At 42.8% G+C, this 57,671-nt stretch carries 60 protein-coding genes, 1 tRNA gene, 3 pseudogenes and 1 other annotated feature (1 of these 65 only partly in view); of the genes and pseudogenes, 11 read left to right on the forward strand and 53 right to left on the reverse strand.

What is annotated here, in order from left to right; all coding sequences use genetic code 11:
• Positions 1-199: 199 nt before the first annotated feature.
• Entirely contained in the window at positions 200-1,480 is a 1,281-nt protein-coding gene (locus A8805_RS06245) for an adenylosuccinate synthase (RefSeq protein WP_109709352.1), read from the reverse strand.
• 266 nt (positions 1,481-1,746) lie between these two features.
• On the opposite strand from A8805_RS06245, the gene A8805_RS06250 reads away from it, so the two are divergent.
• Entirely contained in the window at positions 1,747-2,028 is a 282-nt protein-coding gene (locus A8805_RS06250) for a hypothetical protein (protein ID WP_109709353.1), read from the forward strand.
• A 50-nt stretch (positions 2,029-2,078) separates the two neighbouring features.
• Here A8805_RS06250 and A8805_RS06255 read toward each other — a convergent pair whose 3' ends face one another.
• The 3 genes from A8805_RS06255 to A8805_RS06265 all read right to left on the reverse strand — a co-directional run bounded on the left by A8805_RS06255 (position 2,079) and on the right by A8805_RS06265 (position 5,830).
• Positions 2,079-3,476 carry a PLP-dependent aminotransferase family protein gene (locus tag A8805_RS06255; protein ID WP_109709354.1) on the reverse strand — a complete coding sequence of 466 codons (1,398 nt, stop codon included), beginning with the start codon at positions 3,474-3,476 and terminating at the stop codon, positions 2,079-2,081.
• A gap of 122 nt (positions 3,477-3,598) precedes the next feature.
• Positions 3,599-5,266: a glutamine--tRNA ligase/YqeY domain fusion protein gene (locus A8805_RS06260; RefSeq protein ID WP_109709355.1), complete on the reverse strand. Its 1,668-nt coding sequence runs from the start codon at positions 5,264-5,266 to the stop codon at positions 3,599-3,601.
• Positions 5,267-5,485: 219 nt separating this feature from the next.
• The gene (locus A8805_RS06265; protein WP_109709356.1) at positions 5,486-5,830 is read right to left on the reverse strand and encodes a hypothetical protein; all 345 of its coding nucleotides are present in this window, start codon (positions 5,828-5,830) and stop codon (positions 5,486-5,488) included.
• Positions 5,831-6,062: 232 nt separating this feature from the next.
• Here A8805_RS06265 and A8805_RS06270 point away from each other — a divergent pair, with 232 nt between their 5' ends.
• Positions 6,063-6,584, forward strand: coding sequence for a DUF6512 family protein (locus tag A8805_RS06270; protein WP_109709357.1), 522 nt, complete (start codon positions 6,063-6,065; stop codon positions 6,582-6,584).
• 20 nt (positions 6,585-6,604) lie between these two features.
• On the opposite strand, the gene A8805_RS06275 is transcribed toward A8805_RS06270, so the two are convergent.
• The gene (locus A8805_RS06275) at positions 6,605-7,297 is read right to left on the reverse strand and encodes a LiaF transmembrane domain-containing protein (RefSeq protein WP_109709358.1); all 693 of its coding nucleotides are present in this window, start codon (positions 7,295-7,297) and stop codon (positions 6,605-6,607) included.
• Positions 7,298-7,302: 5 nt separating this feature from the next.
• Complete coding sequence (locus A8805_RS06280) at positions 7,303-7,755, reverse strand: LytTR family DNA-binding domain-containing protein (protein ID WP_109709359.1); 453 nt, start codon at positions 7,753-7,755, stop codon at positions 7,303-7,305.
• Between the two features lie 182 nt (positions 7,756-7,937).
• On the opposite strand from A8805_RS06280, the gene dtd reads away from it, so the two are divergent.
• The 3 genes from dtd to A8805_RS06295 all read left to right on the forward strand — a co-directional run bounded on the left by dtd (position 7,938) and on the right by A8805_RS06295 (position 9,239).
• Positions 7,938-8,384 carry a D-aminoacyl-tRNA deacylase gene (dtd, locus tag A8805_RS06285; protein WP_109709360.1) on the forward strand — a complete coding sequence of 149 codons (447 nt, stop codon included), beginning with the start codon at positions 7,938-7,940 and terminating at the stop codon, positions 8,382-8,384.
• Between the two features lie 187 nt (positions 8,385-8,571).
• A tRNA-Thr gene (locus tag A8805_RS06290) sits at positions 8,572-8,644 on the forward strand.
• A gap of 268 nt (positions 8,645-8,912) precedes the next feature.
• A complete protein-coding gene (locus A8805_RS06295; RefSeq protein WP_109709361.1) occupies positions 8,913-9,239 on the forward strand; it encodes a hypothetical protein in 327 nt (108 codons plus the stop codon).
• Here the strand turns inward: A8805_RS06295 and A8805_RS06300 are convergent, their stop codons facing one another.
• From A8805_RS06300 to A8805_RS06340, 9 genes are all read right to left on the reverse strand, one after another.
• Positions 9,240-10,103, reverse strand: coding sequence for a hypothetical protein (locus A8805_RS06300; protein ID WP_330405768.1), 864 nt, complete (start codon positions 10,101-10,103; stop codon positions 9,240-9,242). It abuts the gene before it with no gap.
• A 13-nt stretch (positions 10,104-10,116) separates the two neighbouring features.
• Positions 10,117-10,731 (reverse strand): sigma-70 family RNA polymerase sigma factor, encoded by a 615-nt coding sequence (locus A8805_RS06305; protein WP_109709362.1) that lies wholly within the window; start codon positions 10,729-10,731, stop codon positions 10,117-10,119.
• A gap of 73 nt (positions 10,732-10,804) precedes the next feature.
• Complete coding sequence (gene rlmB, locus A8805_RS06310; RefSeq protein ID WP_109709363.1) at positions 10,805-11,575, reverse strand: 23S rRNA (guanosine(2251)-2'-O)-methyltransferase RlmB; 771 nt, start codon at positions 11,573-11,575, stop codon at positions 10,805-10,807.
• Positions 11,576-11,647: 72 nt separating this feature from the next.
• Positions 11,648-12,103, reverse strand: coding sequence for a Mini-ribonuclease 3 (locus A8805_RS06315; protein WP_109709364.1), 456 nt, complete (start codon positions 12,101-12,103; stop codon positions 11,648-11,650).
• Positions 12,088-13,494: a cysteine--tRNA ligase gene (cysS, locus tag A8805_RS06320; protein WP_109709365.1), complete on the reverse strand. Its 1,407-nt coding sequence runs from the start codon at positions 13,492-13,494 to the stop codon at positions 12,088-12,090. The genes A8805_RS06315 and cysS overlap by 16 nt, the downstream gene beginning before the upstream one ends.
• Positions 13,481-14,236, reverse strand: a complete 756-nt coding sequence (gene epsC, locus A8805_RS06325; RefSeq protein WP_109709762.1) for a serine O-acetyltransferase EpsC — start codon at positions 14,234-14,236, stop codon at positions 13,481-13,483. Before epsC ends, cysS begins: the two co-directional genes overlap by 14 nt.
• Before the next feature lie 166 nt (positions 14,237-14,402).
• Positions 14,403-14,629: a binding site (T-box leader), on the reverse strand.
• 140 nt (positions 14,630-14,769) lie between these two features.
• Positions 14,770-15,972, reverse strand: coding sequence for a GNAT family N-acetyltransferase (locus tag A8805_RS06330; protein ID WP_330405770.1), 1,203 nt, complete (start codon positions 15,970-15,972; stop codon positions 14,770-14,772).
• Positions 15,914-16,459, reverse strand: a complete 546-nt coding sequence (ispF, locus tag A8805_RS06335; protein ID WP_109709367.1) for a 2-C-methyl-D-erythritol 2,4-cyclodiphosphate synthase — start codon at positions 16,457-16,459, stop codon at positions 15,914-15,916. The genes A8805_RS06330 and ispF overlap by 59 nt, the downstream gene beginning before the upstream one ends.
• A 6-nt stretch (positions 16,460-16,465) precedes the next feature.
• The gene (locus A8805_RS06340) at positions 16,466-16,891 is read right to left on the reverse strand and encodes a hypothetical protein (RefSeq protein WP_109709368.1); all 426 of its coding nucleotides are present in this window, start codon (positions 16,889-16,891) and stop codon (positions 16,466-16,468) included.
• A gap of 248 nt (positions 16,892-17,139) precedes the next feature.
• Between A8805_RS06340 and A8805_RS06345 the strand changes: the two genes are divergently transcribed.
• Positions 17,140-17,355 (forward strand): helix-turn-helix transcriptional regulator, encoded by a 216-nt coding sequence (locus tag A8805_RS06345; RefSeq protein WP_109709369.1) that lies wholly within the window; start codon positions 17,140-17,142, stop codon positions 17,353-17,355.
• A gap of 204 nt (positions 17,356-17,559) precedes the next feature.
• On the opposite strand, the gene A8805_RS06350 is transcribed toward A8805_RS06345, so the two are convergent.
• The gene (locus A8805_RS06350; RefSeq protein ID WP_109709370.1) at positions 17,560-17,784 is read right to left on the reverse strand and encodes a hypothetical protein; all 225 of its coding nucleotides are present in this window, start codon (positions 17,782-17,784) and stop codon (positions 17,560-17,562) included.
• 396 nt (positions 17,785-18,180) lie between these two features.
• Here A8805_RS06350 and A8805_RS06355 point away from each other — a divergent pair, with 396 nt between their 5' ends.
• Positions 18,181-19,182 (forward strand): GGDEF domain-containing protein, encoded by a 1,002-nt coding sequence (locus A8805_RS06355; protein WP_207657679.1) that lies wholly within the window; start codon positions 18,181-18,183, stop codon positions 19,180-19,182.
• Positions 19,183-19,235: 53 nt separating this feature from the next.
• Here A8805_RS06355 and A8805_RS06360 read toward each other — a convergent pair whose 3' ends face one another.
• The gene (locus tag A8805_RS06360; RefSeq protein ID WP_109709372.1) at positions 19,236-20,912 is read right to left on the reverse strand and encodes a S8 family peptidase; all 1,677 of its coding nucleotides are present in this window, start codon (positions 20,910-20,912) and stop codon (positions 19,236-19,238) included.
• A gap of 373 nt (positions 20,913-21,285) precedes the next feature.
• Between A8805_RS06360 and A8805_RS06365 the strand changes: the two are divergent.
• Positions 21,286-21,567 (forward strand): annotated as a pseudogene (locus tag A8805_RS06365) (transposase); the annotation flags it as partial.
• A gap of 44 nt (positions 21,568-21,611) precedes the next feature.
• Here the strand turns inward: A8805_RS06365 and A8805_RS06370 are convergent.
• From A8805_RS06370 to A8805_RS06475, 20 genes and pseudogenes are all read right to left on the reverse strand, one after another.
• Positions 21,612-21,719, reverse strand: a pseudogene (locus A8805_RS06370) (transposase); the annotation flags it as partial.
• 305 nt (positions 21,720-22,024) lie between these two features.
• A complete protein-coding gene (locus tag A8805_RS06375) occupies positions 22,025-22,483 on the reverse strand; it encodes an FMN-binding protein (RefSeq protein WP_109709373.1) in 459 nt (152 codons plus the stop codon).
• Positions 22,483-24,456 carry a methyl-accepting chemotaxis protein gene (locus A8805_RS06380; RefSeq protein ID WP_109709374.1) on the reverse strand — a complete coding sequence of 658 codons (1,974 nt, stop codon included), beginning with the start codon at positions 24,454-24,456 and terminating at the stop codon, positions 22,483-22,485. Before A8805_RS06380 ends, A8805_RS06375 begins: the two co-directional genes overlap by 1 nt.
• A gap of 80 nt (positions 24,457-24,536) precedes the next feature.
• Entirely contained in the window at positions 24,537-25,097 is a 561-nt protein-coding gene (locus tag A8805_RS06385) for a YdeI/OmpD-associated family protein (RefSeq protein ID WP_109709375.1), read from the reverse strand.
• Between the two features lie 185 nt (positions 25,098-25,282).
• The gene (iolE, locus tag A8805_RS06390; RefSeq protein WP_109709376.1) at positions 25,283-26,185 is read right to left on the reverse strand and encodes a myo-inosose-2 dehydratase; all 903 of its coding nucleotides are present in this window, start codon (positions 26,183-26,185) and stop codon (positions 25,283-25,285) included.
• Between the two features lie 20 nt (positions 26,186-26,205).
• Positions 26,206-27,207 carry a Gfo/Idh/MocA family protein gene (locus tag A8805_RS06395; RefSeq protein ID WP_109709377.1) on the reverse strand — a complete coding sequence of 334 codons (1,002 nt, stop codon included), beginning with the start codon at positions 27,205-27,207 and terminating at the stop codon, positions 26,206-26,208.
• A gap of 12 nt (positions 27,208-27,219) precedes the next feature.
• Positions 27,220-28,227, reverse strand: coding sequence for an ABC transporter permease (locus tag A8805_RS06400; protein ID WP_109709378.1), 1,008 nt, complete (start codon positions 28,225-28,227; stop codon positions 27,220-27,222).
• On the reverse strand, positions 28,220-29,725 hold the full coding sequence (locus tag A8805_RS06405) for a sugar ABC transporter ATP-binding protein (protein WP_109709379.1): 1,506 nt from the start codon (positions 29,723-29,725) through the stop codon (positions 28,220-28,222). The genes A8805_RS06400 and A8805_RS06405 overlap by 8 nt, the downstream gene beginning before the upstream one ends.
• Before the next feature lie 132 nt (positions 29,726-29,857).
• Entirely contained in the window at positions 29,858-30,889 is a 1,032-nt protein-coding gene (locus A8805_RS06410) for a sugar ABC transporter substrate-binding protein (protein ID WP_109709380.1), read from the reverse strand.
• A gap of 12 nt (positions 30,890-30,901) precedes the next feature.
• Entirely contained in the window at positions 30,902-31,927 is a 1,026-nt protein-coding gene (locus A8805_RS06415; RefSeq protein ID WP_109709381.1) for a Gfo/Idh/MocA family oxidoreductase, read from the reverse strand.
• Between the two features lie 286 nt (positions 31,928-32,213).
• Positions 32,214-33,791, reverse strand: coding sequence for a response regulator transcription factor (locus A8805_RS06420; protein WP_109709382.1), 1,578 nt, complete (start codon positions 33,789-33,791; stop codon positions 32,214-32,216).
• A 9-nt stretch (positions 33,792-33,800) separates the two neighbouring features.
• Positions 33,801-35,534 (reverse strand): sensor histidine kinase, encoded by a 1,734-nt coding sequence (locus tag A8805_RS06425; protein WP_181392757.1) that lies wholly within the window; start codon positions 35,532-35,534, stop codon positions 33,801-33,803.
• Positions 35,515-36,453, reverse strand: coding sequence for a substrate-binding domain-containing protein (locus A8805_RS06430; RefSeq protein WP_109709384.1), 939 nt, complete (start codon positions 36,451-36,453; stop codon positions 35,515-35,517). Before A8805_RS06430 ends, A8805_RS06425 begins: the two co-directional genes overlap by 20 nt.
• Positions 36,454-37,429: 976 nt before the next feature.
• Positions 37,430-39,109 carry a recombinase family protein gene (locus tag A8805_RS06440; RefSeq protein WP_109709386.1) on the reverse strand — a complete coding sequence of 560 codons (1,680 nt, stop codon included), beginning with the start codon at positions 39,107-39,109 and terminating at the stop codon, positions 37,430-37,432.
• Positions 39,110-39,192: 83 nt separating this feature from the next.
• Positions 39,193-39,462, reverse strand: coding sequence for a DUF6870 family protein (locus tag A8805_RS06445; RefSeq protein ID WP_330405777.1), 270 nt, complete (start codon positions 39,460-39,462; stop codon positions 39,193-39,195).
• A gap of 665 nt (positions 39,463-40,127) precedes the next feature.
• Complete coding sequence (locus A8805_RS06450) at positions 40,128-40,547, reverse strand: RNA polymerase sigma factor (protein WP_109709387.1); 420 nt, start codon at positions 40,545-40,547, stop codon at positions 40,128-40,130.
• Positions 40,548-41,426: 879 nt separating this feature from the next.
• Entirely contained in the window at positions 41,427-41,744 is a 318-nt protein-coding gene (locus tag A8805_RS06460) for a cupin domain-containing protein (RefSeq protein WP_109709389.1), read from the reverse strand.
• 24 nt (positions 41,745-41,768) lie between these two features.
• On the reverse strand, positions 41,769-43,199 hold the full coding sequence (locus A8805_RS06465) for a pyridoxal phosphate-dependent decarboxylase family protein (RefSeq protein ID WP_109709390.1): 1,431 nt from the start codon (positions 43,197-43,199) through the stop codon (positions 41,769-41,771).
• A 36-nt stretch (positions 43,200-43,235) separates the two neighbouring features.
• Complete coding sequence (locus tag A8805_RS06470; RefSeq protein WP_109709391.1) at positions 43,236-43,715, reverse strand: YbaK/EbsC family protein; 480 nt, start codon at positions 43,713-43,715, stop codon at positions 43,236-43,238.
• A 12-nt stretch (positions 43,716-43,727) separates the two neighbouring features.
• Complete coding sequence (locus A8805_RS06475) at positions 43,728-44,159, reverse strand: PaaI family thioesterase (protein WP_109709392.1); 432 nt, start codon at positions 44,157-44,159, stop codon at positions 43,728-43,730.
• A gap of 109 nt (positions 44,160-44,268) precedes the next feature.
• Between A8805_RS06475 and A8805_RS06480 the strand changes: the two genes are divergently transcribed.
• Positions 44,269-45,138, forward strand: a complete 870-nt coding sequence (locus tag A8805_RS06480; protein ID WP_109709393.1) for a LysR family transcriptional regulator — start codon at positions 44,269-44,271, stop codon at positions 45,136-45,138.
• Positions 45,139-45,450: 312 nt separating this feature from the next.
• Here A8805_RS06480 and A8805_RS06485 read toward each other — a convergent pair whose 3' ends face one another.
• The 3 genes from A8805_RS06485 to A8805_RS06495 form a co-directional block, all read right to left on the reverse strand.
• Positions 45,451-46,866 carry a relaxase/mobilization nuclease domain-containing protein gene (locus tag A8805_RS06485; RefSeq protein WP_109709394.1) on the reverse strand — a complete coding sequence of 472 codons (1,416 nt, stop codon included), beginning with the start codon at positions 46,864-46,866 and terminating at the stop codon, positions 45,451-45,453.
• A gap of 78 nt (positions 46,867-46,944) precedes the next feature.
• A complete protein-coding gene (locus A8805_RS06490; protein WP_109709395.1) occupies positions 46,945-47,238 on the reverse strand; it encodes a CD1845 family protein in 294 nt (97 codons plus the stop codon).
• Positions 47,239-47,422: 184 nt separating this feature from the next.
• Positions 47,423-47,662 carry a helix-turn-helix domain-containing protein gene (locus tag A8805_RS06495; RefSeq protein WP_109709396.1) on the reverse strand — a complete coding sequence of 80 codons (240 nt, stop codon included), beginning with the start codon at positions 47,660-47,662 and terminating at the stop codon, positions 47,423-47,425.
• Between the two features lie 131 nt (positions 47,663-47,793).
• Between A8805_RS06495 and A8805_RS06500 the strand changes: the two genes are divergently transcribed.
• Positions 47,794-48,012 carry a hypothetical protein gene (locus tag A8805_RS06500; RefSeq protein ID WP_109709397.1) on the forward strand — a complete coding sequence of 73 codons (219 nt, stop codon included), beginning with the start codon at positions 47,794-47,796 and terminating at the stop codon, positions 48,010-48,012.
• 54 nt (positions 48,013-48,066) lie between these two features.
• On the opposite strand, the gene A8805_RS06505 is transcribed toward A8805_RS06500, so the two are convergent.
• The 13 genes and pseudogenes from A8805_RS06505 to A8805_RS06565 form a co-directional block, all read right to left on the reverse strand.
• On the reverse strand, positions 48,067-48,414 hold the full coding sequence (locus A8805_RS06505) for a plasmid mobilization protein (RefSeq protein WP_109709398.1): 348 nt from the start codon (positions 48,412-48,414) through the stop codon (positions 48,067-48,069).
• On the reverse strand, positions 48,411-48,596 hold the full coding sequence (locus tag A8805_RS06510) for a DUF4316 domain-containing protein (RefSeq protein ID WP_109709399.1): 186 nt from the start codon (positions 48,594-48,596) through the stop codon (positions 48,411-48,413). Before A8805_RS06510 ends, A8805_RS06505 begins: the two co-directional genes overlap by 4 nt.
• Positions 48,597-48,772: 176 nt before the next feature.
• Positions 48,773-49,156 carry a cysteine-rich VLP protein gene (locus tag A8805_RS06515; RefSeq protein WP_109709400.1) on the reverse strand — a complete coding sequence of 128 codons (384 nt, stop codon included), beginning with the start codon at positions 49,154-49,156 and terminating at the stop codon, positions 48,773-48,775.
• 6 nt (positions 49,157-49,162) lie between these two features.
• Complete coding sequence (locus A8805_RS06520) at positions 49,163-49,399, reverse strand: hypothetical protein (RefSeq protein ID WP_330405779.1); 237 nt, start codon at positions 49,397-49,399, stop codon at positions 49,163-49,165.
• On the reverse strand, positions 49,360-49,998 hold the full coding sequence (locus A8805_RS06525) for a DUF4366 domain-containing protein (protein ID WP_109709402.1): 639 nt from the start codon (positions 49,996-49,998) through the stop codon (positions 49,360-49,362). Before A8805_RS06525 ends, A8805_RS06520 begins: the two co-directional genes overlap by 40 nt.
• Positions 49,995-50,255: a DUF4315 family protein gene (locus A8805_RS06530; protein WP_109709403.1), complete on the reverse strand. Its 261-nt coding sequence runs from the start codon at positions 50,253-50,255 to the stop codon at positions 49,995-49,997. The genes A8805_RS06525 and A8805_RS06530 overlap by 4 nt, the downstream gene beginning before the upstream one ends.
• A gap of 18 nt (positions 50,256-50,273) precedes the next feature.
• On the reverse strand, positions 50,274-52,223 hold the full coding sequence (locus A8805_RS06535; protein ID WP_109709404.1) for a C40 family peptidase: 1,950 nt from the start codon (positions 52,221-52,223) through the stop codon (positions 50,274-50,276).
• A complete protein-coding gene (locus tag A8805_RS06540; protein ID WP_181392758.1) occupies positions 52,216-54,585 on the reverse strand; it encodes a VirB4-like conjugal transfer ATPase, CD1110 family in 2,370 nt (789 codons plus the stop codon). Before A8805_RS06540 ends, A8805_RS06535 begins: the two co-directional genes overlap by 8 nt.
• A complete protein-coding gene (locus A8805_RS06545; protein WP_109709405.1) occupies positions 54,533-54,928 on the reverse strand; it encodes a PrgI family protein in 396 nt (131 codons plus the stop codon). Before A8805_RS06545 ends, A8805_RS06540 begins: the two co-directional genes overlap by 53 nt.
• 47 nt (positions 54,929-54,975) lie before the next feature.
• A pseudogene (locus A8805_RS06550) lies at positions 54,976-55,371 on the reverse strand (DUF7007 domain-containing protein); the annotation flags it as partial.
• A gap of 41 nt (positions 55,372-55,412) precedes the next feature.
• Positions 55,413-55,868, reverse strand: a complete 456-nt coding sequence (locus tag A8805_RS06555; protein WP_109709407.1) for a SpoVG family protein — start codon at positions 55,866-55,868, stop codon at positions 55,413-55,415.
• A gap of 47 nt (positions 55,869-55,915) precedes the next feature.
• Positions 55,916-56,782 carry a VirB6/TrbL-like conjugal transfer protein, CD1112 family gene (locus A8805_RS06560; protein WP_109709408.1) on the reverse strand — a complete coding sequence of 289 codons (867 nt, stop codon included), beginning with the start codon at positions 56,780-56,782 and terminating at the stop codon, positions 55,916-55,918.
• Positions 56,783-56,793: 11 nt separating this feature from the next.
• Positions 56,794-57,006, reverse strand: coding sequence for a Maff2 family mobile element protein (locus tag A8805_RS06565; protein ID WP_109709409.1), 213 nt, complete (start codon positions 57,004-57,006; stop codon positions 56,794-56,796).
• 335 nt (positions 57,007-57,341) lie between these two features.
• Between A8805_RS06565 and A8805_RS06570 the strand changes: the two genes are divergently transcribed.
• On the forward strand, positions 57,342-57,671 hold the beginning of the coding sequence (locus A8805_RS06570; RefSeq protein ID WP_109709410.1) for a PIN-like domain-containing protein. Its footprint extends 1,086 nt past the window's final position; the window shows 330 of its 1,416 coding nt (coding positions 1-330); the start codon lies at positions 57,342-57,344; its stop codon lies beyond the right edge, outside the window.

A 57,671-nucleotide genomic window follows, 5' to 3' on the forward strand; every position in this document is an offset into this window, starting at 1 on the left:
AAAAGGTGTACCTTTTTAACACTCAGAACAACTTGGTAATCGTTCTATATTCATTTACAAAAGGAGGATGCCCCTCAAGTCATCTCATGACTTATGGAGTATCCTCCTTTATTGTATGATACAAAAAAATGCTGCACATCCTCTTATTTAAGAGACTGTGCAGCGAACACGCGGCCTTACAGGCCGCACTTTATTCTATTTATTTATTCCGGTAAACGATATCTTCTCGTCCGGGACCATTGCTAATCAGAGTAATCGGATATCCAATTTCCTGTTCTACAAACTCAATATATTTTCTGCAATTTTCCGGTAAGTCATCATATTTCTTAATTCCGCGGATATCGCATTTCCAGCCTGGAAGTGTCTTTAACACTGGTTTTGCCTTCTCAAGCAGGTGCGTAACCGGGAATTCAGTTGTCACTTCCCCGTTAATTTCATATCCAACACATACCGGAATCTCATCCAGATACCCCAATACATCAAGGACTGTAAAGGCTACGTCTGTTGTTCCCTGCATTCTGCAGCCATATTTGGATGCAACACAGTCGAACCATCCCATACGCCTCGGACGTCCGGTTGTTGCACCGTACTCTCCGCCGTCACCGCCGCGGCGTCTTAGCTCGTCTGCTTCCCCGCCAAAAATCTCACTTACAAATGCGCCCGCTCCGACTGCACTGGAATATGCTTTACACACTGTAATAATCTCTTTGATTTCATAAGGAGGAATTCCCGCTCCGATTGCACCATAAGCAGCCAATGTAGAGGAAGATGTAACCATGGGATAAATACCGTGGTCCGGGTCCTTAAGAGATCCAAGCTGTCCCTCCAGCAAAACATTCTTGCCTTCCTTCAGTGCATTATGCAAATACAGAGAAACATCACACACATAAGGCGCTACCATTTCTTTATATTCTTTCAGCTCTTTATATAAATCGTCAGGATGAATCAATGGCTTGTGGTATAAATGTTCCAGCATTACATTTTTCTGTTCTGCTATGCGTACTACTTTTTCCTTCAGCACCTCATCGTCAAACAATTCGCTGACCTGAAAACCTATTTTTGCATATTTATCAGAATAAAATGGTGCAATTCCGGACTTTGTAGAACCAAAGGATTTTCCGGCCAATCTTTCTTCCTCATATGCATCAAAACTTTTGTGATACGACATTACTATCTGTGCTCTGTCAGATACCAAAATTTTTGGTTCTGGAACACCCTGATCAACAATTGACTGGATTTCTTTAAATAAAACAGGAATATCCAATGCTACACCATTACCAATAATACTGGTTGTATGGTCATAAAACACTCCGGATGGCAGTGTATGCAGTGCAAATTTTCCATAATCATTGATGATTGTATGGCCTGCATTTGCTCCCCCCTGAAAACGAACGATGATATCAGCTTCTTTCCCAAGCATATCTGTAATCTTACCTTTTCCCTCATCGCCCCAGTTAGCACCTACTACTGCTTTTACCATTTCGAACCCTCCTGCGTATATTGTCGCTTTTAAAACTGCATTAGCGTTTCTTATAAATAAACCGCCTTATGAATTATACTATACTTTTCTCATTATGTAAAATATTATTTCATTTTTCTTAGTATACTTCTTAAAGATTACTAATCTTCAAGAAGTATAGCTTAATAAATATCACATAATTTTTTTACATTGTTGTAATTATGTCCAAAAAGTATTACAATAGAAGCTAGGTTCAACTACTATCCCACAGAAAGGAGACTTATACATTGAAAAAGTATTTAAAATGGTTCATAAGTCTTGCAGCCATTGGTTCTGCAATTGGCCTTATCATAGCTTATTTCTGTAAAGGAAGATGCAGCAGCAGTTGCTGTGATGACAGCCAGGACCTTACAGAAGATGAGGATTTTGACTTGGACAGCGATTTACAGCCTGTTCCTGACAGGGAGTATGTCCCGCTGAACAAAACATCTGACGCCGCTTCGGATAGCAGCACAGAAGAGGCTTCAGAAGAAAAGGCTAAAGAAGAGCCTTCTGGTGAAAGCAAATAGTAACTTGATTATTCTCACAGGACCAGGCGGCAGCCTTTGGTCCTGTTTGTCTATCTCCATGCCTCTTCCAGAATTGTCACTGCTTCCTTTATTTTCTCTTCATTCATATTGGCATATCCAAGCAGTATAGTTGCCTGTCTTTTTTTCTGAGGCTCTACAAAATATTCCGTCAATCCATAAACCTTTACTCCCCTCGCTTCCGCTCTTTCTGTCAGCTCATCTTCTGACATTCCATTTTGGAAACGAAGCAGCAGATGCACCCCTGCATTTTCTCCCGATACCTGGCAGAGGTCCTGCATATTCTTCAGACAGTTAAGCAGCACGTCGTGTCTGCTTTTGTACAAAGCTCTTGTTTTATTCAGGTGGCGCTCATAATATCCTTCTTCTATGAACTTCTTCAAGATCATCTGATCCACTTTTGAGACAGTAGAATTCAAAAAACTGCTTCTTTCCTGATATAAAGAAAGCAGCGGCTTTGGAAGCACCATGTAGCTCATTCTGATTGCCGGTGCAATGGATTTCGAAAATGTTCCCATATAAATTACTTTGTCATGGTTATCGTAGCCCTGAAGTGCCGGGATTGGTTTTCCTTTATAGCGGAATTCACTGTCGTAATCATCCTCTATAATGTAGCGGAATTCTTTCTCATTTGCCCACTTTAAAAGTGCCAGACGTCTTTTAATCGGCATGACAATCCCCAGCGGATACTGGTGGGAAGGCATCACAAACGCAATGTCGGCCTGTGACTCCGTAAGCTTATTGATTTCCATCCCTTTGGAATCCATGTCCACAGTACAAACCTCATAAGAAAGGTTTTTAAAAAGCCTGTACGCCTGTTTATATGTGGGATTTTCCAGGGCAACCTTATGGTTCTGTCCAATAACTGTCGTCAGCAGCATCAGCAGATAGTCATTTCCCGCACCTACAATAATCTGCTCAGGCCCGCAATTGACACCTCTGGCCTGATGCAGATAATGGCAGATGGCATTTCGAAGCCCATACTCTCCCTGCGGCTCACCCAGGCGGAACATCTCGGCCTTATCGTCCAAAAGGCAGTCTTTTGAAAGTCTGCGCCATACATTATAAGGGAAGCTTTTTAAATCTACTCCATTAGGTGTAAAGTCATATTCATACTGCTTCTCAGCTTTAACAGGCTGTTCCTGAACCGGTTTAAAAATACGGTTTAACTGATAGAGTTCTTCTATCTGTGCCACAAAATATCCCCGGTATGGCTCCGCCTCCACATATCCTTCGGACAAAAGCTGCTCATATGCCAGCTCCACCGTACTTCTGCTGACTTCCAAATACCTGCTCAGAGCTCGGGTGGAGGGCAGCTTCTCTCCACTTTGGAGTCTTTTGCTTTGGATATCCTTTTTAATATAATTATAAATCTGTTCATACAAAGGAATTTTTGAGCCTGGTTGAAGGTTTATCGTCAATTCATTCATTTTATGCACTCCATACTTATGCGCTTAACTTACACTTCTTGAATTACTAATGTTCAAGAAGGTACAGATGTTTCCTTTTACACAAAAGGCAGGCTTCTTGACAAGGCCTGCCTATTGCTTGTTTACTTAGGTAATTTAAAAGAACTCTTGAGAGAAACAATCCGGTTAAATACAAGTGCATCCGGACTGGAATCCTTTGCATCAATACAGAAGTACCCATTTCTCACAAACTGAAAACTGTCAGTAGGTTCAGCCCCATCAAAACTTGGCTCCACATAACAGTCCTTCAGAACTGTCAGGGAGTTAGGATTTAAATTCAGAGAGCCGTCTTCTTTATTGTATACGCCCTTCTCCTCATCCACTAAGTTCTCATAAAGGCGTACCTCCGCCTTCACTGCATAGGGAGCCGGTACCCAGTGAATGGTTCCCTTCACTTTTCTTCCTGTAAAACCTCCGCCACATTTCGTCTCCGGGTCATAGGTACAGTGGACCTCTGTTACGTTCCCGTTTTCATCCTTTACGAAGCTTTCGCACTTCACAAAATATGCATGCATCAGCCGCACTTCATTTCCCGGGAAAAGGCGGAAATATTTTTTAGGGGGCTCCTCCATAAAATCTTCTCTTTCTATATAAAGCTCCCGGCAAAACGGTACTTTCCTGCTGCCCAGCTCTTCATTTTCCAGGTTATTCGCTACATCCAGATACTCAACCTGTCCTTCCGGATAATTATCAATCACCAGTTTAATAGGGTCCAATACCGCCATCATACGGGCTTTCTTCATCTTCAGGTCCTCACGGATGCAGTATTCCAGCATTGCATAATCCACGGAACTCTGACTTTTAGATACGCCACACAAATCAATAAACATCTTAATAGATTCGGGAGTAAATCCTCTCCTCCGCAGTGCTGCAATAGATACAAGACGCGGGTCATCCCAGCCGTCTACGATGTTATCTTCCACTAATTTTTTAATGTAACGCTTTCCAGTCACCACATTTGTCAGGTACAGCTTTGCAAACTCAATCTGTCTCGGCGGCTGTTCAAATTCACACTCTTTCACAACCCAGTCATATAAAGGCCTGTGATCTTCAAATTCCAGGGTACAGATAGAATGTGTGATTCCTTCAATTGCATCTTCCAATGGATGAGCATAATCATACATGGGATAAATGCACCACTTATCCCCTGTGTTATGATGTGATATATGGGCAACACGGTAAATAATCGGATCTCTCATATTAATATTGGGTGATGCCATATCAATCTTTGCCCGCAGAACTTTTTCTCCATCCTTATATTTTCCGTCCTTCATAGCCTGAAACAGCTCCAGGTTTTCTTCAACAGAACGGTTCCTGTATGGGCTGTCCTTTCCCACCTCGGTCAGGGTTCCCCTGTACTCACGGATTTCTTCCGGTGAAAGATCACACACATAAGCCTTTCCTTTTTTTATTAACTTCAATGCAAATTCATACATTTGCTCAAAATAATCAGATGCAAAATACAAATGGTCCTTCCAGTCAGCTCCCAGCCACTGAATGTCATCTTTGATAGAATCTACAAACTCCACCTTTTCTTTTGTAGGGTTCGTATCATCAAAACGCATATGGAACGTCCCGTTATATTTCTGTGCCAGACCATAATTCAAAAGAATCGACTTGGCATGTCCAATATGAAGATATCCATTCGGCTCAGGCGGGAACCTCGTGCTCACATGATCGTACACTCCCTCTGCCAGGTCTTTATCTATTTCCTGTTCAATAAAATTCTTTGAAATTGTTTCGTTTTCCATTGTTTCCTCCTCAAATACTAGCATTCTGCCCATTATCTTACCACAAAACACATACTACGACAAGAACTGTGTCTGCAATATTTTCAGTCCTCTAATCGCCGGGCACAAAACTCAAGGGGACGTTTTAAACACTTGTGCGTTTAAGACGTCCCCTTGTTTTCTTCGACAAGAAACTATACTTCTTGAACATTAATAGTCCAGGAAGGCATACTTATTGAACTACACCGTCTGTTCCAGCCTCAGATAATCTTCTATATTAGCAATCAGTTGGAGGAACCTGCAGTCCAGTTCCGCCTTCTCCTTGGGGCTGCCAGCCTGAATATTAAACCCTGGAATTCCCAACAGCATATGATTTGCACATCTCCAATCTCTTTTTAAAATCTGTTCCATCTGCTCCCATCCCTCATACTTGACAAGAAGGCAAATTTCCAGGTTGTGCTTCATATTTTCGACAGATTTGTAAAAATACGGAATTTCCTCTACCTGCAATCCTTGTATAAATTCCAGTAATTCCTCTAAACATTTTCTGAGTGGAACAAATTCTTCTCTTTCCAGGCTTTTCATGATAACCCCCTCAGCCTGTACCGGAAAACCACCTTAATATTTCTGTATTATACCACAAGCTCATGTAAATCACATTGTTTTGCATTATCTTATTACAAAATTCGACAAATTGTTGCCAGTCCTCATTTTTTTTAATTTCTTAAAAATATTTGTGAATATCTTAGAATATAATGTGCATACTAGGATATATTTGAAAATTTTATGATAAAGTATTTCTTTGGAGGCTGCTATAATGAAACCTTTTTCCCGAAAATTTAAAAAGCTATACATCAGTACACTGATTGGTGTTCTTTTTGTCTGTGCTTTGGGGACACTGCTCCACTTTGTTTATCATTGGAGTCATGACCACTTTATTGTAGGGTTAATTGCTCCTGTAAATGAGTCTGTTTGGGAGCACATGAAGATGGTATACTTTCCTATATTGCTTTTTTTCATAATAGAATACCTCTTCCTATTCAAGCCTTATTCTTATCTCCTTCGTGCCGATTTGGCGGGTATATTGGCAGGTACTTTACTAATCCCGGTTCTATTCTACACTTATACCGGCTTTCTTGGGAAGAATATTTTACTGCTGGACATCCTGACTTTCATTATCAGTTCGATTTTTGCTTTTTATGTCCGATACCGTTCTTTATTGTCTTCAAAACGTAAACGATATACTTTCGTTTATTTCATCTGTGTACTGGTCCTGGGGGTATGCTTTTTGATTTTCACCTATTATCCGCCGGATATCGCCCTGTTTACTCCTTTTTAATTGCCAAAACTGTGTTTCACCTAGACATAAATAATCGTAACACCCGCAAAGCTTACTGTTCCAGTTAAAATTAGAGTTACTGATCCGCCCTGTTCATAGCGCCCCTTTTCATCCACTCCGCCAAAAGAAGCATTCAACTGGTTTATCACTTTCCAGTTTCTTGGGACATATAATTCTACGCCTCCAAAAGAATTTTCCAGATGAACCACTGCCTCACCTCCCGGTACAACCGCATGGTCGAAGTATACCTTCATAGCGCCAAAAGAACATTTCAGACTGGCAGCTTTAAAATCCTCAGAGTCAATATACTTAATACTGGAACCAAAACTGGTTTCCATTTTCAACTCGTTCCCATCCATCGTCTCAATCTCCTCAAATCTGTCATTAAAGTGTGACGAATACCATTTATGTTTAGGATGGTACATAAATGAAATCCCTATACTTCCCAACAAGGCTGCACACAAAACTGTCCACGGGGTCAGTGCTGTAATTCCAAGGGGCTCCGCATAAATAATACATAAAAATGCTGCTGAGAACAAAACCCCCGGAACATTTTTGTGTAAGACACTCTTAATCAGCGTTGCAGCAAATATTACAGATAAAAGCAGCATCCCTATGCTGATTTCCGTATTTAAAAATCCCATCTTGCTGATAACCAGCAGTACCGCCCCAAAGATAAAAAATATTCCCCAAAACAATCTTTCCTTTTTCATCGTCATTACCTCTTTTCTTCCAGCCGGTTGCGAAGCGGCTTATAATAATATCTGGAAACATATACCTGCTTATGTGTATCTTTAAACTGTACAACACAGGAAGTGGATACGGAACGGTTAATCGAATAAATGCACCGGACATTCAGTATGGTAGATTTAGACACCCTCATAAAATACCCCGGAAGGATTTCCTCCAGCTCATACAAACGGTGCTTAATCAAGTAGATATCACCTGCAGTGTGTGCATGGATAGCCTTGCCGTCAGTTTCAAAAAACAGAATTTCCGTAAGAGGCAGGTAATATTCTGTCTCATCTTTATGAAACACAATTCTCTGCTCCTGTTTGGAAATCTCACTCAACGCTCTTTGAATCTGCTGCACCTGTTCATTTAGGCTGCTGCCTCTTACAATGACCTCTTCCTCTATTAAGTTCTCGTCAATCTCAATTCGTATTTTCATGTCGCTTCCCTCTCCACGCCTTTATCTAATCACATATTCCCCGCCTTGTAAATATAGAAGGCGTATGTGGTAAAAAAAGCAAATCAAGTGGTTATTTTTTCCCCTTAAAAGGAGACTGGACTTTATTTCAACAACAGTATAAAATAAACAATGTATAGACTGCAACATATAAGGAGGGCAACATGAAATTTGTTATACAGAGGGTGACAGAAGCATCGGTAACCACAGAAGGAGAGACTATTGGTAAAATAGAAAAGGGGTTCCTTGTCCTGATTGGAATTTCGGACAGTGATACAACAGAAATTGCAGACAAGCTCATCCGAAAAATGACTGGCCTTAGAATCTTTGAGGATGAGAATGGAAAGACGAATCTTTCCCTGTCTGATGTAGACGGCAGCCTTCTTCTTATATCCCAATTCACGCTTTATGCGAACTGTAAAAAGGGTAACCGCCCCAGCTTCATTGAGGCAGGGCAGCCGGATATGGCAAATTCCCTCTACGAATATATCATTGAAAAGAGTAAAGAAGCCGTCCCCGTTGTTCAGACCGGAAGCTTTGGAGCCGAGATGAAGGTCAGTCTGGTCAACGACGGACCATTTACAATAATACTGGATTCCGAACAACTCTAAACAATTTTACCTTCAATGCTTACACCTGTTACAGTTCAGACATAAATTTGATTCTATTTCTCTCCATCCTGATCTAGCATAATCTGCATAGTTGAGCTGTAACAAAGTTTTTAATAAATCCTATTGACAATGCTAGTGATTTTAGTGTATATTAACAATGTTGCGTATGATTTATGCACAGTATTATGCTGTTGTGGCTCAGTCGGTAGAGCGTCGCCTTGGTAAGGCGGAGGTCGGCGGTTCAAATCCGCTCAACAGCTGCTTTTAGAGAGACTTTCAAAGGTTTTATCCTTTGAAAGTCTCTCTTTTTATTTAAAATCTAGTCTTTCATATTTGCGTGGATTGTATGATTTCGCCAAAGACGGAAGGTGGTGCAAATCCACTCAGCGGCTTTAGCCTATCTGCAAAATCATTAAGCCTTGCTTATTAAGGCGGGGTATGATATAGATATATTATAGGAACCTGCTGACATTATCTATACTACTATTTGTAATAGTTGATAGGTATTAAGTAGAATAGGAGGTCACAATGAATAAATTTAAAAAAATGCTGCCTTATTTAATCATTATTATGCTGAGTTTTTATTTGTCTCCATTGGTGATGAAAGATACGGGAGCGGCTATGACTATGCTGCTTGTGGTTATTCCCGCCATTTGTTTTATTTGTTCTATCCTGTATGGCATTAAAAATTCCATTGATTTGGTTTATGTCGCAGTTGTAGCCATTCTCTTTGTGCCGGCAATTCTCATTTTTTATAACGCAAGTGCATGGGTTTACGTTCCTGGATATGGAATCATTGCATTGGCAGGAAACGCGATTGGAATGTTTTTTTATAAACGGACAAAATCAGAATAATTATCTTTCAAGGTTTTCTAAAATTTCATGATACCGTTTTGTTGCTAATCTACTTGGCGCGCCCTTTCTGCAAAAAGATAATTTTGCCAATTTGGGGACAACGCGCTCCACCACAACCTGACCGTCAACGGTTTTTGATTTTAATGCTTCAAATGCTTCGAGAAAACGGCTGTCTTCTTTTACTCGTTTATAGAATGACAGGACATATACATACTGAAACAGATTATAATTGCGAAAGGGGTACTCAATCTGCATAAACAAGGTTCCCATTCCATAATGACATGGGCCGATAGGTTTCCGGATAACCCAATGTTCAAGTAAAAAATCTACAGCTCTGTCAAGTGCAGGTTCTTTATTTAAGAAATCACTAAAACGGAAAGCATTTAGAGCATTGAGCGTTGGATGGGGATTTGAGTATTCTGTTTCTTCCCCATGACCAAACGAAAATTTATTACAGCGCCAGCCTCCGTCTGAATACTGGGTATCCAGAAAGTGCCGGAAAGTCTTTTGCAGCCTGATGTCTGAAGCATATCCCATATGACACAGCACATTAGCAGCAATCGCTGTTTGACAGGGATAAATGCTGCCTTTTGGATATATTTTAAAGCGTCCGTCTTCCTGCCACACACTAAAAATTAAATCTGCAGCATCTTTCAAAACCGCTTCATCCGGAGACATGCCCAATTCTAACAAATACAAAACACTGTCAAAGGTTGAAAACGGGGAGCCTTTTAACAGGCGTTTATCTGGTGTAGCCCATAAATCTGCACCGTTATCATATCTGTGAGATAATATTGCCTCAACGTCTGATAAATATTGTTCTTCAACAGCCATTTTACCATCCTCCATATTACTGATTCCCATGATATTCACCTTTTTACCCCGGAAGCAGTTTTTCCGCTTTTGCCCTTATTCTCTGAAGGGCATTGTCTATCGCTTTAGGGCTTTTGCCAAGCAGTTCCGCAATTGTCTTATAATCTGTTCCCAGAAGATGGAGATATAGCACCCTATTCTCCAAGGCACTCAGGCTTTGTTTCAATTCCTCCACAAAAGCTTCTGTAAATTTTTTTCCAAAATACAATGCCTCCGGGTTATTTTCTACGGCAGGTTCAATGGTATCAATTAAAGGAAGGGTTTTTTCCTCATCTGCATTGCCCCCCTCCTCGTATAAAGATATATAGGAATTAAGCGGGATGTGTTTTTTTCTTTTTGAAGCTTCAATTGCAGTATACATCTGTCTGGATACACAAAGTTCCGCAAAACTGGCAAAGGCAGTTCCCTGGGAAGGATTATAATCTCGGACGGCCTTGATAAGCCCTATCATGCCCTCCTGTATCAGATCTTCATTTTCTCCTCCTATCAGATACATCGCCCTTGCTTTTTTGCGGACCATTGACTTGTATTTTACCATGATATAATCCATTATTTCTGAATTACCATTCCGAAAATCGGAAATCAACAGCTCGTCCGTTATTGCATCATACTTACTCATCAGTCCAGCCCTTTCTTGTCCTGCATATCCTTATATAACCCGGATTAGTATCTGTACTGAACAGTCACTCAGATTATTTCATTCTCTGGCGGACAATCTCATATGCCAGCACTCCCGCTGCAACAGATGCATTCAGGGAGTCAATTTCTCCCTTCACGGGAATGCTTGCAATAAAATCACATTTCTCTTTTACCAGGCGCCCTACGCCTTCACCTTCATTTCCAATAACCATGCCGATAGGTCCTGTCAGATTCAAACGGTACATAGATTCTCCGCCCATATCTGCACAAACAAACCAGACACCTTTTTCTTTCAGTTCCTCTATCGTTTTTGCGATGTTTGTCACTTTTGCAACGGGGGTATAGTTCAGCGCTCCTGCTGAGGTCTTTGCAACAGTGGCAGTAAGGCCCACTGCTCTTCGTTTTGGTATAATAACACCATGTGCCCCTGCCAGATTAGCAGTCCGGATGATAGCTCCTAAATTATGCGGATCCTCAATATTATCCAGCAAAATAAGGAAGGGTTCCTCTCCCCTCTCTTCTGCCAGCCGGAACATGTCCTCTATATCAGAATAATCATAAGCTGCCGAATACGCAATTACACCCTGGTGTTTTCCAGTCTCAGAAAGCTGTGAAAGTCTTTCTTTTGCCACAAAGTTCAAAATAGTATCATGTTTTTTGGCCTCTCTCACAATTGTTCTGACAGGGCCGTCCTGACAGCCGTCTAAAATAAATATTTTATCAATGGTCTTTCCTGAACGGAAGGCCTCCAACACTGCATTTCTGCCTTCAATTATCAGTGTATTCTCTTTATTTTCCACTTTATTTTTTTCTTTTTCCTGCATCTTATTCCTCATTTTCTTATTCATGTAAAGCGGGTATTTTCAATCCGCTGTGCCGTTTAACTCTATGCCATGCTATTCTGCTGCCTGCTCCGGGTTTAGGCTGTCCAGCCCGATTTTGACTAAATCCATCAGCCTTTTGTAGTCCTCTTTCAGGTAAAGATATCCCAAAAGAGCCTCGAATCCCGTGGCTCTTCTGTAGTCTGTGATTGACTGGTTCTTGGCAGGCGAAACGGACTTCGCATTCCTCCCCCGCCTGTAAATTGCATGTTCTTCCTCTGTCAGATATTGCTGCATTGTCCGCATCATCAGAGACTGGGTGGAAGCCTGTACAAACCCGCTTGTCTCATCATGCAGCTTATGCACCTGCTTATTTCCTTTATTGACAACCATAGTCTTGATAATTAAATCATAAATACTGTCACCGATATATGCCAGAACAAGAGGTGAATAGCTTGCGATATCCACCTCTTGAAGACTCAATACTTCGTGTATATAATCATGAAACTCAAATTCTATGCCTTTTTCCATTTTACTCCTTCTCGAGTATCTTCCAGAATAATTCCTTTTGCCAGCAGTTCATCGCGGATTTCATCGGCTCTTGCAAAGTTTTTACTCTTTCTGGCCTCCTGACGCTGTGCAATCAGGGCCTCAATATCCTCCGCCAGAATCTCTTCATCCTTTTCAACAATAATCCCCAGAACATCTGTCAGCTTCACAAGCAAATCCAACAGGCTCTGCAGATATTCTGCGGAACTTTCGACCTTTGCTGTAGTATTGATATATTTTACCAGCTCAAAAACAGAAGAAATTGCATCTGCAGTATTGAAGTCATCATCCATTGCCTTTTCAAATCCATCTACATATTCCTGAGTCTTTTCAAATGCCTCTTTATCCGCATCGGTCATATCCTGTACCTTTGCGTTATTTTTCAGGAATTTCAGATTTTCTGCTGCGGTTACAATTCTATCCAATCCGGTCTTTGCAGCATCCATTAGTTCCGCACTGAAATTCAGCGGACTCCTGTAATGTGCACTGAGCATAAAGAAACGCAGAACCTGTAAGTCATATTTCTCGCCAACTTCTCTGACCGTAAAGAAGTTTCCGAGAGATTTTGACATTTTTCTGTTGTCAATATTCAAAAATGCATTATGCATCCAATATTTTGCAAATTCCTTGCCATTTGCAGACTCACTCTGGGCGATTTCATTCTCGTGGTGAGGAAACACCAGGTCTTCGCCGCCTGCATGAATATCAATCTGTTCTCCCAAATATTTCTTAGACATCTCTGAGCATTCGATATGCCATCCCGGGCGTCCGTCACTCCACGGAGACTCCCATGCTGGCTCTCCTTCTTTTTTCGGTTTCCATAAAACGAAATCTAAAGAATCCTCTTTCTCATCTTCCCCCGATACTAAAAGGGAACGTCCGCCGGACTGTAAATCATCCAGATTCTTGTGAGATAGTTTACCATACTCCTTAAATTTTCTTGTACGGTAATAGACCGTTCCATTTTTCTCATACGCATAACCCTTATCTATCAGCGTTCCAATCATGTCTACCATACCGCAGATTTCTTCTGTAGCCAGAGGATGTTTCGTGGCCGGCTTCACATTCATGTCTTTCATATCTTTTTTGCACTCTTCGATATAACGCTGGGAAATCTCTGATGCCGTCACACCTTCCTCAATAGCCTTTTTAATAATCTTGTCATCCACATCTGTAAAGTTGGATACAAAATTAACCTCGTATCCTTTATATTCGAAATACCTCCTCACCGTATCAAACACGATCATAGGTCTGGCATTTCCAATATGAATATAGTTATAAACGGTAGGTCCGCAGACGTACATTTTTACCTTTCCCTCTTCCAAAGGTAAAAATTCCTCTTTTCTTTTTGATAATGTATTATATAATTTCATCCTTCTTCTCCTCTTGCACTTCTTTCTTTTCTTTCTCTTCTTTCTCTATTTTTTCTTTTTCATCCTCCAGCCCGCAATCTCCATCAAGTATACACTTCATATGTTTTTCCATTTCCTTGAGCTGATTGTAAAGGCGGATGTTGGCATTCTGCAATTCTTTTATGTCGTTGAGAACCGGGTCCGGCAGATGAATCTGATCCATATCTGATCTTGGTACTTTCTGGTCACCCATACGCACTATACGTCCCGGAACACCAACTACTGTACAGTTAGGCGGAACCTCCTCCAAAACAACAGAGCCTGCCCCTATTTTTGAATTTTCGCCAATTGTAAAGGAGCCCAAAATCTTTGCTCCCGCACTGACCATTACGTTATCCTCCAATGTAGGATGTCTCTTTCCCTGCTCTTTTCCTGTACCACCCAGAGTAACGCCCTGGTAAAGTGTCACATTATCTCCGATTATAGCTGTCTCCCCGATAATTACACCGCTTCCATGGTCAATAAACAATCCTTTTCCGATTACTGCACCAGGATGTATTTCAATGCCCGTCTTTCTTGCTGCCCTCTGGGAAATCCAGCGGGCCCAAAAATAATGCTGTCTCAGATACAATTTGTGAGCAACCCTATACCTAAGTATAACTTTAAAACTCGGGTAAAGCAATACCTCCATATTTGATTTTATCGCAGGGTCACGTTCTCTGATTACCTGAATTTCATTTTTGATATAAGATATAATTCCCATAAAATTTCCTACCATCCCTTCTCATAAGAACATAGAGTCTGACAGGCCAGACTCTCGCGCCGAAGCGCGGTCGCTTTAGCGGCCATTTTCCTTATGCGCGTGGTGCGCATCTTTTATGTAATAGGAAAAGCTCTTTCCTATTACATAAAAAATGACCCCGTCTCTTGTTAGAGACGAAGTCATGTCCGCGGTTCCACTCTATTAAAAGAATTGCTTCTTTCACTCATCACATGTAACGTATGCTCCCCGTATCCTGCTACTCATTCCTGTCCCTTTCGCAGAATCAGCTCCCGGATGCACTTCACAAATTTATCCCTTAAGACTGCTCTCAGCCGGTGACAGTCTCTCTCTGAAAGTTCAAAATCAGTTACTCTTTCCGTTCATCGCTTTTCAATCTATATTTATATAGGTATATATTATGCAAATTTAAGGAATTTGTCAACCAATTTTGTAAATAGACTGCAAAAGGAAGGCAAGGGGGACAGTCCCTTTTCAAAAGGGACTGTCCCCCTTGCAGTTCGTTTTCAGACTATTCAGACTATTTCATTCAGGTATACTCGTTCCAGCGGCTGGATTTTCCGCAATTCACATGCCAGTTCCTCGGAAACAATTACATCCTCTTCCTCACAAATTTCTTCCAGTGTCTTATAACCAAACAATAAACTTGCCAGCGCACTGATTGTCAGTACTCCCTGGGAATCTTCTGTTTCCTGTACTTGTATTGCCGGATTGTCTCCACCAACCTGGAGCTTCCATACCCGGCTGTTCGCTGTTATGATCGTATCTAATACTGCAAAGGAACAATCCAGATTCTCCCCTGCCTTTACAGACATGGATTCCAGCAGGGTTTGTAAATGAAGTATCCTTACCATAATCATGGGAACCTTCGTTGTTTCTTCTTTCCCGCATGCTGCAAGTATTTTTACCGGACTGTCTTCTCCTGCCCGAAGTACATAAACTGCCTTTTGAAATTCCTCTTCATATTCCGGCAGGTATAGGGGCTCTCTGATTTCAACGCGCTTCTCTCTGGCGTAAGCAAACATCCCGACGATGCGTCCATCCTGCTTCATCAGTTTTACCCCGCCATTTTCGCTCATCTGTTCAAATATCATAGTCTGATAATAATTTTCATCCCGTATGGCATAAACCTGATATGCAGGAGCAAAATATTTCCGGAAAAATTCTGCCATTTCAGCAGCATCCCCTATCTCTGCGTCTTTTAATTCCACACCGGGACTTCCTTCTTTCCCGAGTATCTCCTCCTGGTTCTGCTTATAAATGAACCGAAAATCATAAGGAGTATAAATTGCCTCTGCCGCAGGCATCAGAAATGTAAAAGGTTCTTTCCGGGCATACATATCCATCATGGATGCTCTTAACAGTTCTCCCATATATCCGCGTTTCCGGTATTTTGCCTCTGTAGCCACAGCAATAATATAATGGCACCGGAACTGTCCTTCTTCTACCTGAAGCACATAGGGATTCAAGTGAAGCATGGAACGGATTGCTCCATCCTCCTCTATCATATAAATCTGGTTATCTCTGGTTTTAATAAAATAATAGTAATCCAGAAACTTTTTACTATCGTCTGAAAATACTTTTTCCCACAATCCTCTTGTCAGGCCGTGTTCACTGCTGTCAAGTTTTCGGAGCCGCATCCTTTTGTCTCCTTTCCTGCTATTGTCTATGGCAGCCTCTACACCCCTCACATCCTCCCGGATTTTGAACGACATCATAGCTGCTGTAATTTGTAATTTTCTCCAGTGCACAAATTGCCTGGGAAGAAATCCCTTCCTCGTTTCCGGTAAATCCCAGTCCCTCTTCCGTTGTCGCTTTAATATTCACCTGGTCAATAAGTAACCCCAGAGTATCTGCCACATTGCTTCTCATCTGCTCAATATAAGGAAGCATCTTAGGCTTCTGGGCTATAATTGTAGCATCGATGTTCTCTACAATATACCCGCCTTCATCAAGAAGCCCCGCTACACGTTTTAACAGCTCAATGCTTGAAACTCCTTTATATTGAGGGTCCGTATCCGGAAAATGTTTTCCAATATCCCCAAAGGCCGCTGCCCCCAGCAAAGCATCCATAATCGCATGTACCAGTACATCCGCATCCGAATGTCCTAGTAGTCCTTTTTCATAAGGTATCTCCACGCCGCCAATAATCAGCTTTCTTCCTTCTGTAAGTTTATGGACATCATATCCCATTCCTACACGCATAATCTATTACTCCTTATATCTGTCTTCCTCATCTGCTGCTTCTAAATCTGCGTCCCCGTCGGATGTTTCCTCACCTGACACTTCCAAATCCGCTTCTCCTCCGGATTCTTCCTCACCTGCCTCCGGCACTTCATCCGCTTCTTCCTTATCTTCTGCAGTTTCTGCTGCCTTATTCTCCAGCACCGGGGAATCCTCAATATAATCCGCATTTGTTTCTTCCTGCGGAGTTTCTGCATTCCTGGATGACCTCATGTTTTTTACTGAAGACAAAATAAATAGAACACCTACAATGACAAAAATTACTGCCATCGCAAACATAAACATCATATTCTCAGGTTTGTCTACTATCAATCCCTGAATCATCTTGACGCCTAAATAAGCGAGGTACACCCCCGCTACAATTCTCAATACAAATCTGGATCTTTCGTTCATCTTCTTATCCTCCATTTAGTTCTCATTTTTTGATTCTACCATAATTAGATAAGTATTGCCACAATCAGACATGAAAAACTCACAAATTTGCAGCTATTTTATCCGCATATAGTGCAGCAACTCATTTTTACACCTTTAATAAGATTAAAAATAAATACAACTTAATTGCGGCGTTATTATTTGCTGCTGCATTTTTAGGTTTAATTGCTGCATATTTATTTAGATATGTAATAAGCAGGTAATGTACAATGGCAAAAAAAGATGGATTAGTTTTGCGCAATCGACTGAAAGAAGTACGAACAGATCAAAAGATGTCTCAAAATCAGTTAGCTGAAATGGTTGGTATCTCAAGAAATACGATTAGTTCTATTGAAACTGGCCAGTTCAATCCTACTGCCAAACTGGCACTCATTCTCTGCATCGCACTAGACAAAAAATTTGAAGACTTATTTTATTTTGAATAATTTATTTGTCCGAAGTGCAAATAAAAAACGCGAATAACAAAGCCGATAACATGTGAGATTGCTCACAGTTATCGGCTTAAAAGAATGGTATCTTCCCTGAAAAGCGTGGAGTGACAGATGTGTTGCTGCCATCTAATAAGAATAACTTCGGGCCAGGCCGGCCCGAAGCACCAAAGATAAATGTACACTGCTCATACAGTCATCTTATTGCTCTGTTTCTTTATTCTGCTCAACTAAATTATATATATCCTGGGCAGACATATTATTATCTTTCATAAATCTAAAAAGCTCGCCTATCTCCTCTTCCTGCTTTTTGCTGATAAGCTCCTTCTTCTGCTGCAGCAGCATATCTAATTTGCTCTGCTGCTTGTCTATCTGCCCGTCCAAACTATGAATCTGTTCATCCAATGATTTCCTTCGTCTCGCCATAATACCTCTCTCCTATCGTCAAATTTTTGCATAGTAAAACAATCTATTGAAGTATATGCGGGCTTCCGGGGACATATTCCTAAAATTTTATATTTCTGTTGAGATACAATGATACAATAAGTATTATCACAATCAGACATCAAAAACTCCTGGCATGTTTTGAAAAAATTTATTATAAAGTTATCAATAATGATTAACAAATAACCACATTACGTGTATAATTGTAAATACTATATAATGGAGTGAATACAAATGAGTTTAAAAAGCAATGCAATTTTAAATATATATTCTATTATGGTAATAATTATTATATATTTTCAGGCACTAAGGTGTTTAGAAAAAAATTCTTTACGGGACAAGCTTTATATGTCGATGCTGAACATCACCATTTTGATGTTGGTAATAGATATACTAAGCAGATTCGACGGTAAGGCCCTGCCAATCTATCCCGTTCTAAATAATATAGGGAATTTTCTAATTTTTCTTATAAACCCGATTTTGCCATCCCTTTGGGTGGTTTACGTTTATTTACAGATCTTTCATAAAGATAGAAAAATCAGACGGCTGGTTTTTCTTTTATGTGCCATTAATGTAACCAACTTTACTCTTCTGATATTTTCTCAATTTTTCGACTGGTTTTATTATATCGACTCAAATAACATATACCACAGGGGTCCATACTTTGCACTCCCTGTTTTTATTGACTTCATATTATTATCCGTAGCTTTTGCAACCATTTTATTGAACCGCAGAAGATTGGATAAGAAGAGTTTTTTATCACTTATGTTTTTTGCGCTTCCCCCAATAGCCAGCATCTTTCTGCAGATAAAATTTTATGGAATGTCGCTAATGCTCAACAGTATTGTTCTTTCCCTGCTTGTGCTATTTTTAAACTTCCAAAATCATGATATATATACAGATCATCTCACAAAAATAAATAACCGAAAAAAGCTTGATGTGTATTTAAAGAAGAAAATTAACGCAAGCGCTGCCGGAAAGGCATTTTCAGCTATTTTAGTGGATATAAATAACTTTAAACATATTAATGATACATATGGGCACAGCATGGGCGATAAGGCATTGGAAGCTACGGCAAGGCTGCTGAAAGACTGCCTTGAAGTAAACGACTTTATAGCCCGGTTTGGCGGAGATGAATTCTGTCTTATTTTAGATATATCAGACAAAAAAGAACTACAATCCCTGGTCTGTAGAATTAACAAATGTCTTGACAACTATAATCAGTGTGATTCCCATCCTTACTATCTTGGACTCAGTATGGGCTATGCTGTGTATAGCTCCCGCTCACACAGGAATGCAGAAAACTTTTTAAAAGAGATTGACATGCTGATGTATCAGGAAAAAAAGGCCTCCAAAAGCCAAAATTACAAAGTATTTTGAAGGCACACATATGGATTGACATAGTAACTGCTTCCCCATTTATACATACAAAATCATTTCCCTATATAGGTCAAAAATTCAAAAAATGCATTAATATTTAAACTGCCATATCCCCATACGTTATTCGGATAAACATATGTAGGATTTCTATCAGCACTTTGAATAATCAAACTGCTGATATCATTTCCTGTAATGGAAGTATAATTGCCCCGCACAACTGCCCATTCCAATGCCATAGCAATGACACCTGCCGCATGAGCCGCAGCTGCACCGGTCCCTGTCAAAATTGAGTATTTATCTTGGGGAACGGCACATGGAATGCGGCTTCCCGGTGCTGCCACATCAGGCTTCACTCTGCCTATCCTGGTATATCCACGGCTGGCTTCAGCTATGATGCTATTGCTAAACTGATCATAAGCAGTTGTAGTGAGAGCAGGAACTGTATTACCGGGACATGTTATGGTCGTATTGGGGTCAGAAAGCATAAAAAAAGTTTCATTCGAAATCAATTCTCCACTGGGTAGCCAGCAGTCAAACGAAAAAGGAGCTTTGCCAATATTTCCAACATGTATACGCCAAATTCCCTCCGTTGCATTATTAATACGCACCAATATCAATTGAGTGGCATTTTCCTTTTCAATTAGAATGTTATTGATCCAAACATTTTCTTTTCCAAATATAAATTGATAGTGATTGCAATCCTTAATGGATGGATATACAATGGGAGATTTTTCGCCGCTCGGCGCAACAATTTGTATGGTTAATCGTGCTAAAAAATCAGTCCATAATTCGAAAGAAAAACAAGAATCTTTTTTAGAAACCTTTAATTCAAATTCATTTACAAATGGAGGTGACAGGACATTTCCATAATAATGTCTCTTTTTATTCCCCTCATTTCCAGCAGCAACAGAAACAGCAATATGCGAAAGTTGAGTGAGATAATCAACATAAACACTTACCGCACCAAGAGCCTCATGACCGCCCAGGCTAGAACTAAGGGCAATGCAGACGATAAGAGGCCGATTCAGTTTTGTAGCTATTTCAAGTACATACCTCATGCCGAATATAACATCTGTTTCCTGATAACAGATAGAATCTTCAGGAACACAGAATATCTTGCGCAGATTTTGCTTAGCCTCCTTTAGTTTCACTATCACAAATTCAGATTGGGGAGCAACACCGGAGAAAGATCTTTCACTATCACGACTACCAGCAGCAATACTGGCAATTGCTGTGCCGTGTCCATTTGTATCGATAGTGGGAACTATAGACATAGGTTCTTCCGTCTGTAATGCAATGTCTATTATTTCTTTACCATATTCAGTACCAAATTCAAAGCCTTCCGGGGGGGTACCTTCCTGTATTGTCTGATCCCAAATAGATAGAATACGGGAAGTACCGTCATTATATCGAAAAGCAGGGTGTCGGTAATCAATTCCCGTATCAATGACAGCCACGATAACACCAAATCCAAATAAAGCCAGCGCGGAGTTTTGCTGTATTTGGGGTATACCAGAACTGTCAAGGCTCAACTGAGAGGATAACGTATATAATGTAGGGAACCTATGATACGGCTGCCGCCCAAGATCACACATATCGACATCACCTGATATTGTGTGGAGTAAAGAATACCGTTGAGTGAATCGTGTAAAATAATCAGGATTATCCAAGGTCGCCGAGTTGCTGTCAACAATAAAATCATAATAATTTTCGTCAATAATTTTCTTCATAACTATTCCTTTGCATAACAAAATGTATTTTTCATAAAATAATTATGTTTTAAAAAAATATATATACATACAATTATCAATTCTATTTTGAATGTTATACTTCACATCAGGAAGATTTGTTTTATTATAAAACAATATTTTAATGGTATGGACTCTTTGACACTCCCTTACCGCAGCCAAGGCAGTATTTAAAATTTCACCGCCGTATGGAGCGTAACCGCCAAAAACTCATTAAGCTATGACAATGTTACCACCTAAATCACCTATGGGCCAGACCTAGCCAACGCATACAAGATTATTAAAGATACCCTTCAATCTATGTGATATGCATATATATGATACCAAAATAGGGACGGACGGAAATGAAATCCGCGTACTTAATGTAGATGCCATTCATTACCATGTTTGTAATGAATACCGGATTGTAAAACATGCCGTATATAAAGTAATTGTTATCGGCAAGGATGGTCGGAAAGATGCGCTCGGCATGTATGTAGGTGAACATGAAAGCCCCAAGTTTTGGCTTTCTATAATGAATGGACTCAGAAACCGGGGAGTGGAAGACATTCTGATTGCGTGTGTGGATGGGCTTTCGGATTTTTCACAAACAATCAAACCCGTATTCCCAAAAACAGAGGTACAGCAGTGTATCATTCCCAGTTAGAAATTTATTTTAAGGAGCGTTTGAAAGACATGAACCTGTAAAACATCCTTTAAGTCTCCTGCAAGCTCCTTCTTGTCTTTATCTGCTACATATTTTAAGGTGTTTCTGACCTGATGGACAATACATCTTTGATACTCCGCTTTAGTGATGATATCCTTTTCCCCTTTTCCTATATCTATCTATATTCCCAGAAAAGTTTCTGAGCACCGTCTAATATTTTGTCTCTTGTGTTCATGACAGCAATCTCTTTTAGTTCTTGTACATATATTACTAAATTATCAAATAGTTCTGATTCCTGCATATAAAAAGAAGGAGCTTCTGCAGGCTCCTCCTAATATATATCACAGCTATATATTACAGCTTTACTCTTCTATCATCTATTTTCACATTAAAAATATCACTTGGAGGCAGCATCGCTGATTACCGCTTTCAAACCACGATTTCACTCTTAGCTCTCCTCTTCCGCAGATTCAATAATCACCTTTTCAGGATTTCCCTCCATAGCCTGCAAAATTACAGCCTCAGCCAAAAGACGGAACTGGCCGCCTGAAGAGGTAGCACCGCTGATTATATCTATATGGCCGGCACTCTGATCCTCTATAAGCTGGCTCACATATCTTCTTGTATAGTCATTTGGATACGTTCCGGTGACCGAATTCATATTTTTCATATACTCATTGTCCCATGCTTTTATAAAACCACTTTCATTTTTTGCATTGTATTCCGCAGAAATGATTTGGTTATCCTTTACCATAATGCAGACGTATTCTTTCCAGCCATGGGAATAAGTACCCATTTCGGCCGTATAATAGCCATCCTTCATCTTATTGTCAGCTCCACAGGCTGTGGCTTGCAGTACGAACACTGTGAAAAAAAGCAATACCGCAATTTTTCTTGTTATTTTCATCAATCGTCCTCCTTTAGAATAACCCGGGATACAAATTCTTTTAATTGGTTGGCCTGGCTCAAGAACTGCTCGGTTTTTTTGTTGGTCTGATCCGCTATATAGCTGTTTTCTGATGCAATTTTATGAACTGCGGTAATTTCATCATTTACCTGCACCATGATTTGCTTTTGCTGGGCCACCAACTGGGTCAATCCTTCCGATATGCCCGTAAATTGGAGGGCTGCCTGGTTAACCTCCTCCAATATAGAGGCCGTTTCTGTTGCATCACTTAATCCTTTTCGGATTGCAATCTCAGACTGGTTTATGATCTCCCCTGTCTGGCTTAACGCTTCGGCCGTCTGGTCGGACAGGCTGCCAATTTCGCCCGCCACTATAGCAAATCCTTTTCCATGCACTCCGGCCCTAGCCGCCTCAATTGCGGCATTCAAAGCTAAAAGGCTTGTCTGTGACGCTATCTCCTCAATCATTTTGCTGATCTTTCTGATCTCCATCATATTGCCGTCAATATCACGCATCGTATCCAGCATGGATTCCATCCGGCAGTTTCCTAACTCTGTCTTTTCGCTGGCTCTTCCGGCCTGCTCTGCTACCTGCTTTGAATCACCGTCTATCTGATCGGACTTTTTCGTGATGGCATCCACACTCTCCCTGAGCCTGTCAAGGGCAGCCATCTGCTCTGCGGATCCTGCAGAGAGTTCTCCCGCCAATTCAGAGATTTCGTTGGAATTGCCATTTATTCTGACTGCTGCAATATTAACCTGCTTCATCATCTGATTCAGCGAAGTGGAGATTTTCATTAAGGCCCACTGAAGGGTTTGGAAATCTCCCCGGAAACGGTCAGGTACCTCATATGCATAATTGCCTTCCGAAAATGCTGCCAAGGAAGCTTTTATATCTGTTATGTAATGATCCAGACTCTCTACCATATCATGTAAAGCATTTGTCAGTCCCTCAACCTCGTCTCCGGTTTTTGTTATGACAACCTCACCCTTCATATCTCCCTGGGCCAGTTCCTCAAGACGCTTCATAGCTGTGTTCAAGGGCGAAGAAATTCTCTCGGACAGCTTTGAAATAATAATCTGGCTCAACAGCATCAGGAACAAAAAAATGAACAGAGAAATCATTAATGCAATGTAAACCACTCCTGTGAAATCACTCTTTGGCGCGTCAATTACCAGCGACCAGTTCGTTCCCGGAACCGGTGAATACGCCATATAATATTTTGCACTTTTTCCCTCTTTTTGAAGTACGGTCGATGTAGACCCAGTCTGTCCATCGACAATCTGATTAAAAATTTTGGCATTGCTTCCACTTCCATACAATTCATAGGCATTTTGTCCGGCCCCTATATTTTCGACCGTTCTGTCGGCAACCACCAATCCTTCTTCATTTATGACATATGCACCTCCGTGGGTGCCTAAATTAATACTGCTCAGAACATCATTTAACATATCATATTTGTAACTTCCTACCAAATATCCATACATTCCGTCCGGATTCTTAAGTACGGTACTAACCGTCAGCTGATATATGCCATCTTCTTGATATGGCTCTCCTATTACCGTACTGTTTGTTGCTGTAAGGTAGGAATAATATTTCTCGCCTGCTATTGACTCAGGAGCTTTGCTGTCTCCGTATAATTTGTTCCCATCACCCCCATAAACAGCCAGCCAGACAAATTCTATCGTCTCTTTCTTTCCGGCAAGGATCTCTTCCTTCTCTTTCAGAGGCCCGCTCCCACTAAGTTTCTCTTCTGTCAGGGAGATTGTAATAATCCGGTCCACCAGCAGATGAAGATTCGAAGCCACATTCTGGGAAGAGGCTTTCACCATTTGTTTGCTTGTATCCAATATTACGTGATCAGTAAGCACAAAACTGCTTATGGCCATAACTGCGGTAATTAATGCGCCTATGACAGCCGCAACCCCAAATACATAACCCTGGATTTTTCTCTTAATATTCCTCTTTTTCATTTGTTCACCCTTTTTAATAATTGTTTTTTTATTATACCAATTCACTGACACGATGGCTAGTCAAGAATATGTAAAATAAGTTACATTGGCTTCAAGTTTTTATTCAGTCGTTCTATCATCCATGTTAAGCGTTTTTCCCTGCCTGCATCTGTTTTTGCATCAAGATATGCCCGTGTGTAGGTCTTTTTTACAGATAAAGACATTGCTTCAAAATTAGTATAGGCAGGTTCGTGCCCCTTTAACAATGTTGACAAGAATGTGATTTGTTCCTCTGTTATTACCGGAGACTTTGGGGCGTCCCACTGGCCATTCTTCTTGGCTTCCTCGATTTTTCTCATGCCATAATCGGTCATTCTTCCCTGTTGTTCAAGCTGTTTTACTAATTCCTTGTTTTTTTCTGACCATTTGCTGTTTGCCCGGCGGATAGAGAAATATTTTTTATACGTTTTATCGTCTATGCTCTGCATTTTTCCGTCAATCCAGCCAAAACACAGGGCTTCTTCCAAAGCTTCACCGGCTGTGAGTGTCACCGGCCCGTCTTTTTTGCCGAAACGCAGCCATACTCCATTACTGCTTGTACCATTTTTTTCCAGCCATGTCCGAAATGCTGTTCTATCTGAAAATGTCAAAATATCATTCATTATGCTTCCCCTTTCTCGTACGTCTGCTATTCCAATAACTTATATTATATCATTTTTTCTTTTACCATTACCATAAGTGTAATATATGCCTATGTATATGTCACCAATAAAACCTTTTCATATTGCCAAAATAAAAAGACCACACCGGAGTATTTCTACTCTGATATGGTCATTTATTCTTAAATTTACAATCCTGTCTTCTCCCGGATAAACTCTCTGGCTTTTACAGCGTATTCCAGAGGATTAGCTTTAGCAGGATCCTGCTCTGCCTCCACTAACATCCACCCGGTATAGTCATTTTCAGCCAGGACCTTAAAGATATGGTCAAAGGATATGTTACCATCACCTGGAACAGTAAAGGTACCATTTTTGACAGCATCAAGAAAAGACATCTTTTTAGCCAAACACTCCTGACGCTTTTCACCACGAACATCTTTAAGATGAACGTGGGCAATCCGCTTGATATATTTATCAATCAGAATATCCACCGCTTCCTGGGTTCCTTCAGAAAAATAGATATGGCCGGAGTCAAATAACAAGTAGACATCCTCACTGGTGCCATTCATAAACCGGTCGATTTCCGCCGGGGTCTGTACTCCGGTTCCCATATGATGGTGGAAACCACACTTCATCCCTTTTTCTTTGGCAATGGCGCCCAGCTTATTCATTCCAGTCAAGAATTTATTCCATTCTTCGTCAGTAAAAACTGGCTTTTGATCACCAAAAATGGGCACTGCTTTTCCCTGGATACTGCTGCCCTGCTCGGAGCAGCCAATCACTTTTGCTCCCATCTGATCGAGGAAATCCAATTGCTTTTTAAAGGCCTCGATGGTTTCTTCTTCCGGCCTGGTAGTAAAAAAGGTGGAAAACCAGCAGTTGCAAATCTGCATTCCCCGCAAATCCAGAGCTTTTTTTAACACTTCCGGATCCTTAGGGTACTTATTACCGATTTCTGAACCGGTAAACCCGGCCAGCGCCATCTCGCTTATGCACTGCTCAAAAGTATTTTCTGCACCCAGTTCTGGCAAATCATCATTGGTCCAGGCTATCGGGGCAATCCCCAGTTTAATTTTATTTTTATCCAGCATCCGCCTCAATCTCCTTTTGGTTACTTATATAGTTCTGGTTTGTCAATCATTTTAACCGGCAAAAAACTTCCGGTACCCCGGGACCTGTTTAATACATCAGCCGCTACACAAGCTGCATAGCCATCCCAGGAAGAAGGTCCGGCAGGTCCGCCGTTTATCACTTTTTCTACCCAGTCAGCCAGCTCAATATCATAAGCTTCAATAAAGCGGTCTGCCCAGTCGGTCAGAAGCTCAGTCGAGCAAGTTGCTGCTGCTCTTTTAACAACCGACATCGGGTCGGGCAGGTTAAGTGTTCCCTTTTCACACACTACCTGGCACTGAATATCATAACCATAGCCATCGGCAACCTGGACTTCAACATCTATTCTGCCCCCATCCTCGGTCTCTAAGAGCACAATCTGAGGATTATCATAGCCTTCTGAACATGAAGACTGTTTTACTTTCAATACCTGAGCATTCTTATATTCTGCGCCTAAGAGCCAGCGGCAAATATCCAACTCGTGAATCGCTACATTGGTGATACCCATTTCGGTTTTAAAGCCCGGTCCCTGAGCCACATTACGGTGGCAGGCATGAATCATAAGCGGTGCTCCCAGCTCGCCGGAATCAATCACTCGTTTGATTTCAGCATATCCGGGATCATAGCGGCGCATAAAGCCTACCTGTACCAGCTTCTTATTATGTTTCTGCTCTTCTGCCATAATAGCTTCACAATCAGCAGCGGTAATCGCTAACGGCTTCTCACAAAAGACCTGCTTACCCAGCTTTACTGCCTCCAGCACATATTTTGCATGAGAATCATCAGAAGAGGTAATCACTACTGCTTCTACTTCCGCCGCCTGAATCAGCTCCTCCCCGGTTTCATAGACCTTGGCTACACCATAAAGCTCTGAAGCTTTCTTCGCTGCTTCAACAAAATAATCGGCGCAGGCTACTACTTCTGACTGTGGAATCAGGTACTGGAATCGGCGCATATGTTCCTTTCCAATGGCTCCGCAGCCAATCATACCAATTTTAAGCATTTCTTTTCCTCCTTATTGAGTTGCTAATCTACGGGCTTTTGCATCCATTCTCTCCCGGGTAACATCAAGCAGCACTGCCAGGATGATTACCAGGCCTATCACAATGTTCTGTACTGCTGTAGATACACTCAGAAGCTGCAGGCCATTACGGATTACGGTGATAATCAGCGCACCAATCAAGGTCCCGCTCATGGTTCCTTTACCGCCCATAAAGGAAGCTCCTCCAATAATGCAGGCTGCAATGGCATCCGTATCATAGGGCTGAATCGCATTTGCTCCGTTGGCAATACCGCCCCGTCCGATTAAAACGATGGCCGCCAGAGCTGACATAAGACCGGATAACATATAACAAAAGGTCAGGACATTGGCCGATTGAATTCCTGAAAGCCGGGCCGCTTCCGGATTTCCGCCGACACAGTAAATAGAACGTCCCAAAGTTGTTCTGGATAAGAATACATCCATAAGTACAAAGATTACGATTACTAAAATAAAGCTAATAGGAAATCCCCCCAATACCGGAATCCCGGCTGGCAGGACTGCAGAACCCAGCCAAGTCACCTGAGTAGGAAATCCTGAAACAATCTGGGAATTTACCACTAACAGGGCGAGTCCCCACAGCACATTTTTCATACCCAGTGTCGAAACAAAGGGATGAGGCAAATGCAGTCTCGTTAACAGCGTTCCGTTGACAAATCCCACTAGTACCCCCGAAAGGATTCCTACCAAAATCATAATAAAAGGATTGGTAACTCCCTTTTGCAGCAGCATTCCCATCATACAGGTACAGAAGATGGCATTAGCTCCTACTGACAAATCAATCCCGGCAGTAATCAGACATACCAGCATCCCGGTAGAAATCAAAGCATTTACCGAAGTTTGCTTAAAAATATTCATGATATTTGACTGGGTTAAAAAGTTGTTTGAGGCAAATGACAGGATGATACATAGTACCAACAGCGCTCCTAAGGTCCCCAACCGGTCTGCAAATTTACTTTTTGACTTTAATTTTACTTTATTCATCGATTTTTCCTCCCCAAGCAGCTTTCATAATATCCTCCTGATTGAATGTTTCACTTTCCTGAGTAATTGTGGCCATGATGCGTCCTCCCCGCATGACGATAACACGATCGGACATGCCTAGTATTTCCGGCATTTCTGAGGAAATCATAATTACACATTTTCCGGATTTTACCAGATTATTCATTACATTGTAGACTTCCACCTTGGCGCCGACGTCAATCCCCCTGGTTGGTTCATCAAAAATATAGATATCGGCATCACAGTTTATCCATTTTCCGATAACCACCTTCTGCTGATTTCCGCCGGATAACTGACCCACGATTTCCTGCTGGGAAGGAGTCTTAATCCGCAGCGACTTAAGATTTTCAGCTCCCACTTCTTCCACTTTTTTATCATTGATAAAAAGACCTTTACAATAGCCTTTTAAATTTGCCAAAATCAAATTGGTTTGAACAGTATTTCCCAGAATCAACCCCTGTCCTTTACGGTCTTCCGTTAAAAAGGCTATACCATTTCTGATTGCCTGACGGGGATTCTTAATTTTCACTTCTTTTCCTTTAATATAAATCTTTCCCCCATCAATGGGGTCTGCTCCAAAAATGGCCCGCATTAATTCAGTGCGCCCGGCTCCAACTAACCCGGCGAAGCCCAGAATCTGACCATTATAAGCTTCAAAACTGACATCGTGAAAGACACCGCCTTCTTCCAGGTGCTCCACTTTCAAGGCGCATTCTCCCCGCGTAGTCGGGTCTTTTACAAATAACTGCTCCATGGAACGCCCTACCATACCGGTAATCAGATCATCGTTATTGGTTTCACTGATTTCCTTGGTCCAGATATGCTCACCGTCCCGCATTACCGTTACCCTGTCACAGAGTTCAAATAATTCTTCCAGCTTGTGAGAAACAAATAAAATGGCGATATCCTGACTTTTCAATTTACGGCAAATTGTCATCAGCAGATCGACTTCCTTTTCGCCCAGAGAAGATGTCGGTTCGTCCATGATAATCATCTTGGCATCAATTAAAATCGCTTTGGCAATCTCAATCATCTGCTGAACACCCATCCCGAAACTGCCGGCTGCCTTTGAGGGGTCAACATCGACCCCTAAAGACGCCATTACTTCTTTGGCTTTTTTGTTCATTGTTCCATAATCCAGCAAACCGGACTTTTTTTTGATCCATTTATTCATAAAGATATTATCGGTAATGCTTAACAGCTTCTCAATATTAAGCTCCTGATACACACAAGCCACTCCGGCCGCTGCGGAATCGTTGGGACTGCGAAACTTTTCTTCCTTTCCGCTGATAAAAATTTGTCCTTCTTCCGCCTGATGCACCCCGGTTAAGACCTTAATCAGAGTAGATTTTCCCGCTCCATTTTCTCCGATTAACCCGTGGATTTCCCCCGGCTTAATCTGGATTCCCATATCTTTAAGGGCTACTACTCCCGGAAAGCGCTTAGTGACATTTTTTAGTTCTACTACATAATTACTCATTCTTTTCCTCCTGCTTATACCACTTGGTGAAACATTGAACACTTGGCAAGGTTTTTACGAGCCTAGTGAGAAAGTTCACCCTTGTGGTGTGTTCTTCCGAACCTAGTGGTAAAGCACATCCTGTTGGTTTCCTTATTGTCCCAGATAAGACTTTAAGTTGTCCAGCTGTTCCTGCGCATTATCTTTGTTAACGATTATACTTCCGGAATCAATAAACTCATCAACTTTCCCACCATTAATGGCTTCTACACAAGCTTCAACGGCTTTGTATCCCATCTCATAAGCATTCTGAGCGATTGACATCGTCTCTTCACCGTCCAAAATCGCTTTGCAGGCAGACTGAATACCGTCAAATCCAACAAAAATGGTGTTTTCATAGGCTTTATTTCCTGCAGCAGCTCTGGCAGCGGCGATAGCCATATCATCATTATTACATACAACCATTGCAATCCCTTCCGGGTGATTTTGTATAACAGCCTCCATGCTGGCATAGGCTTTGTCCGCAACAGCGTCGGCATACTGGATTTCATCTTTAAGGAATTCACCACCGGCTTCTGTTATCCCTTTTTCATAGCCTGTAAGTCTTGCCGTTGCTGTAGAGTCACCTTCAACTCCGGAAATAGAAATTGCCTTAAGCTCTTTCCATCCAGCTTCTTTTGCCATCTCTACCGCTACTTTCCCACCTTCATATGCAGCAGTCTCATTACCAGTTCCAACAAACGAAAGGACTTCCGGTGCATCAATATCAGTGTCAACGGCAATAATCGGCTTTTGCTCACCTGCAATTTGTTTTACCACCATATCAGCTTGCAGCGGTGCAATAACATAACCGTCATATTGACCTGATGCCAGATTGGTTTCAATAATATTTAACTGTTCATCATAAGCAGTCTCCGAAGAGGCTCCCTGAATATTTACCTTAACATCCGGATGATCTTTTCCATAGGCTTCACATCCAGCCACCACATAGCCCCAGTATTCGGAGGCAGTAGTCTTTAATATAACGTTAACGGCTAAATCCCCGTCACTTTGGGTCTGTTCATTATTCCCGTCAGTACTGCTTCCGCCGTCACCGGCATCGCTCTTTTTATCACCGCCACCGCATGCTGCTAACGCCGAACTCATCACCATTACCATTAAAACTGCTAAAATTCTTTTTTTCATATTCTTCTCCCTTTAAACTTCTCTAAATGACAGTTTCTTTCCTGTTTCAAATGACTCCTTGCACCGGTAAGCGGTTTCCGAGGCCAATGTACCATCAAAAACGGTAACACCCGGTTTGCGGCCTTCTCTAATACAACTAACAAACTCTTCCATTTCAGCGATATAAGCATCATGCCAGCGGTACATAAAATCAGGATGGCATTCCCGGCATACGCCGTTTTCACTTAACACCTCCAGCATACTATCCGTTCCCACTGAGCCAATCCTAAGAGTGCCTTTGGTCCCAATAATTTCTGTCTCCACATTGCAGCCATGGGCAGCTGCCCGTCCGGCAAATAAGAAAGCCATAGTTTCATCTTCGTATTGAATCAGACAGCTTACGTTATCTCCATCGTTCCATTCCCGGTACTGGGGATAAGCAAAACAACCGCCAACCGCCCATAATTCCTTAGGTTTTTGACCACCTGTGAACCAGTTGCATAAATCAATGTCGTGAACGCACATATCCAAAAACTGTCCTCCACTATGGGGAGCAAATTTAAGGGTGCTTTCGATAGTTGCTATGGGATCCTGAGTATAAGCCCGTATCAAAATGATTCTGCCAATGTCACCCCGTTCAATCTTTTCCTTAGCTTTGCGGTAGGAATAATCATAACGCCGCATAAAGCCCAGCATAAATACCTGCTCCGGATAGTCTGCCACAATCCGCTCTGCCTCCCTGCACTTATCTACTGTTGTATCAAGGGGTTTTTCACAGAAAACATGCTTCCCGTTCTTAAGCGCGATTTGGATGTGCTCCGTGTGCATAGCTGAGGGTGAAACAATACAGATAGCATCAAGTTCAGGGTTTTTACACATCTGTTCGTAATCCTCATAGGTTTGTTCAACTCCCAACTGCCCGGCTACGTCTCTTAGCTTCTCTTTGTCTACATCGCACAACGCTTTAAGCTCGGCACCTGGAACTCTGGTGGCAATATTCACAGCATGCTCATAGCCCAACCGCCCCAGACCAATTGAACCAATTCGAATCTTTTTCATTCCGTTCCTCCTTTTCCTTATGTTGTTTTCAATATAACAAGATAATTATCCTTTTTATACTCGGATTTTTTTTGATTTGCAGGTATATTCTTTGGATTATTTCGTGCAAGCCAAAATCCTTGTCTTATTTTTAGGTAATATTTTTAGACAACCATGAGAAACACGCTACACGAGTTTCTCATGGTTCGCGCGCAGTCTCCAAATGTAAGCAAGCTTCCACTTGTCTCGTTTCTTCCACGCAAAAAAAGAACATCTACCTGAGTACATGTCCTCTTTTAAACTTCCATTAATTTTTCTGGGCATTTTGCCTATAACGTACTGGACTGAGCCCAGTCTGTTTTTTAAAAGTTTTGGAAAAATATTGACAATCATTAAATCCCGTCTTGACGGCAACTTCTTTAATACTAAGACCGGTCTTTACCAGAAGCTTTTTTGCCTGGCTGATTCGTTGATTCAGTAAAAAGGCTGAAAAGCCCACACCTATTTCCTGAGAGAAGAGATAGCTTAAATACGAGGCATTTACCCCCGCTGCCTCAGCTGCCTCACTGAGCCCTATATGCTCATGGTAATGGCGCCGGGCAAACTCGGCCGCCACTCGTATTGCTTCGTTAACCTGTGCCGGAATCACTGCATGGTTATCCTCTGACTCTTCTTCCATCAGTTGGTTTAAGACTTCATATACATGCTGCAGCTTCCGGATGGGACGGTAATCATGCTTGTCCCTGCCCAGCAGCTCCTCCAAAGTCTGCAGCCACTGTACTACCAATTTCCCTGCAGTCCGCTCTTCCTCAAAGACTTTACAAACGTCGAGACATGCACTGATAAAGGTTTCTTTTCCCCCTTTATACATTAGGCTCTCCGCCTGCCTCAAAAGCTTTCTGGCCTTCTCCGGCAATTCTTTAGAAACCTTTTGTTCGCTGTCATAATAAAGAATCTGCTTTTCTTCGTAAAACCCGGCTTTAAGCGCCTCCCGAGATTGTTGGTAGGCCTGCCTCAGAGCTTTAGCTCCCAGGCAGACGCTGCTGGCTCCCAGACTAAAGGAGTAGGGCTCATTACGGCAAAAGTGAAAGCATGAGGTAGCAGTCTGGATGAGCCGCTGCCTCATAACACTATTTTTACATTCTTCTGATAAGTCTAAAAAGCAGCAAAAGGTTCCCATCCCCAGATAGACAATTTCGCCGGAAAAATCGGCCATCCCCTGAGACTTTGTCAAAGCCTCATAAAGCCGGTTGCGAAACTTCTGGAAATACTGTTCCATTTCCAGGTCAAACCACTGCTCCTCATGCTCACCTGCACCTTCGATTACTATACTGACTACCGCACAATTATGAAAAGAAAAAGGAATCCCCACATTTTGCCGTAATTCCTCGGTCTCCTTGTCACCAGCCCCCCCCGACAGTGCTTTATTAAAAAAGAGAAACTCTGAATTGTCATTTAAAAGTACTGACCTCTGATCTCCCGAAGTTTCTATTATCTCCTTTTGCTGATGGCAAATCTTCTCCTTAGCCTGAAATAAAACAGGTCTTAAAGTATTATCCTCCAGCATATTTTTAAGAACGTATTCATCGGCACCTAATTTCATTGCCTCTTTGACATATTCAAAATCATCGTGACAGCTAAGTACGATAATATATGTGTTTTTATCTTTGCGGCGAATCTTGCGAATCAATTCAATGCCATCCATCAAAGGCATTGTAATATCCGTTACGATCAGGTCTATCTCTATTTCTTCCAGCACCTTAAGAGCCTCTTCACCGTCTCTTACGTCGGCTGCAATTTCAAACCCAGCCTCTTCCCAGGCCGGCAAGATTTTCAAATAACTCCGTACCAGATAATCATCGTCAACCAATAATGTCTTTAACATCCCTTTACATTACTCCTTTTCGTCATAAGTTGCTGGTAAATAAATCATCACCGTCGTCCCCTGGTCACTGCTGACATAGCGTAACCGGGATTTTTCACCGTAGTATAATGACAGCCGGTCCCGCACGTTCGGAATTCCCACGGCGGTAAAACCCTTGGTCTTTTTTACCTGACTGTTTAAAAGCGTCCTGATCTGCTCCTCGCTCATCCCCCGTCCATTATCCTTAATTTCAATTTCAAGCTTTTCCCCCGAAACAACAGCAGAAATCAGAATTAAACTATCCCCTTTTTTGATGTCAATCCCATGTAATATGGCGTTTTCTACAATAGGCTGTAAAATCAGCCGGGGAATCAGGCAATTACTTGCAGCAGGCTCAATTTCATAGATGACCTTTATCGCGGTATTGCTCCTAAATTCCTGTAAGCGTACATAGTTCTGCAAAATGTGTACTTCCTCTGAGACCGTCAGAAACACCCCCTTTTTGCTGATGCTGGCCTGCAGCAGTTCAACAAAGTTCTCGATTAAATCCGCCAGTTCCTTCTCCCCCTTAATGAGAGCTGCATACTTGATGGAATTTAAGGTATTATACATAAAATGAGGCGTCACTTGATACTGCAGTGCCTCTAGTTCCGCATCCTTTTTTAGCTGCTCTTTCTCGATTAACTGTTTGATCAGGATTTCAATCTGGTTAAGCATCTGGTTAAACTCCATCGCCAAATCTCCCATCTCATCCTGGGAAGTAATCTGAGCCCTGGTGGAAAGCTCTCCTTCTGAAACCCGCTTAACGGTTCTCGTCAGATTCTGCACTGGTTTATAGATCAGCCTAGCCAGATAACTGGCTAAAATCCCGGCAATAATTAAGAAAATCATTAAAATTCCTAAATAATAAAGCCTGAGCTTTGCCAAATCTCCCAGAACCATCTCCCGATCCACTGAAATATATAATGCACAACCGGAAAATGGAGCACGGCTATAAAAGTAAATCGTCTCCTCATCAATACGAACATCTTGTAAGCTCGCATCAGAAGCTTTAAATTTTTCCTTCATCACTTTTACGGTTCTCGCCAAAGCCTCTTCCTGGCGGTCATCGCCGGCAGTTATCACTTCGTTGTTCTGGTCCAGGAGCATCACCTCTTTAATGGTGTCATTCTGCATCTCCGAAACATAGTTATAATAAAGATAGCGTTCCTCAATATTTGCGCAAAGATACCCTACGATGCCATTATCGTTAATTGGCTCCGCAAAAGCCAGGTGGGGACGCCGGCCGCTAATCAGGTTATTCAGTAAAAGGGGGCCGGCCTGATCTTTGGTTTCCTTAATTAGAGCCTCGATACTGCGCCGCTCAATGACCTTTTTAAACTTCGGATATGCCTCAGAGGTTACCAGCACCTGTTCGTCCGGGATAATCAGATGAAAGGAAGAAATTGCGGTATCCCGCTGATTATAATTTTGTAACAGGCTGACTATCTCTATTAGAGTTTTATCTTTCTTTTCCGCTGTATATTCCTTGATTTTTGCCTTAATCACCGCATCGCAAGAGGCTTCAACCAGCACCTGATAAACTTCCTGGGTTGTCTGGTCCAAGCTTTCAATAATCTGACGGTTCTGCTGTTGGTTTGACGAAATATAATTTTCTTCAATTGTCGCTGCGGATTTTACATAAAAAATTCCGGTAATAGCCGTGGCCGTTATGACTGTAATTAATAAAATAGAAATCAACACCTTACTGCGTATGCTTCTCAAGATAATCCTCCACATTTTCGGCCGTTAGAAATTCTGCCTCAATAATTATGTTTTTTTCCTTTTCCCGTCCGGCTTTAAGTTCTCTTGCATAGTTTATCGTTTCGTAACCTATATCATAGCCGGATTGGGCTACCAGCCCCACAATATGTTTATTTTTTAGAGCATAGAGAACGTCCTCCTGGACATCAATGGTGACAATGCTAAGCCCCACCGCCTCAAAGCTCTCAATAATTCCTAATGCCGTCACCGCACTGGTTACCACCAGGCCTTTAACTTCTGGATGTTCACGTCTTAACTGCGCCAACTTCTCCCCAGACATTTTAGCACCGGAATAACCACTTTCGATATAAGTAATCTTCATCTCCGGCACGGTTTTAATATATTCTTTGACCCCTTCGACCCGCTCTCGATGACACATCTGATTCAGCTCTCCGGAGACAATACCTATTTCGCCCTGATATTCTAAACGTTTAGCCAGGTTAGCCGCCATCTGATAACCAGCCAGATGATTGTCAATACCTATATAGGCAATCTCTCCACTTTCAAAGGCCGAATCATAGCTGATTACCGGAATCCCCAGTTTCCGGGCTTCTTTTAAATAAGCCGGCTCATTAACAGCATCAATAGGAGAAACAGCCAACACATCAACACGGCGCCTAATCAGAGCCGATGCCAGCTTCTCCTGAGCCTCCGCACTTTCCTCCGCATCCGGAGCAAAAAATAATATCCTGCAGCCATTTCTTTTAGCAGCCGCCTCCATCCCGGAACGCACCGACATCCAGTATTCCGTAGCGTCGCTCTTTGCTACCACCCCAATAATCAACTCCGGGGGAGTTGCTTCTGCCTGCGTACTCTTGCAGCCACAAAGTACCAGCAGCAATGCCAGGATCAAGATTCCACTTGTAATCCTTCTACTCATATTCACCTCATATTCTCTATTGCGTAAAATACGTTCTTTTCCATTAACTTATCATTTTTTTTAATCTGGTTCAACACTAATCATAGAGAAGACTAAGTCCGACCAGCAAAACTTCCAGAAGACATCAATCTTTTCTTACTTCTATTATTTGCAAAGTTACCTTATTTTGGATCCTAATACCTATTATCACTTATTGTATCTATTTCGTTTTCTTTTTTCTGCCTTTAAGTGCGTGTATTTATTCCTATACCTTGTGTTTTATGGTAACATGCACGCTATTTACATGCAATATTTTTTGTCATTTTTCTTGCTTTTGTGTTGTTCATAAAATTTCAAGTCCGTTTTATAGCAGTTTCACCACGACTTATGCACGCGCTTTCACGGTGTGTCTTGTGTGCATTTTGCTTTATCTTCTAAAAACATTATTTAGTAAATTCCTCATACTTATGACACACTTCGTAGATAAAATATACCATACTCATATCAGGGATGTTTGTGAAGTACGGATGCCATTTTCAAATAGGGAATATACAAATATGTTTGAAAACTAGATTTTCAGAAAAAGCTTTTTATCAGTTTTATCCTTTAGTCTTCTGAAACCATTTTTATCACGGGACTTATATGTGAATCCAGAGTCAAAAACTATAAACATAACCAATAGTATATGTGATGTATATACTATATTAGAACAAAATTAGTTTTAGTAAAAGGAGCCAAAATCATGAAAAACAATGAAAATATAGAACAACAAAACATGGAACAACAAAGCTGTAATAATTGGCCGAGCTGCAATCCTTGTAGATGCGGTCGGTGCCCCTGCCCTCCACGACCCGTATGTCCAACAGGTCCTACCGGTCCCACAGGTCCGACTGGTCCCGCAGGAGGGCCTACTGGTCCTACTGGTGCAACCGGCCCAACGGGGGCAACAGGGGCGTATATAATAGGAAAACAAACTACCTGTAAAAATGCGGTTCCATTAAACCGCGTTCTGATGGGTATTGACCTCGATGTATTCAGCTATTCGGCGGTACTCATTAGCGAATTTTAAGCTAACGCTTATATTGCCATTTTCGTACACCTTGATTTGCTCTACGAGTTCAATTAAGACCTCTCTTGTCAGTTTGTCGATATTTTCATATTTTCTAAAGGTAGCTAAGAATGGGTTTTCTGTATCAATCCCATTTTCAAGTTCTTCCTTTTCTTCATGCAGATTGTCAATAACTTCGTTAAGTGCTTCAATTTGTCGCTCGTAATCTTCTTGCATATGGCGGTACTGCTTATGAGAAATCTCTCCGTCTTTCCAATCTTGATAGATACTTTGTTGATAACGTGTAATTTTGGAAAGTTCTTTTTCCTTTGCCGCTATGAGTTCATTCAGTTTTATAGACTGGCTTTTCTGCAAGGGGGCAGTATTGATACGGGAAACAATTTCAGAAAATGCTACCGCAACATAAACCTGTTGGCGAATGGCATACAGTACACCTTGTTCCAAGTGATTATGGCGTATTGTATGTTTTGTGCAAGCTGTTTTTGACTGATCTTTATAGGTGCGGCAATAGTAATAGACATTTGCTCTTACTTTGCTTCGTGTCATAGCCTTACCACAATCGGCACAACGCAGAAAACCGCTGAACAAATACAATCCCTTTTCTTGTGGTGCGGTACGGGTGTCCTTTTTCATAAGGTCTTGTACCTTTGCAAAATCCTCCCGGCTGATAATCGGTTCATGGGTATTTTCAACAATGTACCATTCATCTTCCGGGACAGTTTCCTGCACATGGATTTTATAACTTTTTATGCGGTAACGCCCTTGTACCATATCGCCAACATAAATACGGTTTTTCAAAATGCCGGTTATACTGATTGCCGCCCATAGAGATTTGCCCTCTGTAGCATTAGGATTTTGATATTTCATACCCTTACTTTTCTTGTAAGCCGCTGGACATAAAATACCACTATTATTGAGTTTTCGTACAATCGCATTTTTGCTCATGCCCTCTAAAAACCATGCGAATATGCTTTTCACATTTTCAGCCGCTTCTCCATCAATAACAAGGGCATTTTTATCCTCCGGGTCTTTCATATAACCGTAAGCCGCAAAAGAACCGATATGTAACCCTTTTTCCCGCTTCTTATCAAAAGTTCTCCGAATGCTTTCTGATGTACCTCTTGCGTGTTCTTCGTTCAAAACACCTTGAACCGGAACAGCGATATTTTGAGCGTTTTGGGGGTCTTTATAGGTATCTATGGGCTGTTGGTAAAGAGAGATAAACCGCACATCATTTCGTGGAAACCAGTCGCCAAGATAATAGCTTTGGTCGCCATTGTTACGAAAACTTCTTGCAAGGTTCTTAACAACCACGCAGTTGACTTTACTTTTTTGAATATCGGACAAAAGTCTTTGGAAATTCTCACGTTCTTCATCTGTTGTACCGCTTACACCATCGTCAACATATTCCCCAACGAAAATGTATTCGTCGCCATCGTCCTGCTGTTCAAGAAAATCGGTTAGGATAAGTCTTTGATTGGTAATGCTCTCGGATTCATCTTTCCCGCGTTTATCCTCACGGGATAAACGAATATAAAATGCAACATACCATACCTTGTTTTTTGGTGCTGATTTTGTAATGGTCTGCCTGTCGGCTACTCGTGCCATGTGTCCTCCTCTCTATCACATTACACCTATATTATACCATTTTGGCGTAATGCGAACAATGTTGTCGGAGGCGCAAAGTCGCATTATAAGCCACTTTTCTTGCGTATGAGGAAGTTTTCAAGTACCTCTTGAGCTGACGGTGCATTGTCGTCAAATTCAAGTTTGATACCCATATCCCCATAACGAAAGCATAAGGGATTTTTCAGCTTCTCCAAAACATAGGTCAGCCGTTTCTCTTTAGGCAGGGAATTATCAAGTTCCAACATACTTATATCAGCCAGTTTCCCTACCTCTACCGTTTCTATATTTACGCTCATAAAATCATCTACCATTTTCGGCGTAATCATCATCATGCACCTCCTGTTCTGCATGATTCAATATATGCGTTTCCCAGTTTGTCCTATGAGGAAACACAAAAGGCCACCACCTTTTATCATAAAAGTGGTAGCCTTTAATTTTTCCTCATACTTCGGGCCAAGTTGTCCCGAAGTCAATGGGACTGTTTAATAGTGTTGTTTCGCTTTCTCTACGCTACGCATATTGAAAACCTTGTTGCTTTCCATTTCGATTTTCCTATTGTTAAAATAGGGGGCGTACTGTGCCGGAAATAATCGGGCTGTCATTAGACAGAAAAACCCGGAACGGTACGCCCTATATATATAAACGATGATTCGGACGGGCGGCGGCAACCACCCTCATAGGAATTTCACCTCACCCCATGCTTATGGCGTGGCGGTCAATGCTGTGAAGCGTTCAAACCGCAAGTATCAATGTACCAATCCAGAGATTATCGCCGGGCGACTTGCCATTTCCACCCTGTCGCAGTTGGTATTTTTCGCTCACACCCCGTTTAGGTCTTTCCCCCTTTCAGCGGACGGTCATGGCGTACCCTGCGGCTCGGCTCCTCCTAGATTGAAAGTATCCGAATCATCGGTATTCAGTTGTCAAAGGGCATTAGAAAGAAAAGAAATTCTTTCTAATAGCCATGTGATTTAGAGGACAAATTCGGAACAGGTAATTATAAGTTTTTCAAATATTTTTCCATGTTCCGAAGTCCTCGTTCAATAGAAACTCTGACAGCCTTTTCATCTACGCCCTCGGCTCGTGCAATATCTGATTTGCTTATGCCAAGTATGTAATGAGCGTAAATCCGTTTCCCCTGCTTGTCCGGCAAAGAGGCCATAGCCGCCTGTAATTGTTCTGCTGTCATTTTGCGTTCATAGAGTTCGCAGGGAGTAAGCGAAACGAACAGAATTTCATTTTCAATTCCATCGCCTGCGTCCAGAGAGTAGTGAGCCTTATTGTAAAAACGGCGGCGAATGTAGTTCTGTTCCACTCGCTCCGCTTCCAAAAGGGCGGCTTCCACTTCATCGGGTATCTCAATAAAAAAGTCAGTATTATAAAACGGGTAAAAATCCCGCAGATTGATTTTTGCCATATGGCGTTCCTCCATTTCGATTTTTTAGGGATTTGCAAATCGAAATGGAGTAAGGCGGAGAGCGACAGCGGGGTCGGACTTCGGGCCAAGTTGGCCCGAAGCGACCAATAAGCTTGTCCCCGAAAGCTGTCTGTTTAGAGTGGTTTCCCGTCAAAAAAAGGTATAAAAAAACACCTTTACGGAGAAATTCCCGAAAGATGTCGAATAAAAAATGAGCGGAGTACCCGCTCATAATTTTCTGTAATTTTTTGAAGCTATGTAGGATTAGGATTTCTGCTACATCCAGCCGTCACAGTAATGTGGCGGCTCCTCATGGATAGAAGATAGCGGCTTAATGTACATAAAATGAACCTCCTATACTCAAGCCGCCTTTGCTAAGAATAAAATTATGCCCCCCCACAAGCCCACTATTTAGAACGTGAAACGGCGGCTTTGATTATTTCAAAACCGCCGTTTGCATTAAGCATAGCAATATATTCACCAAACCAACGGTTTTTTTATTATGCCGTGAGGCATGGTGAATTTTTATTATATAAATTTCTGTATGCCCTGAACCTTAGCGCACTATCATTCCGTTATCATAAAAATTTAGAATAAAATTTGTCTATCTCTAATGCTTTAAGTAACTTGACTCCGTTGACTATATAAAATGTGCAAGGAATCAGCGAAATAACAAATAAAATAGTGCTGTAAATGCTGTCCACTTCTACAAACAAAGCGATTACAAGTAAGATTACCGCAAATAAAAACAAGGACACAATCGCACGTAGAAACAATTTTTTTATGCTTTTTTCCATAATTACTCCCTTCCATGGGATAAAACAAGGCATACAACTGATAGACTTACATAATTCTTTGCTTATCCAAGAACCAATGCAATTATAGATAATCTTCCCTTATCGGAGTAAATACATCAATTACCTCTCCACCCTCAATCACTTTGAACGAATGAGGAACATTTCCCGGAACCGCATAGCTGTCGCCGGGATTTAACTCATACTCCTGCCCGTCAACAGTCATTAAATACTTTCCAGAAATCACATAACCACTTTGTTCATGGGGGTGTTGATGGAGCGTTGCAAAATTGCCTTCCACATAATTCATCTTGCACACCATCGACTTTTCACCGACTGCGAGGGAATCAAGTGAAACCCCCTTAAATACCCTCTTTTTCGCTGCTTCTTTTTTGGTTACCATAATGAATCCTCCTGATTTTATTTTTTATGCACAAGCTGATTCTTCGGCAATTTTTTGAATCTTTGCAAGCAAAGCCTCTAAATCCTGCCTGTCTGTAAGTGGATTCATGAGAGTAATGCGCAGATAAAATTTACCTCTGACTGTTGTGCTTACAACGTAAAAGGTTCCATCCCTAAGAAGTTCATCAAGCACCTTTTTATTCAATTCATCATGGTTTGTCCTCTCCGACAAATAGCGGAAACAGACAATATTGCTGACCGGCTCAAGCGCTAGTTCCATATTCTTCTGCTCTTTTACTATTTCGGCAAATTGCCTGCCCAAATCGTAAAGTGTATCAACATTCTGACGGTATATCTCATCGCCATACAAGCGCATGATAGCATATGTGTGGAGAACGGTGATTGGCTTTGTACATTCTAGCGTGTGTCTGGCAGAATTGTACCATTCTTCTGCCTGCTGGTCCTGCCATAAATAAGCAGCTTTGGGCGAAAACTCGTTTGCCTTTCTGTTTCTGGAATTGTATATGATAGCAGTGGAAAGCGGTGGCACAAGCATCATTTTATGGAAATCCAAAATGAGTGAATCGGATTTCTCTATACCATTTAACAGATGTTTGTATTTATCAGAGAAAATCACAGCACCACCATGGGCACCGTCCACATGGAACCATAAATGGTGTTTTTGTGCAAAGCCTGCAACTGCTGTCAAGTCGTCATAAGCCCCAACAGAGGTGGTGCAGGCACAACCTACAACGCAAAAAACAAGCTTGCCATCTGATACTGCTTGCCGGTAGGCACTTTCCAGTAGTTCTGGCCGAATACTAAAGTGATCGTCAACCGGAACCTTTATTATGTTTTCGGTTTTGATACCCATTATTTTTGCGGCCCGCTCCACGCTGTAATGGGCTTCTTCTGATACCATGATGGCCAGATTATGATAATCCTTCTCCGCTATGCCCGAAGATGTACGGGCCGTAACGAGGGCGGTCAGATTGCCAAGAGAGCCACCGGAGGTTACAAACCCGGTGGAGCCCCTGTCGTATCCGAATTTTTCTGCAAGATGCCCGATTATGACTTTTTCCATGGAATTTCCAGCCATTCCTAATTCATATACCGTTGTGCAGTTATTCAGGTAACCTATGATTGCAGAGGTTAAAGCGGTTACCGGCAGTGTTGTTGCAACCTGATGCCCCATATACCCTTTGCTGTGAAAATTGATGGAATGGGAAAATACGTTTTTACAAAGACCTGGTAAGTCTACTGAGTCGGAGGATACAAAGTCCTCCTGCCAAAACCGCAGTTGTTCTTCGGGGGAAGCCCATTCAATTGTTTTACCCGATTGTTTGGATTGGGATGCCTGTAAATGCTCAGCAATAATATCAGTTACTTGTTGAGCGTCTTTTCTAAATTTATCGGCGGAATAGGCTTTGCCGAGAATGTTATCAGTTGTTTTCATACTTTTTGTCACCTGTCCTTTTTATTCCCTATGAGATTATTCGTTTACATACCAGCCCTTGCATACATCTACCCAGCCAGAATGATATGCATGTTGCTCCAATTCCTCCAGCGAAAGTTCAATTGTACTGTTTGCATTGCCACCGGCAGTATAAACAATATCAAATCGTTTGAGAGATACGTCCAAATAAACCTTGACGCCTTCATGAATCGCAAAAGGGCAGACCGCACCCGGCGCATGGCCTATAAGAACTTCCACCTGATCGCCGGGTATCATCACTGCTTTTTGATGAAAGCAGGCTTTATATTTGGTGTTGTTTACTTTAGCGTCGCCAGCCATTACAACCAAAGCAGGTTCTCCATCTTGAATGAAAGACATTGTTTTCGCAATCCGTGCTGGCTCACACCCAATGGCTTCTGCGGCGTGTTCTACTGTATCCCCGATGTGTTCCCTGAGTACAACGCGCTCACCCAAGCCAACACCGTCAAAATATTCTTTTACTTTTTCATAAGACATTGTAGTGACCTCCTATACTTTTTCACTAGTTGCAAACATGGTAGACATCATTTTTGCAAGTATTTTATTAGCTTCATCTGTAACTGTTGCTTCAACAACAACCAGTATTTTTCCGACCTTTATCACTTCGCCAATGGCTATTACTTTTTTTGTAGTAGCCGGGCGCATTAAGTTTATTTTTAGTTCAACTGTCAAAACCTCGGAATTTTCCGGCATTGTAGTTAAAGCGGCATATCCACCCGCTACATCTGCTAAGGTAGTAATGACCCCACCATGTAACAGTCCTTGCTGTTGAAGCAAAATATCCTTGCTTTCACAAGAAATAGACACCTTTCCCTTTTCAACGTTTTCAATCTTTGCCCCGATAAGAGATAAAAAACTCTGCTTTTCAAAGTTCTTGGAAACTCTTTCATATAGCTTGCTATTCGTTTGGGAAAAGTCCATTAAATTCACCTCTTCCTTGCCTTTCTTTTGGATTTATTATATACTTCTCCTTAGGATAAGTAAAACAAATATATCTAATGCAATCATTAGAAAGGACGATTTGTGGATTATGAACCGATTTATTGCACTTCAAAAAATTATTGAGTTTGGAAGCTTCACCAAGGCAGCGGAGGCCCTTGGCTATACACAGTCCTCAATCAGTCAGATGATTTCATCTTTGGAGGACGAATTGTCAATCAAGTTGTTAAATCGTTCCCGTTTAGGCGTAAAGCTGACATTAGAGGGTGTGGATTTATACCCGTTTATTGAAAGGACTATCCTTCAATATCGGGCTACGATGGAAAAGGCTAATGAGATAAAAGGATTGGAAACAGGAGTAATCCGTATTGGTACATTAGCGAGCATTTCCTGTCACTGGATGCCACAGTTGATAAAAGAGTTTCAGATACTATATCCAAATGTAGAATTCATTCTTCATCAGGGAGATTATAGTTCGATACAGGAATGGATAAAAGTTGGAGCCGTAGACTTCGGCTTTACTACGCCTGCCGCCGTAACCGGAATAGAAACGGTTTACATCAAAGAAGGAAGAATGTTAGCGGTTCTGCCGGAAAATCACAAATTAGCTTCCAATAGTGCTGTCAGTTTGGAGGAAATCGCAAACGAGCCATTTATTCTGCTGGAGGAAGGGCATTTTAGTGAACCAATGGAAGCGTTTCATGCTTGTAATTTGGAGCCAAATATAAAATTTCGTATTCATGATGATTATGCTATCATGACAATGGTGGAAGCGGGATTGGGCATCAGCATTTTAGCGGAATTAGTGCTACGTCGCACAAATTACAATATCGCTCTATTGCCAATTAATCCTCCTATTAACAGAACGCTTGCAATTGGATATAAAGACAAGAGCAGTTTACCGATTGCAAGCAAGTATTTTATTGAGTATCTTCTCAACCATGTTGAAATGATGCCGTGACATTATCGCACTTGTAACAATAAATTAGTTATTTTAAACAAGAAGCAAAACTGCCGAATGGAAATTTTTTTGTAGGCTGGACTTCAAAAATACTCAGTTAAATGATTAATCACAAAAGAACAATAGGAAGCCAAATAAGAAGTTCGCTAAACGGCAAGCAGGGCAAGTGTATTGACACTTGCACATTTTTAAGATTTTCCCTTTCGGTCAAATCTCAAAAATTGCTTGTTGGGGCAAGCCGCCCCAGACCCGGCTACTTCGGGCCAACTTGGCCCGAAGCTGTTGCGCTCCGCTTGTTTTTTTCTCATACCGTTACCGCTCCATTTCCTTATTTTTCATTGTGTCTGTCAAGCTGAACAGACGGTCAATATTGGCCTTTGCCGTGATAAGTTCCTGCATATCTTTTTTGGTCGCCCGGTATTCTCCGTAGGCGGCCTTTTTCTTTGCCGATAGTGTCTGATATTCTGCTTTAAGGGTATCCATCTTTGGAAGTTTTGCCCCGTTCAAAATCCTATCCATTGTAGCCCTTGCCGCCCGGTAGGTTACAATATCGGCTTCATGCTCCGCAAGATATTTGCGACTGTACTTTGTAGCTTTGTATCCCTCAAATACGGAACGGGTTTTTGCGTAATCAACCACCGCCGCTTTTAATTCCACATTGGTGCGTATAGCAGATTCAGCGGATTTTATGCTGTCCGAAAGTGTATGAAAACGGTCTGTAACCTCAGCGGCTTTTTGCTCTAACTGTTCATATTCCAACAGGTCATTTTCCTGCAAATATTGGAGTGTTGCAGCCATTTGCTTTAGGTTGAAGATTTTAGCCCACCGCTCATAGGCAGGGCCTTTTCCTGTTCTCATGCGTGATTGAATATCTATAATCAGATTGACTTTTCGGGAGGCCCCGGCTCGGCTTTCCGGCATAGAAGTACGCCCCTCAATGATGGCCTGTATATCCTCTACACCGTAACCCTTGCCAAGTGTAGAAGCCCGTAACCGGGTAAAGCGTTCCTGCCCCTCTACCCCAAAACTGATTGTACCGCCACGCCCATGTTTTATCTTGTAACCTGCCGCCAACATTAGTTGTAAAAAGCTGTCCATATCCGTTGGCTTCTGTGCAAGGCAAACATCAATTTGTGCCTTTAACCGCTCTTGAAAAGAGGGGAGTTTATCCCGGCCTTGCCATTCGCCATAATGTTTGAATTTGCCCTGGCTATGAAGTTTCGGATTTGTGATAACGGATAAATTGTATTCAAGGCATACCCGGTCAGACAAGCGGCGAAATGCCCGTGCCGAACCGATAAAATCCCGAAACTTTCGGGTGCAGTCCAGTGAAGTTGAATTATAGTAAATATGGCAATGCGGGTGGGGGCGGTCAATATGGGATACCACGAAAAAGGCATGTTTGCCTTTTGTCCATCGCATAGCAACGTCATAACTGATTTTGAGGGCTGTTTCTGCGTCTATCTCTCCGGGCGGGAACGCCTGCCGAAGCTGATAATATAAAACATCATTTTCACTTTTCTGCTCCCGTCCAGTAATCACCTTATACTTTGCTTTGGAAAGCAAAAATTCTGCGTCGGCTGTGGCGGGATCACATTCATAGGCAAGTATCAAATCGCCGTTACGGGTCTTATCAGGATTTTTTCCATAGTCAAATCCATCTTTCAAAGTTTCCATAATGGTTTTTCCACTCCCAATATGGCGGGTCATAAGGCGTGTGGTTGCCAAGAGCATACCTCCTTTCCTGCAAAAAATAACTTCGGGCCAAATTGACCCGAAGTTGCCTTGACCATTCTGTTTTTATCTTTATCCCATAATATAAAGCTGAAGCCGGTTGCTTAATCTCTCTATGCCATCTATCAGCCATTCCGCAATCGCCTGTATTCCAAAAGGAGAAAGCAGGAAAGCAAACACCATGACCCATATACAGTTATTGAGCGTACAGCCCGTGACAAACATGGCAATCGAGAGCAAGCCTAAAATCCCCGACAGAACGGTAAGAACGCTTGACGCAAAGCAGAACAGAAAGCGTATGATTGCACCGAACAGTGTCAGCACGATTGCAAACGGTATTGCTATTATTTTTCCTATTATATTCATAATAAAGGCTCCTTTCAAGGTAGGATTGTAAAGTTTATTCCTACCTATATTTTACCATGTCCCAAAGGGTACAACAATGTTGTCGAGGAGACAGAAATCTCGTCTTTAGACTTCGGGCCAACATGGCCCGAAGTGGCAGAAATAAAGTAGATGCGATTGCCCTTGTGAGGCCATCGCATCTACTTTATTTCTGCTCTGTATTCTTATTGTCTGATGGTACAAATTCCAGCAAGTCGCCAATTTCACAATCAAGCACCGTACATAACCGAGCCAGAACATCAATATCCAACCTGCTTATCGTGTTATTGCAGTAATTGTTAAGTTGAGTACGCTGCATTTCAGCTTTATGGCTTAATTTGTTTTTACTGAAACCTCTTTGTTCAATCAATTCATCCAGTTTGATTCTAATTGTTCCGTATTCCATTAAAGCCCTCCTCTTCATGTAAATTCTCCACATGGTTGACATATACAGTATGTACTAAGTAGAATAGGAAAGTAAGTTCTAACAAGTCTAATTAGACTTGTTGCACATGCTGATGAAAAGGAGAGAAAACAATGGATATTGGAAAAGCAAAAAGAGCAATCAAAAACCTTGCCAAGCAGAAAGGTATCAGTGAGGGCGAGGTGCGCCGTGAAATCGAAGTTGCCATAGCAGAGGGCATGAAAAGTCCTGAACCACAGGCACAGTCATTTTGGAAAACCATTCCCCATAAAGGAGAGAAACCAACTCCCGAAGAAGTAATTGCCTACATAGCAGATATGACAAAACAATAATATTCTAATAAAAATAGGGGAGCGATGGTAGAGTATGCCGCCGCTCCCCATTTTTTATAAAGCTGTAACCGTCGCCAGTTCTTTGAGAACATCGGAAACCCGGCTCCACAGTTCAGCATAGTCTTTTTGCAAAGCCGATATTTCAGACGGGTATATGCCATAGGTATTAGCGTGTATAGCAATCTGATTGAGGTTATTTGCGCATCTGCGTTGTAGAGAAACTAGTTCACGCACAGGCGCAAGGTCAACATTCAGCACATACCCATTGAGCGCCATTTTGCGGATATAGGCACTTAAATTTTGTGTTCCCGCTTCTTCCATGCGCTGCTGAATAGCGGTGTATTCTTCTTCACTCACCCATACATAGAGAGGAACGCCCCGCCTGCGCTTTCGTTGGCTCATCTGTCCTCCCGTTCCCGGCTTCTTCGCTTTGAGGGCGGTTCCTTTACCCGGTCTTTTGGTCTTTCTTCCGGGCGGGCCTGCGGCACAGGTAGAGGGGCATTATTGGGAATCCCATCAATCATGTTATAATTTTGCTCAGTGGAGAGTTCTGCATTTTTCAAATAGTTGTCTTTTTCCTGCATAGAAAATCGCTCCTTTCATAACTTCGGGTCAAGTTGGCCCGAAGTGCTATTGTTTGTTTCGCAATGTTACGAAGTTAGCCCTATTTTAAGGGATAGCGGACATTTATCCCTCCCCCCAAAAAACAGGAGCCGGAAAGCCACGGAAACCGTGGCTTTTTTCAGTGAACATCGTAACACTATACCCTTGATTTTTGCCGCTTCTTCCTCATACGTTCCCGGCTTCTGCGGCGGTTGCCCTCGTCCCGGCAACGCTCGGAACAATATGCCTGGCTTGTAACTGGAAGAAATACATTACCACAGACGGGGCAGACTTTTCTGGAAAGATAGGATTGGCCTGTCAGTGTAGATTCCAAAACCGGGTTCAGAGGAAGAACAGACTTTTCAAAATACTTGCAGTAGGAACCCGTCCACCACTTATCAAGCATATAGCACCTGCCATAATCCAGTGGCAAACAACAATGTTCTCCGTCATAGTTAGCGCACATACCAACCACAAGCCTGCGGATCGTTGCTCTTTCATGGCGGGTCAGTTCACGGGGCAATGCTCTGTCTACTTCCATAGGCGGTTACTTCGGGCCATGTTGGCCCGAAGCTGCCTCCCTCCGCGAAATAATCAAATCCCGGTAGCAAACACCCACACAGGAAATGCCATTCCAATAATTGCACTCCCGGCAGGGGGAGCCTTTCGGCGGTTTCGGCGATTTCTGGCGTGAGGGACGGGGCTTCTGCTTCATCATTTTTTCGTAGGGGCTGTTGGTAAAGTTCATTCCTCGTCCTCCCCGGTGCTTTCGTCTGTATCCCACGGCGGGGTATCGTCCTCCTGCTCACCATAAGGGTCGTCCTCATATTCGTTGTAATCATCATCTGCGGAAACGGCCTGCTCCTGCTTCGGGCGGTAAATCTTGAAGTAGTACCCGGCTCCGCCACCAACCAACACCGCAAGGGCAACAAAAATCATCATACCCATATTGCCGCCTTTTTCCGGTTCCGGGGTTGGTTCGGGGATTGGCTCCGGTGTCGGCTCAGTAGTGACAGGGGGTGTTGGGGCCACTTCTTCTGGCTCCTCGGATTGCTCCGCAAGAGCCAGAAGGTCTTTTTCTGTTACCGCATTAAGGAAGTACACATTTTCCTGCTCCCTTTGGCGGTCAATTACAAGATAAAATACGTTTTCGTTTGGGGTCATAATGGTAAAGAACTCTTTTCCATCTTCATCGGTAGCATTATCAACCACCGTTCCCGTTCCGGCAGGGGTAAAGGGATTGGGAGCGGCTATCGGCTCCGGGGCCGGGGTTTCCGTTGGCTCCGGGGTCGGTTCCTCACCTCCGGCATAGGCCACGGTACTAAAAGAGATTGTCAGCAAAAAGGCGACGCATAGCGCCGCCATCATACGATATTTTTTCATTCTTCGGTTTCCTCCTGTTCTTGATTGGTTGACTTCGGGCCAAGTTGGCCCGAAGTAGCACCGCCAGTCTTTGCGGTTTTTAGCAGGGTGGCGAGATCCGCAAGGGAAATATCCATGCCACGCACCGCCTCTACAATTTCCATATTTTCAAACTCGGTTTTCTGCTTTTCCAATTCCCGCAGTTTAGCTTGAAATTCGCTGATTTTTTCTTTGGTCTTGTCGATTTCCTTTTTCACACGTTCAATTTTTGCGTTCAAAATATCCCTCCGTTTCTGTTAATTCAACCGTCCAAAGGCGTAAAAGTGTTCCGTCCAATACCGGCTATTGGTGGAAGCGTAGCTGATAGGATTGCCACAGTGAATCATCATGCCATTGCCTACATAAATCCCAACGTGCGACACTGGCCCGGAACTGTCATAGGTTCCAGTGAAAAAGATAATGTCGCCGGGCTTTGCTTCGCCGGGGGGGATTTTTGCACACAGGTTGAAAATACCTTGTGCTGTTGTTCTTCCCACGCTGCCAACACCAGATTTGTTGATAACCCAACACACAAAGCCGGAACAGTCAAAGGACGTTGAGGGAGTGGAACCGCCCCAAACATAGGGAAAACCAAGATATTTTTCAGCTTCAGCAATCATGGCGGCAAACCTCGTATCGTTTAAGGCTTCGGGCGGTATGTCATAATCGGTGTATTCTCCGGCGGTGTAGATATTGCCCTCAAAAAGATTAGGGCGGTTGCCTTTGGTCTTTTGATAGACAAGATAGCGTTCTGTCTGCTCCGGGTCGAGATTGGCAAGAGCCACAGCCCCCAATGACCTATTGCGTAGGGCTACATTGAGGATATAGTAGTCATAGGGAACCTCCACCGTGTAAGTGTCAGAGTGGGTTGTGGTTTCCCCGGTTTCGGGGTCTGTTTCTGTCCATGTATCTGTCCGGGTTTCTGTACGGTAGCGTACTTCCACAGTTTCCGTGATGGTAAGTTTATACTGCTGTTCCAAAAGGAATTGTAATTCTGTCCTTACCTTTGCCGAGTTATATCCATCGAATCTTGCGGTCAGATAAGAAGCCAGTTCAAAAGGGTCATGCCCGATTTCATCTACCGAATAGCGGTACTCGTCATAGCCGGGATAATCCCTTTCAATATGAGCCAGTTCTTCCCGCAGGCCGCTTTCCAGTATGGTATAGTCTGATTCCACCGTCTGCATATCGCTGTCCGATGAAACGTAGGAAGTACCGTCCACCGCACCAAGCAAACCGTTTCCGATAGAAGTAACCCCCGCCATGCAGGACTGCATGACGATAATCAGCAGGAACGCACAAGCGATTATCAGCATAACTTTGGGATTGCTCCGCACATAGTTCCATGCGGCTCCGGCTATATTTTTTGCTGTAACTGCTGTTTTCTTTGCCGCTTTTGCGGTTTCTTTTGCCTGCTTGCGGTATTGCTTTTTCAACCGCTGTTTTTGCAAATACCGGGAAACGGGGTTGCTTTGTAAAGAGGGATTTTCCTGCACAAGCTGACGGTAGGCATAATCGGCTTTTGAATTGATGGTCTTTTTCTCCCACTTGCGAACCTGCCGGGCAGGGCGGGTACGGATACGCTTTTGAACAAAACGTGTACTGCCCCGGACGGTATGCTCCCCGGCAAGTTCCGTTTTGTGGGCGGCCTCTATGCCTACATTTTCACGCTCCACCTCACGGATTTTACCATGCACATACAGACGGGTCTGATAACCAACCGCCCGCCCTATGGTCTTTATCGGGCCGGGGCGCTTCGTGGGCTTCTGATTTTCCAGTTTATCACGGGCTTTCTCCAATTTATCGCCGCTCTTTTCCATACGGAGTTTGGATTTCTCCATGCGCTTGCCATCTTTCCTTGATTTTTTATCGGCGGGACCATCATGGGGAGCGGTTTTATCGGGTGAGGGTTCCCCCTCTTGCCGCAGGCGGTCAGAGGGGCGGGGCCTTTTGCTGTCCTGACGGAATTTACCCGACTTCGGGCCAACATGGCCCGAAGTGATAGGGCTATCCTCTACTGGCGTAGAAGTATCCGTTTCCTCCGGGATCGGCGGGGATTTGTTGAGGTCAGCATTGGTTTTTACAAATCGTTTGCCGCCCTTTACAACCGGCTTTGACTTCGGGCCAACTTGACCCGAAGTTGCCGCCGCTTCCTCATGCTCAAACCGCAAGCGGCCCGATGGGCCACCCCGGCTGTTATCACGCATTGGCGGCCTCCTTTGCTATATCCTCCGGGCGAGTAGTAAGTAAGCGGTATATCTCCGTGTTTTTCGGGAAACGGTCAACAAACGGAATCGTCGTATTTCCAAAGAACAAAAGCCCCTCCCCGGAATTGCTATGGGCGATATAGGATAGCTGATGTTCGGAAATGCCGAGTTGCCGGGCGAGGATAACCCGGTCAGCTTGTGCCTGTGCCAATAGAATCATAAAATCACTGTTGTCAAAAATATTTTCTACTTCACGACTGGCAAGCAGGTCTTTCACATTTTGGGTCAAGGCCGATGGAACGCAAAACTTCTTCCTCAGCATTTTCCAAGTGCGGACGAAATAACTGGCACTAAGGGCGTCTTGCAGGAGAATATGAAATTCGTCGTAATAGCACCATGTAGCAAGGCCCGCCGAAAAGTTTTCGTCAACGGCCTGCGTCACAAGTTCATTCGTGATGTGCATGGCAATCTTGCGTAGGTTTTCGCCCATGCTTTTCAGCACGATACAGGTAATGCGGCGACCTGTTTGTACGTTAGTAGCATGATTGAACATATTGAGGGAGCCGGTGCAGTAAAGTTCCAGAGCGGTTGCCACCCGCTTTGCTTCCGGCTCCGGCTGTTGGCACAGAGTTTCATACAGGTCTTGCAAGAGGGGCATTTTACTGTTGGCGATACCGAGAGCGAGTTCACGGTACACAAGGCGCACACAACGGTCAATCACAGTCTTTTCGATAGGCTGTAAGCCCTCTTTGCCACCAATGATAAGTTCACACAAGGACAATAAAAAATCCGCTTTCATTGAAAGCGGACTGTCCTCTCCAAGCATATTCAGTTTTAAGTCCATTGGATTGATGTGGTTTTGACTGTCGGGGGAAATGTCGATAACCTCTCCACCAAGCCTTTTTACCAGTGGCGCATATTCGCCCATCGGGTCTACAATGATAATTCGGTCTTTTGTGGTAAGGAATACGTTAATAAGTTCCCTCTTTGCCGCAAAAGATTTTCCCGAACCAGTAGAACCGAGATATAAGCCGTTGGCAGATTTCAATTTTTTGCGGTCTGCCATAATAACATTGTGGGAAAGGGCGTTCATGCCATAGTAAAGAGCCTGACCGCCCATGCGGAGTTCCTGCGTCATAAAGGGTACGAAGATGGCGGTACTGCTCGTTGTCATTCCCCGTTGTATCTCGATACCGTTATACCCAAGCGGCAGGCTACTCATAAAGCCTTGTTCCTGCTGAAAATCCAGACGTTTCAGAAAACAGTTGTACTTTTGTGTAATGCCGGACACCGTGAAAATATCGTTTTCAAGCTGTTGCCTTGTAGGTGCGGTGTTTACCACAAGAAAGGTAAGCAGGAACATTCTTTCATTGCGATTTTGTAAATCAGCCAAGAGAGCCGCTGCGTCCTTGCTGTATGTCATCAAATCGGGCGGTAAAATATCAATGTCATACCCGGAACGTGCCGCCTTTTTTTGCTCGTCCATTTTCATTCGGTCAATGTCACTTAATTTTGCCTTTACCGTTTTTACTGCCTTTGTCTGGTCTACCGTCTGAACGTGCATAGTAATGGTCATTTCTGCGTCCACTTCCAGTAGTTCAGCTAACAGCTTGTCAGAAAGTTCAGAAGCCATAATCTGTATATACATAGCGGCTCCCCAAGTCTGCCCGACACGGAAAAAGCGGCTTTGCCGAAAATCAAATGAGGTCGGAGCGATAAAATCTTTTGTCCCCATGCCGGTTTTCGGTATCATATCCCATGAAAAACGGAATGGTTCTCTACCGCCGGGGTGCAACTGGCTGTGTATCACTTCCAGACGTTCCCGCCCGGAGAGGGAAGCCGATTGCACACCAAGTTTCTTAAAGTTTCCCACAATGTCAGATTCGATACGCTCCAAGCGTGGCCGGGCCGTTCCGATCCCGTCCGCATGAATCCCAAACGTGATATATTTGGAGCGGACAATACCGTTATTGCTTTTGACAATTTGCCCGGTCAGCATATCGGTAAATTCTCTGCGAATATTATTAAATTCATCGTCCTGCGGGGGAATGTTTACCGTGTACTGGTTTTCGGGCCGGGAGCGATGGTTGATAAAAGAAAGCTGAAAGGGCAAGGCACTGTCAAAATAGTTGAGGAACGAACAGTAGCCATCAAAAATAGTACTTTGGTCATCTGATGAAGCTACGGAATAATTGATGTCCTCATAGGAAAGTGTTTTAGTATAGTAACCCTCCCGCACCTTGCAAATACCGTCCCGGAGCATTTCTTTATAGGGGATTGTCTGTTGTGCCGACTGCGGCCCACGCTGTTTACGCTTTCCGCTTTTGGCGGGAGCGGACGGGCTTTTTCTTGTTTGTGTCAATCTGCTGTACCTCCTTTCCGGGGTTGCTTAAATAAGCATAGATATTTTGGGTCTGATATGGCCTTGTGCCGGGCCATAGGAATTTGGAGCGGACAATATTCCTCACTACCTTTTCAAAAGGCAGTCCGTCACGCTCGTACATGGCAATCAAAAAGCATGGGAGCATAAGGGCAATCATCAAAAACATAGCCCCAGTGCTGCCGATGGCGGAGCGGGCAAACAGATAGGCGGGTATGCCAATAACCCCCGCCGCTCCGAAACATAGAAGCTGGCGCTTCGTGAGATTGAACGCCACTTTAGTTTTTATTTTCGATAGGTCATTTGGTACACTTACATAAGCCAATGGGTAAAATCCTCCTTTCTGACTTCGGGCCAAGTTGGCCCGAAGTGTCAGCGTTCAGCATTGTGGGCCGGGACAGCCTGCCGGGCGGAAACTTTCTCCATTCCGGCCTGTCTGACCCGCCAATAGTCCGGGTTGTATTCCCGAATAGAGTTATTGATGTTTTCTTCAAAGGCAGCCTTATTTTTTATGCGGTCAGGTACACTCCATAATTTTTTGTCCAGAAGTTCCCGCAACACAATACTTTCCTGCGAATCCTCCTCAAAGCAAAGGTATCCACCATGCCGAAAACCGCATTTTTGAGCGGCAGGGGAAAGCATAGTGGACACCTCGTTGGAAACAAGCGTACCGCCATGACTGGCGGTACTTACAAGGAATACACCGGGGCAGAGAACATCACAGGTTTCAACTTCGCCCCAGGGCGATTTTTCCGGCTGTTGGTACATGAACAATCCTCCTTTCCACTTCGGGTCAACATGGCCCGAAGTTAGCGTTCTGCATTTTTTGCTTTGTCGGCCTTTGCAGGAGCCGAACGTTCAGCGTTGTCCTTTGCCGCCTGTTTTTTTCCTTCGGCAAGCTGTTCCGGGATAGACTGTTTTTCGGGGACAGCGGCGGCACGGGCCTTTAACTTCTCTATCTCTGCATGATAGGCCGCAACCACAGCCCCGGTCAGCTCCGCACGAAATTCCTTTGTGATAGGCTTTGCGGTATCACGATAGCCGGTAGGGCTGTTTTTATCCGGTTTGCTCGGCATACCTATAAACAAGCCCTTGTCACTCTGTAATATCTTAAAATCTTCAATCACAAAACTGTCATTGATTTTTAAGTTGGCAAACCCTACAAGGTTTCCCTTTGGCTCGATGGGCCGGGCAGTAACGTCAAGTTTCATCGGCATTGCCACCTGTTCCGTTTCCTGCGGGATATTGGTTTTATCATCGTTCATATTGAAATAACTCCTTTCTCACTTCGGGTCAAATTGGCCCGAAGTCCTTAATGCGCTCCAAAGACGGATTTTGCAAGACTTCCGGTTTTGAACAAAGTAAAACATAACAGTACCGTATAACCCATGACCTGCCACACCGCACCGATAGGATCGCCACTGGTGGCAACACTTTGAATCAGCACCGCATAGATCGCTACACATACCAAAATCAAAAAGCCTTGAAAGCCAACTGCCAACAAGGACTTAAAATAGTTCTGTCCCATGCTGCCGATTTCCCGGTTTACTACCGTTGCCATTGGGAGAGGGGCCAGACTGGAAAGCATATAAATTTCCAACATACGCCCATACACAATTACAAAAATAACAATGCCTATAGCTTTCATGGTAAATCCAAGAATGATAGTTTGAAGCCACAAGCCAAGCAGGGGGCCGATTTCCATGCCCTGCAAAGTTGTTTCAAGACTGTTCATCATATCGTCACTTACATTGGTACTGCCTTGTATCAAGCCTCCGGCGTTACTCACTACGCTCTGCGCCACATCAAATACTGCCATGACGATGTTGAACGTATTGGAAAGTATGGTTACAGCAATAAAGGTCTTGAAAATCCATTTGAAAAATATCCATGTATCAATGTCATGTAGGTTATTGCGGTCAATTATCATCTGAATCAGTTCATAGCACATGACAAAGGTTAAGACGATACCCGCAATCGGTAATACAACCGTTTCGGAAAGCTGACGTATCATGGAGAACACCCCGGCGTGCCATGCCGCCGGGGTGGTTCCCACTTGTGTCGCAATCTCTCCGACCCGGTTGTTTACATCAAGAAAAACCCCCTCTAGGTTGCCCATGATACCGTCAACCAGAAGATTTTTTACCCATTCGTTAATCCAGTCGGTGAGAAAATCCATAGGCGTTTACCTTAAAACAGAGTAGACAGCAGGGGAACGAGAGTGGTTCCAAGCAGGATAACACCGCCCCCGGCCATCAACTGTTTAATCCCTTGTGACTTAGCCGCAGGGTTATCTGACCCGTAGCCCTCAAGCAGATTGATAACGCCCCATACGGCAAGGCCCGCACCAAGAGCAACAACAAGGGTCTGTAATGTAGAAACTGCACTCGTGAAAAATTGCATAATCAAATACCTCCATATTTTCATTTTGTTTTTGGGTACAAAAAAACCGCCATTTCTGGCGGCTCCACTTCGGGACAACTTGGCCCGAAGTTCCATATTTAGTTTTATCAAGGGTTAAGGGGGCGCACGAACCATAAAAATCACCTTCTTTCTCGTTGTTTTGTGGGGAATTTTGCTTTATAATGAAAGCAACCGCTTACATAACAAGTGGTTGTTGAATATTAGTAATTATTACATATAAAATTGAGAGATTATAGTTTAGCAATAGCACTTGGTTGGCATGTGATAATAGACTGAACATAGCGCCATATTATGCGCAAGAGGGAGGGGTTAAATTGCAAGTTGATATAAAGAAATTAATTGAACAAAATCATATCATTATCTGCGACACAAATATATTTTTACATATATATCGGTATTCACCGGAATTTTCCGATTTTGCGTTGCGCTGTATGCAGACAATTTACTCATCAATAATAATTCCATCTACTGTCAGGTACGAATTCCTTAAACACTATCGTGCTTATTTTGGTGATATGGAAAAGCGTGTTCGACGTGTAGGCGACGACGCAAAGAGCCAAATAAGTATTGCCGCACGCAAGGTTCTGAAAATGTGCGATAATCTTCAAGCACTACAATATCCAGACGTAGCAGAGCTGCGACAT

The sequence above is a fragment of the Faecalicatena contorta genome, assembly GCF_003149105.1.
GTDB classification, from domain to species: Bacteria; Bacillota; Clostridia; order Lachnospirales; family Lachnospiraceae; genus Muricomes; species Muricomes contortus_C.

Bases quoted from the DNA above. Each gene is read 5' to 3' on its own strand.
- A8805_RS06245 (WP_109709352.1), bottom strand. From the start codon at position 1,480: ATGGTAAAAGCAGTAGTAGGTGCTAACTGGGGCGATGAGGGAAAAGGT.
- A8805_RS06255 (WP_109709354.1), bottom strand. From the start codon at position 3,476: ATGAATGAATTGACGATAAACCTTCAACCAGGCTCAAAAATTCCTTTG.
- A8805_RS06260 (WP_109709355.1), bottom strand. From the start codon at position 5,266: ATGGAAAACGAAACAATTTCAAAGAATTTTATTGAACAGGAAATAGAT.
- A8805_RS06265 (WP_109709356.1), bottom strand. From the start codon at position 5,830: ATGAAAAGCCTGGAAAGAGAAGAATTTGTTCCACTCAGAAAATGTTTA.
- A8805_RS06270 (WP_109709357.1), top strand. From the start codon at position 6,063: ATGAAACCTTTTTCCCGAAAATTTAAAAAGCTATACATCAGTACACTG.
- A8805_RS06275 (WP_109709358.1), bottom strand. From the start codon at position 7,297: ATGAAAAAGGAAAGATTGTTTTGGGGAATATTTTTTATCTTTGGGGCG.
- A8805_RS06280 (WP_109709359.1), bottom strand. From the start codon at position 7,755: ATGAAAATACGAATTGAGATTGACGAGAACTTAATAGAGGAAGAGGTC.
- dtd (WP_109709360.1), top strand. From the start codon at position 7,938: ATGAAATTTGTTATACAGAGGGTGACAGAAGCATCGGTAACCACAGAA.
- A8805_RS06295 (WP_109709361.1), top strand. From the start codon at position 8,913: ATGAATAAATTTAAAAAAATGCTGCCTTATTTAATCATTATTATGCTG.
- A8805_RS06300 (WP_330405768.1), bottom strand. From the start codon at position 10,103: ATGGGAATCAGTAATATGGAGGATGGTAAAATGGCTGTTGAAGAACAA.
- A8805_RS06305 (WP_109709362.1), bottom strand. From the start codon at position 10,731: ATGAGTAAGTATGATGCAATAACGGACGAGCTGTTGATTTCCGATTTT.
- rlmB (WP_109709363.1), bottom strand. From the start codon at position 11,575: ATGCAGGAAAAAGAAAAAAATAAAGTGGAAAATAAAGAGAATACACTG.
- A8805_RS06315 (WP_109709364.1), bottom strand. From the start codon at position 12,103: ATGGAAAAAGGCATAGAATTTGAGTTTCATGATTATATACACGAAGTA.
- cysS (WP_109709365.1), bottom strand. From the start codon at position 13,494: ATGAAATTATATAATACATTATCAAAAAGAAAAGAGGAATTTTTACCT.
- epsC (WP_109709762.1), bottom strand. From the start codon at position 14,236: ATGGGAATTATATCTTATATCAAAAATGAAATTCAGGTAATCAGAGAA.
- A8805_RS06330 (WP_330405770.1), bottom strand. From the start codon at position 15,972: ATGATGTCGTTCAAAATCCGGGAGGATGTGAGGGGTGTAGAGGCTGCC.
- ispF (WP_109709367.1), bottom strand. From the start codon at position 16,459: ATGCGTGTAGGAATGGGATATGATGTCCATAAACTTACAGAAGGAAGA.
- A8805_RS06340 (WP_109709368.1), bottom strand. From the start codon at position 16,891: ATGAACGAAAGATCCAGATTTGTATTGAGAATTGTAGCGGGGGTGTAC.
- A8805_RS06345 (WP_109709369.1), top strand. From the start codon at position 17,140: ATGGCAAAAAAAGATGGATTAGTTTTGCGCAATCGACTGAAAGAAGTA.
- A8805_RS06350 (WP_109709370.1), bottom strand. From the start codon at position 17,784: ATGGCGAGACGAAGGAAATCATTGGATGAACAGATTCATAGTTTGGAC.
- A8805_RS06360 (WP_109709372.1), bottom strand. From the start codon at position 20,912: ATGAAGAAAATTATTGACGAAAATTATTATGATTTTATTGTTGACAGC.
- A8805_RS06375 (WP_109709373.1), bottom strand. From the start codon at position 22,483: ATGAAAATAACAAGAAAAATTGCGGTATTGCTTTTTTTCACAGTGTTC.
- A8805_RS06380 (WP_109709374.1), bottom strand. From the start codon at position 24,456: ATGAAAAAGAGGAATATTAAGAGAAAAATCCAGGGTTATGTATTTGGG.
- A8805_RS06385 (WP_109709375.1), bottom strand. From the start codon at position 25,097: ATGAATGATATTTTGACATTTTCAGATAGAACAGCATTTCGGACATGG.
- iolE (WP_109709376.1), bottom strand. From the start codon at position 26,185: ATGCTGGATAAAAATAAAATTAAACTGGGGATTGCCCCGATAGCCTGG.
- A8805_RS06395 (WP_109709377.1), bottom strand. From the start codon at position 27,207: ATGCTTAAAATTGGTATGATTGGCTGCGGAGCCATTGGAAAGGAACAT.
- A8805_RS06400 (WP_109709378.1), bottom strand. From the start codon at position 28,227: ATGAATAAAGTAAAATTAAAGTCAAAAAGTAAATTTGCAGACCGGTTG.
- A8805_RS06405 (WP_109709379.1), bottom strand. From the start codon at position 29,725: ATGAGTAATTATGTAGTAGAACTAAAAAATGTCACTAAGCGCTTTCCG.
- A8805_RS06410 (WP_109709380.1), bottom strand. From the start codon at position 30,889: ATGAAAAAAAGAATTTTAGCAGTTTTAATGGTAATGGTGATGAGTTCG.
- A8805_RS06415 (WP_109709381.1), bottom strand. From the start codon at position 31,927: ATGAAAAAGATTCGAATTGGTTCAATTGGTCTGGGGCGGTTGGGCTAT.
- A8805_RS06420 (WP_109709382.1), bottom strand. From the start codon at position 33,791: ATGTTAAAGACATTATTGGTTGACGATGATTATCTGGTACGGAGTTAT.
- A8805_RS06430 (WP_109709384.1), bottom strand. From the start codon at position 36,453: ATGAGTAGAAGGATTACAAGTGGAATCTTGATCCTGGCATTGCTGCTG.
- A8805_RS06440 (WP_109709386.1), bottom strand. From the start codon at position 39,109: ATGGCACGAGTAGCCGACAGGCAGACCATTACAAAATCAGCACCAAAA.
- A8805_RS06445 (WP_330405777.1), bottom strand. From the start codon at position 39,462: ATGATGATGATTACGCCGAAAATGGTAGATGATTTTATGAGCGTAAAT.
- A8805_RS06450 (WP_109709387.1), bottom strand. From the start codon at position 40,547: ATGGCAAAAATCAATCTGCGGGATTTTTACCCGTTTTATAATACTGAC.
- A8805_RS06460 (WP_109709389.1), bottom strand. From the start codon at position 41,744: ATGGTAACCAAAAAAGAAGCAGCGAAAAAGAGGGTATTTAAGGGGGTT.
- A8805_RS06465 (WP_109709390.1), bottom strand. From the start codon at position 43,199: ATGAAAACAACTGATAACATTCTCGGCAAAGCCTATTCCGCCGATAAA.
- A8805_RS06470 (WP_109709391.1), bottom strand. From the start codon at position 43,715: ATGTCTTATGAAAAAGTAAAAGAATATTTTGACGGTGTTGGCTTGGGT.
- A8805_RS06475 (WP_109709392.1), bottom strand. From the start codon at position 44,159: ATGGACTTTTCCCAAACGAATAGCAAGCTATATGAAAGAGTTTCCAAG.
- A8805_RS06480 (WP_109709393.1), top strand. From the start codon at position 44,269: ATGAACCGATTTATTGCACTTCAAAAAATTATTGAGTTTGGAAGCTTC.
- A8805_RS06490 (WP_109709395.1), bottom strand. From the start codon at position 47,238: ATGAATATAATAGGAAAAATAATAGCAATACCGTTTGCAATCGTGCTG.
- A8805_RS06495 (WP_109709396.1), bottom strand. From the start codon at position 47,662: ATGGAATACGGAACAATTAGAATCAAACTGGATGAATTGATTGAACAA.
- A8805_RS06500 (WP_109709397.1), top strand. From the start codon at position 47,794: ATGGATATTGGAAAAGCAAAAAGAGCAATCAAAAACCTTGCCAAGCAG.
- A8805_RS06505 (WP_109709398.1), bottom strand. From the start codon at position 48,414: ATGAGCCAACGAAAGCGCAGGCGGGGCGTTCCTCTCTATGTATGGGTG.
- A8805_RS06510 (WP_109709399.1), bottom strand. From the start codon at position 48,596: ATGCAGGAAAAAGACAACTATTTGAAAAATGCAGAACTCTCCACTGAG.
- A8805_RS06515 (WP_109709400.1), bottom strand. From the start codon at position 49,156: ATGGAAGTAGACAGAGCATTGCCCCGTGAACTGACCCGCCATGAAAGA.
- A8805_RS06525 (WP_109709402.1), bottom strand. From the start codon at position 49,998: ATGAAAAAATATCGTATGATGGCGGCGCTATGCGTCGCCTTTTTGCTG.
- A8805_RS06535 (WP_109709404.1), bottom strand. From the start codon at position 52,223: ATGCGTGATAACAGCCGGGGTGGCCCATCGGGCCGCTTGCGGTTTGAG.
- A8805_RS06555 (WP_109709407.1), bottom strand. From the start codon at position 55,868: ATGAACGATGATAAAACCAATATCCCGCAGGAAACGGAACAGGTGGCA.
- A8805_RS06560 (WP_109709408.1), bottom strand. From the start codon at position 56,782: ATGGATTTTCTCACCGACTGGATTAACGAATGGGTAAAAAATCTTCTG.
- A8805_RS06565 (WP_109709409.1), bottom strand. From the start codon at position 57,006: ATGCAATTTTTCACGAGTGCAGTTTCTACATTACAGACCCTTGTTGTT.